Genomic DNA, 56808 nt, shown 5'->3' with positions numbered 1-56808 from the left:
CTCGTAGTCCTCGGGCCGGGTATCGATGCGGCGCGCGACGAACCGGAAGAAGGTGGCCACGATCAACGCCAGTCCGCCGGTCAGCGCCAGCGCGGTCGTGCCCGCCCACTCCTCACCGCCGGTGGCGAAAAGCGCGGTCAGCACCCCGTAAAGCACCGAAACCACAATGAAAAACGCGGCGACGAATTCGAAAACCCTGGCTTCGATATGCATTTGGTGTCCTAACCTACTGCTGGCTTCCGGCCAACTGGCCCCGGCGGGTGTCGAACGGGTGGGTGGACACCGCCAGCGGTGCCTGACCGATCGACTGCAATGCCTGGGAGTTGCTCTTTCCGTCGATGCGCTGCTGCAAGTAAGCCTTGAAGTCGTTGGGCGGCACCACCCGAACCTCGAAGTTCATCATCGAGTGATAGGTGCCACAGAACTCGGCGCAGTGCCCGACGAAGGCCCCGGTCTTGCTGATGTCGTCGACCTGGAAGACGTTGATCGAGTTGTTCGCCTCGGCGTTGGGGATCACGTCCCGCTTGAAGAGGAACTCCGGCACCCAGAACGTGTGGACGACGTCCGCGGACGCCAGGCGGAACTGGATGCGCTTGCCGGTCGGCAGCACCAGCACCGGGATCTGGTCGCTGGTTCCCAGGGTTTCGACCTTGTCGAAGTTCAGGTACGTGCGGTCGGAGGTGTTGAGCCCGCGCACCGGCCCGACGAGTTCCTCGCCGTGGGCGTCCTTGCCTTCGGGCCTGGAGACCATCGCGTTCTTGCGCGCCTGATCGGCGCCGTCATAGGTCAGCGTGCCGTCCTTGAAGTCGACGCGCTGATAGCCGAACTTCCAGTTCCACTGGAAGGCGGTGACGTCGACCACCACCTCGGGGTCCTTGTCGAGGTGCAGCATCTTCTCCTGGACCACCACGGTGAAGTAGAACAACACCGAGATGATCAGGAACGGCGTGACCGTCAGCACCAGCTCGAGCGGCATGTTGTAACCGAACTGGCGGGGCAGCTCGGTGTCGGTGGCCTTCTTGCGGTGGAAGGCGGTGGCCCAGAAGATCAGGCCCCACACGATGACCCCGACGACCAGCGAGGCGATCACCGCGCCGAGCCACAGTTCGCGGTTGTAGTGGGCCTGCGGGGTGATGCCCTTGGGCCAGCCCAGGCCCAGCACGTCCTCCCAGCTGCACCCGCTCAGGGTCAACGCCAGCACGCCGAACGTCGCGGCCAGCGCCAGCGGCCGCAGACGACGGGACAGACCCCGCCGGACGATGCCGGACCGGCTGCCAAAACGGCCCTGAAACCTGCCCTGCGACAAACGTTGCGAACGGACCTGCTCGCGAGGTGTCACGTCGGCGCCTCCTGCTCGGATATCGAATACTACGCAGCGTAGACCACGCGGCTGACCCGAGCGACGAAACCCCGGCCCGGCACGGGTGTGCGGCGGCACGAGCGGCGGCCGAGTGCGGCATACTGGGGCGCCGTGTGTGGTCTGCTGGCGTTCGTCGCTGCCCCGGACGGTGCCACTGACGACGCTGCCGCCCGCGCCGACGATGCCATCGCGCGCGCGTCGCACCTGATGCGCCACCGGGGTCCCGACGAACCGGGCACCTGGACCGACCCGGGCGCCGACGGAAACGTCGTGTTCGGCTTCAACCGGCTGTCGATCATCGACATCGCGCATTCGCACCAGCCACTGCGGTGGGGCCCGCCGGAGTCGCCCGGCCGCTACGTCCTGGTGTTCAACGGGGAGATCTACAACTACCTCGAGCTGCGCGACGAGCTGGCCACCGCGCACGGCGCGGTCTTCGCCACCGACGGTGACGGCGAGGCGATCGTCGCCGGCTACCACTACTGGGGCGCCGACGTCCTGACCCGGCTGCGCGGCATGTTCGCCTTCGCCCTGTGGGACACCGCCACCCTCGAATTGTTCTGCGCCCGAGACCCGTTCGGCATCAAGCCGCTGTTCATGGCGACCGGTACCGGCGGCACGGCGGTGGCCAGCGAGAAGAAGTGCCTGCTGGACCTGGCGGATTTGGTCGGCTTCGACACCCGGATCGACGAGCGGGCGGTGCAGCACTACACCGTGCTGCAGTACGTGCCCGAGCCCGAGACGCTGCACCGCGGGGTGCGCCGGCTGGAATCGGGCTGCTACGCGCGGATCCGGCCCGGGGGGCAGCCGGAGGTCACCCGCTACTTCGTGCCGCGCTTCGCCGCCACGCCGATCACTCGCGGCGGCGAGCAGGCCCGCTACGACGAGATCACCGCGGTGCTCGAGGACTCGGTGGCCAAGCACATGCGCGCCGACGTCACCGTCGGGGCGTTCCTGTCCGGGGGCATCGACTCCACCGCCATCGCGGCGCTGGCCATCCGGCACAACCCGAAGCTGATCACGTTCACCACCGGGTTCGAGCGCGAGGGCTTCTCCGAGATCGACGTCGCGGTGGCCTCCGCCGAGGCGATCGGCGCGCGCCACGTCGCCAAAGTGGTCCACCCGGACGAGTTCGTGGCCGCCCTGCCCGAAATCGTCTGGTACCTCGACGAGCCGGTGGCCGACCCCGCGCTGGTACCCCTGTTCTTCGTCGCCCGGGAGGCCCGCAAACACGTCAAGGTGGTGCTGTCCGGGGAGGGCGCCGATGAGCTGTTCGGCGGCTACACGATCTACCGGGAACCGTTGTCGCTCAAGCCATTCGACTACCTGCCGCGGCCACTGCGGCGGTCGATGGGCAAGGTGTCCAAGCCGCTGCCGGAGGGCATGCGCGGCAAGAGCCTGCTGCACCGCGGCTCGCTGACGCTCGAGGAGCGCTACTACGGCAACGCGCGCAGCTTCTCCGACGCCCAGCTGCGCGACGTGTTGCCCGGCTTCCGCCCCGAATGGACCCACACCGACGTCACCGCCTCGGTGTACGCGCAGTCGGCCGGCTGGGACCCGGTGGCCCGCATGCAGCACGTCGACCTGTTCACCTGGCTGCGGGGCGACATCCTGGTCAAGGCGGACAAGATGACGATGGCCAACTCGCTGGAGCTGCGGGTGCCCTTTCTGGATCCCGAGGTGTTCGCCGTCGCCTCGCGACTGCCGGTCGACGCCAAGATCACCCGCACCACCACGAAGTACGCGCTGCGCCGGGCCCTGGAGCCGATCGTTCCCGCGCACGTGCTGCACCGCCCCAAGCTGGGGTTCCCGGTGCCCATCCGGCACTGGTTGCGCGCGGGCGAGCTGCTGGACTGGGCGTACGGGCTGGTGGCGTCCTCACAGGCCGGCCACCTCGTCGACCTGGCCGCCGTCCGGCGGATGCTCGACGAGCACCGCAACGGCGCAAGCGACCACAGCCGCCGGCTGTGGACGCTGCTCATCTTCATGCTCTGGCACGCGATCTTCGTCGAGCACAGCGTCGTGCCGCAGATCAGCGAGCCGCACTACCCCGTGCAGCTCTAGCCGAGGCTCTCCGGCGTCGAGGTCAGGCCAGCACCGCGGCGATCTCGTTGGCCGCGTCGTCGCCGTAGGCGCCGGCCAACCGGCTGACCGCGGTCTCGCGGTCCCAGTCCCAGTTCTGGGTCCCGGTCGATTCCAGGACCAGCACGGCGACCAGCGAACCCAGCTGCGCCGAGCGCTCCAGGCTCAGGCCGGCGCTGCGGCCGGTGAGGAAACCGGCGCGGAACGCGTCGCCGACGCCGGTGGGGTCGGTCTGGCTGGTTTCGGGCACCACGCCCACGTGGGTGGTGGTGCCGTCGGGCTCGACGATGTCGACGCCCTTGGGGCCCAGTGTGGTCACCCGCAGGCCGACCTTGCCCTGCACGTCGGCCTCCGACCAGCCGGTCTTGTTGAGCAGCAGCTCCCACTCGTAGTCGTTGGTGAACAGGTAGGCCGCGCCGGCGACGAGCTTCTCGATCTCCGCACCGGACAGGCGGGGCAGCTGCTGGGACGGGTCGGCGGCGAAGGGCAGGCCCAGCTTGCGGCACTCCTCGGTGTGCACCACCATCGCGTCCGGGTCGTTGGCCCCGACGATGACCAGGTCCGGCTCGCCGATGGACGCGACCACGTCGGCGAGCTTGATGGTGCGGGCCTCGGACATGGCGCCCGGGTAGAACGAGGCGATCTGGGCCATGTCGACGTCGGTGGTGCAGGTGAACCGCGCCGTGTGCGCCGTCTTCGAGATCAGGACGTTGTCGCAGTTGACGCCGTGCGACTGCAGCCACTGCCGGTAGTCGTCGAAGTCGTTGCCGGCCGCGCCCACCAGCGCGACGTCGCCGCCGAGCACGCCGATGGCGTAGGCGATGTTGCCCGCCACACCACCGCGGTGAATCACCAGGTCGTCGACCAGAAAACTGAGCGATACCTTCTGCAGGTGTTCAGCCAGCAGGTGCTCGGAGAACTTGCCGGGGAACCGCATCAAATTGTCGGTCGCAATCGAACCTGTCACCGCGATCGTCACGAATGTCTCCGCCCTTCGTTAGTAAGGTTATCTAGCTTACGCACGGGTCCTCGCCGTCGTCGTGTCCACCGTCGGCGCGAGGCGGTGCGCTAGCCTCCCTAGGGAACTCGCTCAAGTCGCCGGGACGCGATGCCCGGTCGGGGTAATCCCGCAGTAGTCCCGTCTACCACGGTAGGAGACCACGATGGCAGGTCCGCAGTCGCCGAACCACATCGTCGGCGGTAGCGGACCCAGCGGCCCCGAGCGTCCGGCCCAGGCCCCGCCGCTCGATTACCCCGACGACCGCCGCGCCGGCGACGCCGCACCCGCCAATTATGCCGGGCAGCAGCCGCCGCCGATGCCCTACCCGCAGCGCCGGTCCAAGCGGCGGCTGATCGTCGGAATCCTGGTCGCCCTCGCGCTGGTGGCCGCCCTGACCGTGGCGATCGTCTACGGCGTGCGCACCAACGGGGCCAACACCGGCGCGACCTTCTCCGAGGGGGCCGCCAAGACCGCCATCCAGGGCTACCTGGACGCCCTCGACCACCGCGACATCGAGGAGATCGAACGCAACGCGCTGTGCGGCATGTACGACGGCGTCCGCGACAAGCGGTCCGACCAGGCGCTGGCCAAGCTCAGCAGCGACGCGTTCCGGAAGCAGTTCTCCCAGGTCGAGGTGACCTCGATCGACAAGATCGTCTACCTGTCGCAGTACCAGGCCCAGGCGCTGTTCACCATGCGGGTGTCCCCGGCGGGCGGGGGCCCGCTGCGCGGCGACCTGCAGGGCATCGCCCAGCTGCTCTTCCAGCGGGGCGAGATCATGGTGTGCTCGTACGTGTTGCGCACCGGCGGCTCGTACTGAGCGCGCCCGGCGTGCGGGCTTACCCCGTCAGTTGAACGAGTCGCCGCAGGCGCACGAGCCGGTGGCGTTGGGGTTGTCGATCGTGAAGCCCTGCTTCTCGATGGTGTCGACGAAATCGATGGAGGCGCCTTCCACGTAGGGCGCGCTCATCCGGTCCACGGTCAGCGTCACGCCGCCGAAGTCGGCGGTCAGGTCGCCGTCCAGCGTCCGGTCGTCGAAGAAGAGGTTGTAGCGCAGTCCTGCGCACCCGCCCGGCTGGACCGCGATACGCAACGCCAGGTCGTCCCGCCCCTCCTGATCGAGCAGGGACTTTGCCTTGGTGGCGGCGGCCTCGGTCAGGATCACGCCGTGCGTCTTGGCGTTCGACTCGTTTTGCACCGTCATTGCTTCTCCTACATGCCTCATCGTTGGGTGGCTTCGTTCAGGTTCGAGCCCGCTGGTCTCGCGTTCGGCGGCCCGATCCGCCCGGCGGAAGCCCACTGGATCAACGGTACCTTGCAGAACCGCTATTCCCGAGTCGCGCCGCCACCACCGATGCCAGACCCATCAGCTGATTGGCCGCGTCGGCCTGCGCCAGCCGCGCCGACCCGGCGTGATCGGCGATGGACAGGGCGGCCATGATGCCCGCCGAGCGCACCGTGGCGTTGTCCAGGCCGACCTGGCCCGCCAGCACGATCACCGGCACTCCGCGCGGGCGGGCCGCGTCCGCGAGAAAACCCACCACCTTGCCGTGCAGCGACTGTTCGTCGAAGCGCCCCTCACCGGTGATGATGAGCTCCGCGATGTCCAGATCGGCCTCCAGCCGGGTGTGATGAGCGATGATGGCCGCGCCGGACTCGCACCGGCCGCCGAGCGCCAGCAGCCCGGCGCCGATGCCGCCGGCGGCCGCCGCGCCCGGTTCGGCGCTGACGTCGCGCCCGGCCACCGCTTCCAGGATGAGCGCCCATGCCTGCAGGCGGACCTCCAGCGCCGCGACCGTGACCGTGTCGGCGCCCTTCTGCGGCCCGAACACCCTGGCGGCCCCCCACGGCCCGAGCAGCGGGTATTCGGTGTCGGAGGCGGCGATGAGCTCGACGTTGGCCAGTTGGCGGCGGGCGGAATCCAGGCCGCCGAGCTCGGCGATCATGCCCTGCCCGCCATCGGTGCACGCGCTGCCGCCGAGCCCGACCACGATCCGCGTCGCACCGGCCCGCATCGCCTCGGCGATCAGCTGTCCCACTCCCCTGCTGTGGGCCGCCATCGCGGTCTCCGGGGTGGGCGGGCCGCCCAGCAGGGGCAGGCCACACGCCTGCGCGCATTCCAGGTAGGCGGTGGTCGTGGCGGGGTCGAACACCCACTGCGCCTCGACCATGGTGGACAGCGGCCCGGACACCCGCAGGCGCCGCGTCTTGCCCCCCAGCCGGCTGGCGAGCACCTCGACGAAGCCGGGACCGCCGTCGGACTGCGGGGCGACGATGAAACGGTCGCGCGGGCGGCTGCGGGTCCACCCGGTCGCGATGGCCGCCGCGGCCTCCACGGCCGTCATGCTGTCGCCGTAACAGTCCGGAGCCACCAGGACGAGCATGGCGGGCAGCTGCAGACGGCCGGGAGCGAGGCCAAAGCCAGCATCATCCGAGGCCATCGACCCGTCGTCCATCACAGGAAGCCATTCATCACTGGTAAGAGTAGGGCCAAGTGAGGGGCTGACGCAGGTCTAATAGCAAGGCATTCCAAGCCAATTCCGGGACGGGCCGTCCGCGAAGTAACCTGGCCTCTGTGAAGCTGATGGGCCGTAAGAAGGGCCAAGACGATCTTGACGAAGGCGCGGCCGCAGTCGACGCCGCCGGTTCCCCCGCGACCGCCTCTCGGGGATCGCGCGGCACCAGCCCGAAGGGCCGCCCGACGCCCAAGCGCAACGAGGCCAGGCGCACCGCGCGCAAGGGGCCGGTCGCGCCCGCACCGATGACCGCGTCGGAGGCGCGGGCCCGCCGCAAGTCGCTGGCCGGCCCCAAGCTCAGCCGCGAGGAGCGCAAGGCCGACCGGACCGCCAACCGCGCCCGGATGGCGAACCGCCGGGAGCGCATGATGGCCGGTGACGAGGCCTACCTGCTGCCGCGCGACCAGGGCCCGGTCCGGCGCTACGTGCGCGACGTGGTGGACGCCCGGCGCAACCTGCTGGGCCTGTTCATGCCGGCGACCCTGTTCCTGATGTTCGCCATGTTCACCACCCCGCAGCTGCAGCTCTACGTCTCCCCGGCGATGCTGCTGCTGATGGCCGTGATGATGGTCGACGGGCTGCTGCTGGGCCGCAAGGTGAGCAGGCTGGTGGACGCGAAGTTCCCGGACAACACCGAGAGCCGGTGGAAGCTGGGCCTCTATGCCGCCAGCCGGGCGTCGCAGATGCGCCGCCTGCGCACGCCGCGGCCCCAAGTCGAGCGCGGCAGCGATGTCGGTTAGACGCCGCCGGAAAGCCGCCTGAACGGGTGCGCACGCTGGTCCTCGGCGGGATCCGGTCGGGCAAATCCCGGTGGGCGGAGGACGCCATCGCCGGCGCGGTGCCGGCCGGACAGCCGGTGTGTTACCTGGCCCCCGGCCCGACCGGTGCGGGGGACGCGGCCTGGGCGGACCGCGTCGCCGAGCACCGCGGCCGCCGGCCCGGGCATTGGTCGACGGTCGAAACCGACGACATCGCAGGCCACTTGCGCGGGTCACCGGACACCCCGACGCTGGTCGACGACCTGGGCACCTGGTTGACCGGCACGCTGGACCGGCTCGACGGGTGGGCCGGCGGGTCGGTGGCGGCTCCGGTCCGCGACACGATCGACGCCATGCTCGCCGCCGTCGGCGACTTCGATTCCACGTTGGTGCTGGTCAGCCCCGAGGTCGGGCTGGCCGTCGTCCCGGCCACCGCGTCCGGGCGCCGGTTCGCCGACGAGCTGGGCACCCTCAACCAGCGGGTCGCCGAGCTCTGCGACCGGGTGGTGCTGGTGGTGGCCGGGCAGGCGGTGCCGATCAAGCCGTCGGGGACCTGATGGACTTCGCCCCGGTATCGCCGCCCGATGCGGGCGTCGCCGCTGCGGCCCGCGCCCGCCAGGACACGCTGACCAAGCCCAGGGGCGCGCTGGGCCGCCTCGAGGACCTTTCGGTGTGGATCGCGTCGTGCCAGGGGCATTGTCCGCCAAGGCAATTCGAGCGTGCCCGGGTGGTGGTGTTCGCCGGTGACCACGGGGTCGCGCGGTCCGGGGTGTCGGCCTACCCGCCGGAGGTGACCGCCCAGATGGTTGCCAACTTCGAGGCCGGCGGGGCGGCGATCAACGTGCTGGCCGATCTCGCCGGCGCGACGGTGCGCGTCGCGGACCTGGCGGTGGCCGGCGACGCGCCCGCCGAGCGGATCGGTGCGCACAAGGTGCGGCGCGGCAGCGGCGACATCGCCGTCGAGGACGCCCTGACCCAGGACGAGACCGTCACGGCGATCGCCGCGGGCCGGGCCATCGCCGACGAGGAGGTCGACTCCGGCGCCGATCTGCTCATCGCCGGCGACATGGGGATCGGCAACACCACCCCGGCCGCGGTGCTGGTGGCGGCGCTGACCAACGCCGAACCCGTCGCGGTGGTGGGCTTCGGCACCGGCATCGACGACGCCGGATGGGCACGCAAGACGGCGGCGGTGCGCGACGCCCTGTTCCGGACGCGGCCGGTGCTGCCCGACCCGGCCGGGTTGCTGCGCTGCGCCGGCGGCGCCGACCTGGCCGCGATGGCGGGGTTCTGCGCGCAGGCCGCGGTGCGGCGCACCCCGCTGCTGCTCGACGGGATGGCGGTGACGGCGGCCGCGTTGGTCGCCGAGCGGCTGGCTCCCGGCGCGCGGCTGTGGTGGCAGGCCGGTCATCGGTCCACCGAGCCCGGTCATGCCCTGGCGCTGACCGAGCTCGGCCTGGAGCCGATCCTGGACCTGCGGATGCGGCTCGGCGAGGGAAGCGGCGCCGCGCTGGCGCTGCCCGTGCTGCGCGCCGCGGTGGCCACGCTGTCGTCGATGACCACCTTCGTGCAGGCGGGGGTGTCCGATTCAAAGGCCGCTCCCCCGTCGTGATGCGTTCGCTGGCAACGGCTTTCGCGTTCGGCACGGTGCTGCCGGTGCCCCGTGGGTGGGACGCCCCGATGGGCCGCGGCGCCATGACGGCGCTGCCGGTGGTGGGCGCCGCCTTGGGCGCCTTGGCCGCGATCGTGACGTGGGGCGGGGCCTGGGCCTTCGGAGCGGCCAGCCCGCTGTCGGGGCTGCTCGCGGTCGCGACGCTGCTGCTGGCCACGCGTGGCCTGCACGTTGACGGGGTGGCCGACACGGCCGACGGGCTGGGCTGTTACGGGCCGCCGGAGCGCGCGCTGGCGGTGATGCGCGACGGGTCGACCGGCCCCTTCGGCGCGGCGGCCGTCGCCTTGGTGATCGCGCTGCAGGGCCTGGCGTTCGCGGCGCTCGGGGCGGCGGGCAGGCCGGGGATCGTGGGCGTCGCCGTGGTGGTCTTCGCCGGCCGGGTCGCCGCGGTGCTGGCCGGCCGCCGGTCGGTGCCGGCGGCCGCCGGCAGCGCCCTGGGGGTGCGCGTCGCCGGCAGCCAGCCGGCGATCGTGGTGGCGGCCTGGGTGGCGGTGCTGCTCGCCGTCTCGTCGGCGGGGGGACCGCGGCCGTGGCAGGGGCCGGCCGCGGTGCTGGCGGGCCTGTGCTGCGGCGCGGTGCTGGTGTGGCACTGCGTGCGCCGGTTCGGCGGCATCACCGGTGACGTGCTGGGGGCCGCCATCGAGCTGACGACGACGGTGGGCGCGGTGACGCTCGCCGGGTTGGTGCGGTTGTGAAGCTCGACTGCCCAGCTGGCCGGGCGCTCACGCGAGTTCCAGCCGCGAGCGTGAAATCAACTTCACGCTCGCGGCTGAACGTGAAACGAACTTCACGTTCGACGGCCGGGCTCAGCCCAGCCGGGCCATCCAACCGTGGGTGTCGGCGAAGGTCCCCCGCTGGATCCCGGTCAGCGTGTCGCGCAGCGCCATCGTCACCTCGCCGGGCTGGCCGTCGGCGACGGTGAACTCGGTGTCGCCGTACTTCACGTTCGAGACCGGGGTGATGACGGCGGCCGTGCCGCAGGCGAACACCTCGGTGATCTCGCCGGCGGCGGCCTTCTTCTGCCACTCGTCGATGTCGATCTTGCGTTCCTCGACGGAGAATCCGGCGTCAATCGCCAACTGCAGCAACGAATCCCGGGTGATTCCCGGCAACAGCGAGCCGGACAGCTCCGGGGTGACCAACCGCGCCGATCCGCCGCTGCCGAACACGAAGAAGATGTTCATGCCGCCCATCTCCTCGACGAAGCGCCGTTCGACGGCGTCCAGCCACACCACCTGGTCGCACCCGTGCGCGGCGGCCTCGGCCTGCGCCACCAGCGAGGCGGCGTAATTGCCGCCGAACTTGGCCGCGCCGGTGCCGCCGGGGCTGGCCCGCACGTAGTCCGTCGACACCCAGACGGTGACGGGACTGATGCCGCCCTTGAAGTAGGCCCCGGCCGGGGACGCGATCAGCAGATACCGGTACTGCTTGGAAGGCCGCACGCCCAGTCCGGGCTCGGTCGCGATCATGAACGGCCGCAGATACAACGCCGCCTCGCCGCCGGCGGCGGGCACCCAGGGCTTGTCGACGGCGATGAGCTGGCACAGCGAGCCCATGAACAGTTCGTCGGGCAACTCGGGCATCGCGAGCCGGCGCGCCGACGACCGCAACCGCGCGGCGTTGGCCTCGGCGCGGAACGACACGACCGAGTCGTCCGCCCAGCGGTAGGCCTTGAGCCCTTCGAAGATCTCCTGCGCGTAATGCAGGACTATCGCCGACGGGTCCAACTCGATCGGGCCGTACGGGATGACGCGGGCGTTGTGCCAGCCCCGCTCCTCGTCGTAGTCGATCGACACCATGTGGTCGGTGAAGTACTTGCCGAAACCGGGCTCGGCCAGGATGGATTCACGGTCGGCGTCGGTCGTGGGGTGGGCCGAACGTGAAACCGTGAACTCGAGGGAGCCGCTGGTCATGGCGCTGATTGTATATCCGCCTGCGACCGGGCTTTTCACCTGAACCGGGGGCACTAACGGGTTTTCGCTTCGACGAAGGGCGTCCGCACCACTTCGCACTCGGCGGCGCGCCCACGGATGTCCACGGTGATGCGCCGGCCGTCCTCGATCCCGGCGTCGGTGTCGATCAGCGCCAGCCCGATGCCGGCTTGCAGCGTCGGGGAGAAGGTTCCCGACGTGGTGACCCCGACCGGCGTCTCGCCGGCCAGCACCGTCAACCCGGGCCGCAGCACACCGCGGCCGACCATCCGCAGCCCGCGCAGCAGCCGTCGCGGGCCCGCCGCCTTCTCCGCCAGCAGCGCGTCGCGGCCGAAGAACGCGTCCTTCTTCCAGCCGATCGCCCACCCGCATCGGGCCTGCAGCGGCGAAATGTCCAGCGCCAGTTCATGCCCGTGCAGGGGGTAGCCCATCTCGGTGCGCAGCGTGTCGCGGGCGCCCAGGCCCGCGGGCTCGCCGCCGGCGGCGGCTACCGCCGCGGCCAGCGCGTCGAACACCTCCCCCGAGGACTCCCACGGCGGCAGCAGCTCGTAGCCGTGCTCTCCGGTGTATCCGGTCCGGCACACCCGCACCGGCACCCCCGCGTAGGAGGCGTCGGCGTAGCCCATGTAATCCATGCCGGTCGGCAGGCCCAGCCCGTCGAGCACCTCGGCCGAGCGCGGGCCCTGCACCGCCAGCACCGCGTAGGAGCGATGCTCGTTGGTGATGGTCAGGCCGGGCCCCAAACCGGCCTCAGCGGCCGCCCGCAGCGCCTCGACCACCGCGGCGGTGTTGGCCGCGTTGGGCACCAAGAAGATCTCGTCGTCGTCGACGTAGTAGGCGATCAGGTCGTCGATGACGCCGCCGGATTCGGTGCAGCACAACGTGTATTGCGCCTTGCCCGGCCCGATGCGGCTCAAGTCGTTGGTGAGCGTCGAGTTGACGAACGCGGCCGCACCCGGCCCGCGGACCAACGCCTTACCGAGGTGGCTGACGTCGAACAGACCGACCGCGTTGCGGGTGGCGTTGTGCTCGCTGACGGTGCCGGCGTACGACACCGGCATCAGCCAGCCACTGAACTCGGCGAAACTGGCCCCCAAGTCGCGGTGGCGGTCTTCCAACGGGCCATGCAGTAAGTCATCGGTCACGACGATTCACCCTAATCCCGGATCCTGGCGCACTCGGGTTGGTGGTCGATTCGCCGGACTTCGCGGCGCTGGAGGCGGCCGGGGTCGCCCGTGGGCGCGAGCGGACCGACCTGATCAAGTACCTCGACGGACTCGGCCTCACCGTCGACGAAATGGTGGAGTCCGAGCAGCGCGGACGGCCTTGCCTACGGCACCGTGCTGGCGATCAACGGGGACTACTTCGGCAGCCCGGTCAACCTGGCGGCGCGTCTGGTCGGGGCCGCGGCCCCGTGCCAGGTCCTGGCCGACTCGGCGCTGCGGGAGCAATTGCCGGACTGGCCGGCGACCGCCCGTGGCCCCTTTGACCTCAAGGGTTTCGACGACCCCGTGATCGCCTTCGAGCTGCACGGGGGGCGCGCCGCCGGTGTCGGCGCGGGCCCCGCCGATTAGGGTGAATGCCCGTGACCACCGAATTGAGCTATCAAGGCCCCGCCATCAACGTCGCCGCGTCGCTGCCCAAACGCGCGGCGGGCTCTTCGGTATTGGTCGTGCCGGTCGTCTCGACCGGCGACGAGGACAGGCCCGGCGCGGTGGTTGCCCAGGGCGAGTCGCCGCTGCCGGCCGACGCGGTCGCCGACATCGAATCCGGCCTGCGGGCCCTGGACGCCACCGGCGCCAGCGAGCAGGTCCACCGCCTGGTGGTGCCGTCGCTGCCGGTGTCCAGCGTGCTGGCGGTCGGACTGGGTAAGCCGCGAACCGAATGGCCCGCCGACACGATCCGCCGGGCCGCCGGGGTGGCGGCGCGGTCGCTGGGCACGGCCGAGACGGTGATCACCACGCTGGCCGGGTTGCCGGGCGCCGACGTCTGCTCGGCGGCCGTCGAGGGACTCATCCTCGGCAGCTACCGCTTCACCGAGTTCCGCAGCGGCAAGACCGCCCCGAAAGACAAGGGGCTGCGCAAGATCACCGTGCTGTCGACCGCGAAGGACGCCAAAGCCGCCAGCGCGCACGGCGCGGCCGTGGCGATCGCGGTGGCCACCGCCCGCGACTTCGTCAACACGCCGCCGAGCCACCTGTTTCCCGCCGAATTCGCCAGGCGCGCAAAGGCTTTGGGCGAATCTGTGGGCCTCGAGGTGGAGGTGCTCGACGAGAAGGCGCTGCAGAAGGCGGGCTACGGCGGCGTGATCGGTGTCGGCCAGGGCTCGTCGCGGCCGCCGCGGCTGGTGCGGCTGACCCACCGCGGTGCCAAGCTGGCCAAGAAGCCCAAGCAGGCGAAGCGGGTCGCGTTGGTCGGCAAGGGCATCACGTTCGACACCGGCGGCATCTCCATCAAGCCGGCGGCATCGATGCACCACATGACCTCGGACATGGGCGGCGCGGCCGCGGTCATCGCCACGGTGGCGCTGGCCGCTCAGTTGCGGTTGCCGATCGACGTGATCGCCACTGTGCCGATGGCCGAGAACATGCCGTCGGGCACGGCGCAGCGGCCGGGCGACGTGCTGACGCAATACGGCGGCATCACCGTCGAGGTGCAGAACACCGACGCCGAGGGCCGGCTGATCCTGGCCGACGCCATCGTGCGGGCGTGCGAGGACAACCCGGACTACCTGATCGAGACGTCCACGCTGACGGGCGCGCAGACGGTCGCGTTGGGCGCCCGGATCCCCGGGGTGATGGGCAGCGACGAGTTCCGCGACCGCGTCGCGGCGATCTCGCAGCGGGTAGGCGAGAACGGCTGGCCGATGCCGCTGCCCGACGAGCTCAAGGACGACCTGAAATCCACCGTGGCCGACCTGTCCAACATCAGCGGCCAGCGGTTCGCCGGCATGCTGGTGGCCGGCGTGTTCCTGCGCGAGTTCGTCGCCGACGGCGTGGGCTGGGCGCACATCGACGTGGCCGGCCCCGCGTACAACACCAGCGGCCCGTGGGGCTACACGCCCAAGGGCGGCACCGGTGTGCCGACCCGCACCATGTTCGCGGTGCTCGAAGACATCGCCGAAAACGGCTAGCGGTCAGCGCTTACCGGTCAGCAGCGAGAAGACGGCGCGCTTGACCTGGCGGCGGGGCCAGCCGGTCGCGCCATCGGCGGCCAGCGCGGCGTTGGCCGCGTTGCGCCCGCAGGCGCCGTGCACCGAGCCGCCCGGGGTCGCCGAGGCACTGCCCAGATAGAGCCCCTGCACCGGGGTTTCGGCGCGGCCCATGCCGGGCGCCGGGCGGAAGATCAGCATCTGCTGCAATTGCGCGGTGCCGCCGTTGAGCGCACCCATGTGCAGGTTGGCGTCGCTGGCCTCCAGGTCCGACGGCCGTTGTACGAACCGGCCGACGACCGCCGATCCGAAGCCCGGCGCGTGTTCCTCGATCACCCCGTCCAGGGCTTCGGCGAGCCGGTCGGCCGACGCGTCGTCGGCGACGTTGCGCGGCAGATGCGTGTAGGCCCACACGCTTTCGGTTCCCTCGGGCGACCTGGTCGGATCGGCCGTGGTGGTCTGCCCCAACAACATGAACGGATGCTCGGGCACCACCCGGGTGTTGAGATCGGCCATCCAGCGGATCAGCCCGTCGCTGTCGGCGCCCAGGTGGACGGTGCCCACGCCCTGCAGGCTCTTCGCCCGCCAGGGCACCGGCCGGCCGAGCGCATAGTTGACCTTCACCACGGGCGGATCCCACACGAAGTGCTCGAGGTCGCGTAACAGCTTGGGCGGCAGCGCATCCGCGGGCAGCATGTCGCAGAACAGCCGCGGCGCCGTCACGTCGGCGACGATCGCCCGCCGCGCCGCGACCGTGCGCCCCTCGGCCGTCATCACCCCCACCGCGCGGCCGCCCCGCACCTGAATGCGGGACACGTTCTGGTTGCACTCGATTCGCGCGCCCGCGGAGCGGGCCCGGTTGACCAGGGCGGCCGTCAGCTGTCCGGAGCCCCCGACCGGCACCGGCCAGCCGCAGTCCTGGGCCAGCATCGTCATCAGGAATCCCATGGCGCCGCTGATCGGCGCGTCCGGTGGGACGTCGGCGTGCATCGCGTTGCCCAGCAGCAGGACCCGCGGCGCCTCGCCGGCGAACAGCTCGCCGGCCATGGTGTTGGCCGGCTGCACCAGCAGGCGCGCCACCCGGAGCGCCTCGGAGGTGCCGAGCCTGGTCAGCAGCCGCAGCATCGGGCGCACCGGAGGAAATGGCGACAGCATGGCGTCGAGCAGCGGCGCCTTGATCCGCTGCCACAACTCCACCAGCCGCCACCAGTTGTCGCCGTCGGCCGGTTCCCGGCGCGCGAATTCCGTTGCCGTGCGGGCGGGGTCGTGGTAGACGATGGGCGGGTCTTCATCGTCCGGGTCGCGCGGATGACCGACCACCGCGGGCGCGTGTGCCCACCGCAGGCCGTGGTCCTCCAGCCCCAGCGCCGCGATCGCGGGCGAGGCCACCGTCATCGGGTAGTAGGAGCTGAACAGGTCGGTGATGTAGCCCGGCGTCAGCTCGGCGCTGCGGACCGCGCCGCCCGGTTCCGGCTGGGCTTCCAGCACCAGGACGTCCCATCCGGCGTCGGCGAGCATCGAGGCGGCGACCAGCCCGTGGTGCCCCGCTCCGATGACGACGGCGTCGGCGGTGTCCCGCACGCTCATTTGACCTGGCTCGGCTCCAGGCGCTCGGCCAGGGACGCCAGCCGCCACAGGCACTCCTTGTTGCGCGGGTAGGCCGCGGCCAGCGCCAACGAGTTGGGAACCACCGCCATCGGGCCTTCGACGGGCACTTCGATCATCTCCACCCGGCAGCCCTGCGGTGTTTCGTGCAGCAGCATGGTGATCCGCGCGGCGCCTAACGGACCCAGGCGGGCGCACAGCACCAGCTTGTGCGGCGGTTCGCACACCTCCACCACCGTCGCGTCGTTGATCACCATGGGCCAGATCCCGATGGAGTGCCTGATCGAGGAGCCGGGCTCGGGCCAGTGCGGATCGACGGCCCGCATGCGGCTGTTGCCCACCACCCACTGGGTGTAGGTCCACCCCTGGGCCAGCACCTCCCACACCCGCTCGCAAGGCGCGGACACGTCCCGCGTCGCACTCAGCACCACGTTGCACTCCCCTCTCGGCTATCGCGGCGGGATACCCACGAATCGGGCGCCATATCCAGCCGGAATTCGGGTTTACCGGCCTCGTGCAGCGGTTAAACTCCCAGTCGGTCGAAAACCCGTACGAAGAAAGGCGAGATCGTGACGGTGCGACGGTTGATCCTGGGTGTAGGCGCCGTGCTGCTGCTGGCCGGCGTGATCGGGCTGCTGGCGCCGGTGTCGATTTCCGACGGCAACGGGCATTCGATCGGGTGCGGCAACGCCGTCGCCACGGACCTGTCCGCGGCCAGGAGCGCGAACAACAACAGCGTGGCGAACATCCCGATCCTCAATCAGGTCGTTCCGCACACCGACTACGTGGCGCAGTGCCAGTCGTCGGTGGGCAGCCGACGGATGTGGTCGATCCCGCTGGCCATCGTCGGGCTCGTCGCGGTCGGCGGAACGCTTCTGACGGGCCGCCAGGGTGCCGCGCGGTCGGGCACGTAGGCCCGCGTCAGATCACCCGCATCCGCGCGAAGTTGCGCAGGCCTTGCGGCGCCACACGCGAAACCCCGTATAGCGCATAGGCTTCCGGCGCCACCGGGCGAATCGGCTTCTTTTTCTGCACCGACGACAGGATGGCGTTGGCGACCTTCTCCGGGCCGTAGTGGCGCAGCGCGAACATCTTCTGCAGCTGGCCGCGCCGGTCGTCGACGCGGTCCACCTTGCCCGTGGGCGCGTCGAAGCGGGTGGTGTTGATGATATTGGTGTCGATGACACCCGGGCAGACCGTGGTCAGCCCCACCCCGGCGGCGTCGAGTTCGGCGCGCAGGCAGTCGGAGAACATGTAGGTCGCCGCCTTGGACGTGCAGTAGGCGCTCAGCGACTGCAGCGGCGCGTAGGCCGCCATCGACGACACGTTGACGATGTACCCGCCGGTGCCCCGCTCGACGAGCCGCCGCGCGAAGGACCGGCACCCGTTGACCACGCCGCCCAGGTTGACGTCGAGCACCCGGTCGAACTGCTCGGCCGGGGTGTCCAGGAATCCGCCCGCCTGTCCGATGCCGGCGTTGTTGACCACGACGTCGGGCACGCCGTGTTCGGCGCTCACCCGCTCGGCGAACGCCTCCACGGCCGCGGCGTCGGACACGTCCAGCACGTAGGCGTGCGCGACGCCGCCGCGGGTGGCGATCTCCGCGGCGGTGGCCTTGACGGCCGCCTCGTCGATGTCGCTGACGACCAGCTCGGCGCCCTCACGCGCGAAGGCGAACGCCGTCTCGCGGCCGATTCCGCTGCCGGCGCCCGTGACCGACACCAGGGTGTCGCCGAAGGCCCTGCGGGGGCGTCCGACCTGCGCGCGCAGCAGCGCGCGGCTCGGGGGCTTGCCCTCGGCCAGGTCGGCGAAGTCGTGCACGGCCGCGGCCATCACCCGCGGGTGGGACATCGGCGAGAAGTGCCCGGCCCGGATGTCGCGCCGCCACAGCCGCGGTACGAAGCGGGGTGTGTGGTCGTAGCCGTACGGGCGCACGTACTTGTCCTTGGTGTTGACGATCAACTGCACCGGCACGTCGACGACGTGGATGCCCTGGCCGCGGCCGGCGAACGAGCGAAAGTAGTTGGCGGGATACGTTTTCACCGAACGGGCGGCGTCCCGGGCCAGGTGCGGCGAGTGGTGGATCTGCTCGGCGGGGATGTTGTCCACCGCGTTGCGCCGAAGCGCCGGGATCGACAGCGTCAGGCGCAACAACAGCGGCGCGAGCACCGGGATCGAGAAGAAGATCATGTAGGTCAGCCGCAGCGCCTGGCTGACGGCGCGGACGAAGGTGCGCGGGCGCCAGGGCGCCCGCAGACCGGTGAAGATGTAGTCGACCAGTTGGTCCTGACTCGGGCCGGACACCGAGGTGAACGTCGCGACCCGGTCACCGGCGCCGGGCCGCTTCAGGTAGTGCCACACCCCGACCGAGCCCCAGTCGTGGGCGAGCACGTGCACGGGCCGGCCGGGGCTCAGCTCGCCGGTCACGGCGGCGAAGTCGTCGGCGAATCGGTCCATGGTGTACGCCGACACCGGCTTGGGCGCCGACGACTCACCGACGCCGCGGTTGTCGTACCGAAGGATGCGAAACCGGTCGGCCAGCAGCGGCACGACGCCGTCCCACAGGACGTGCGAGTCGGGGAAGCCGTGCACCAGCACGACGGTGGGGCCGTCGGCGTTGCCCTCTTCGAAGACCGCGATTCGCGTGCCGTCGGCGCTGACGACGAAATGCTGGGCTCGCTGTTGTGGTGCCGGCACCGGGACCTCCCGCTTCAACTGCAGTGGCCACACACCGTAGCAAGGGTGTTCCGGCCGTCCCGGCAGCCGCGCGCGGTCCGCCCTGGATGTGTGCCGGTGTGGACGGAGTGACAGGATAGTTTTGGTTAGCTGCTTTGAACGGCTAGCGAGTTGTTCGACCCGCCCCGACCCACGAGCGATCGAGGAGTCAAAACGATGGCCTTCTCCGTCCAGATGCCGGCACTCGGTGAAAGCGTCACCGAGGGGACGGTCACCCGCTGGCTCAAGCAGGAAGGCGACACGGTCGAACTCGACGAACCCCTCGTCGAGGTGTCCACCGACAAGGTGGACACCGAAATCCCGTCGCCCGCGGCCGGTGTGCTGACCAAGATCGTCGCCCAGGAGGACGACACCGTGGAGGTGGGCGGCGAGCTGGCCGTCATCGGCGACGCGGCGGAGGGCGGTTCGGAGGGCGGCGGATCGGAGGCGCCGAGCCAGCCGGAGCCGCAGGCCGAATCCGCCCCGCCGGCCCAGCCGGAGCCCGAACCCGAGGCGGCGCCGGCCCAGCCGGAGCCCGAACCCGAGCCCGCCCAGCCGAGTTCCGGTGGCGGCGAGGCGACCCCGGTGCTGATGCCCGAACTCGGCGAGTCGGTTACCGAGGGCACGGTGACCCGCTGGCTGAAGAAGGTCGGCGACTCGGTCGGAGTCGACGATGCGCTGGTGGAGGTGTCGACCGACAAGGTGGACACCGAGATCCCCTCCCCGGTGGCCGGCGTCCTGATCAGCATCACCGCCGAGGAGGACGCCACCGTGCCGGTCGGCGGCGAGCTGGCTCGGATCGGCAGCAGTTCCCAGGCCGCGTCCGCTCCCACCCCGCCGCCCGCTCCGAAACCGGAACCCAAGCCGGAGCCCGCACCCGAACCACCCAAGGCCGAGGCGAAGCCCGAGCCCCAGCCGGTTTCGCAGCCCGAGCCGGCGCCGAAACCGCAACCCGCGCAGGCGCAACCGGCCGCCGAGCCCGGCGGCCCCGGTCCGAACGGCGCGCCCTACGTGACCCCGCTGGTGCGCAAGCTGGCCACCGAGAACGACATCGACCTGGCCGGGATCACCGGCACCGGTGTCGGTGGCCGCATCCGCAAGCAGGACGTGCTCGCCGCGGCGGAGGAAAAGCAGCGCCAGAAGCAGCAGGCCCAGAAGGCGCCCGCGGCGGCGCAGGCACCGGCGGCCGCGCCGACGGCTGACGGCAGGGTGGCCCCGGCGGCAGCGCCGACCCCGGCGCCGGCGCTGGCGCACCTGCGCGGCACCACGCAGAAGGCCAGCCGGATCCGCCAGCTCACCGCGAACAAGACGCGCGAATCCCTGCAGGCCACCGCCCAGCTCACCCAGACGCACGAGGTCGACATGACCCGGATCGTCGGGCTGCGGGCCCGGGCGAAGTCGGCGTTCGCCGAACGGGAGGGAGTGAACCTGACCTTCCTGCCGTTCATCGCCAGGGCGGTGATCGACGCGCTGAAGATCCACCCCAACATCAACGCCAGCTACAACGAAGAGACCAAAGAGATCACCTACTACGACGCCGAACATCTCGGCTTCGCCGTCGACACCGAGCAGGGGTTGCTCTCCCCCGTCATCCACAACGCCGGCGACCTGTCGCTGGCCGGACTGGCCCGGGCGATCGCCGACATCGCCGCGCGCGCCCGCTCGGGCGACCTGAAACCCGACGAGCTATCCGGTGGCACCTTCACCATCACCAACATCGGCAGCCAGGGCGCGCTGTTCGACACCCCCATCCTGGTTCCGCCGCAGGCCGCCATGCTGGGCACCGGGGCCATCGTGAAGCGGCCCCGGGTGATCGTCGACGAATTCGGCAACGAGTCCATCGGCGTCCGCTCCATCTGCTATCTGCCGCTGACCTATGACCACCGGCTCATCGACGGCGCTGATGCGGGCCGCTTCCTCACCACGATCAAGCACCGGCTCGAAGATGGAGCGTTCGAGGCCGACTTGGGTCTTTAGGAGGACCGCCGAACCGTGCGCAAGCCCGTCATCGCCATCGCGGGTTCCTCCGGGCTGATCGGATCCGCCTTGACCGCGGCGCTGCGGGCGGCCGACCACCGGGTGCTGCGCATCGTGCGCCGGGCGCCGTCGAATTCCGACGAGTTGCACTGGAACCCCGACAGCGGTGAATTCGACGTCGACGCGATCAGCGACGTCGACGCCGTCATCAACCTGTGCGGTGTCAACGTCGGCCAGCGTCGCTGGTCGGGCGCCTTCAAGCAGGGTCTGCGGGACAGTCGCATCGCCCCCACCGAGGTCCTGGCGCACGCCGTGGCCGAGGCCGGGGTGCCGACCCTGGTCAACGCCAGCGCGGTGGGCTACTACGGCAACACCAGGGACCGCGTGGTCGACGAAAACGACCGGGCGGGAAAGGGTTTCCTGGCCCACCTGTGCGAAGACTGGGAGGCCGCCACGCTGCCGGCTCAATACGGCGGCGCCCGCGTGGTGCTGGCTCGCACCGGCTTGGTCTTCTCCCCCGCCGGCGGTGCGTTGGGGCGGTTGCGGCCGTTGTTCCGGACGGGTCTGGGAGCCCGGCTGGGCAGCGGCCGTCAGTACATGTCCTGGATCACGCTGGAGGACGAGGTGCGAGCGCTGCTGTTCGCCATCTCCAACACCGCGTTGTCCGGCCCGGTGAACATGACCGGGCCCGCCCCGGTGACCAACGCCGAATTCACCACCGCGTTCGGCCGGGCGGTGAACCGTCCGACCCCCTTGATGCTTCCCGGCTTCGCGGTGCGGGCCGCGCTCGGCGAGTTCGCCGACGAGGCCGTGCTCATCGGCCAGCGCGCCATCCCGTCGGCGCTGGAGCGGGCGGGTTTCCAATTCCACCACAACACCATTGGTGAGGCGCTCGGCTACGCCACCGCCCGGCGCGACCACGACTAGGGCGAGTACCGTCGCAAACGTGATCGATTCCATCCGGTCGAGCCGTGCCGCGATCGACGTTCGCCAGCTCGGAAGCGTCGATTACCGCACCGCCTGGCAGCTGCAACGTGAGCTGGCCGACGCCAGGGTCGCCGGCGGCAGCGACACCCTGCTGCTGCTCGAGCACCCGCCGGTCTACACCGCGGGGCGGCGCACCGAGCCGCACGAGCGCCCGATGAACGGCACCCCCGTCGTCGACACCGACCGCGGCGGCAAGATCACCTGGCACGGCCCGGGGCAACTCGTCGGCTACCCGATCATCGGCCTGGGCGAACCGCTCGACGTGGTCAACTACGTCCGGCGCCTCGAAGAGGCGCTGATCAAGGTGTGCGGCGAGCTGGGCTTGGAGACCTGCCGGGTGCACGGCCGGTCCGGCGTGTGGGTGCCGGGCGGTGGCGGCCGGCCCGACCGCAAGGTCGCCGCCATCGGCGTCCGGGTGTCGCGCGCCACCACGCTGCACGGGTTCGCCCTCAACTGCGACTGCGACCTCGACGCGTTCACCACGATCGTGCCGTGCGGCATCACCGACGCCGGTGTGACGTCGTTGTCCGCCGAGCTGCGGCGTCCGGTGGTCGTCGACGACGTCCGCGCCGCCGTCGCCTACGCCGTCTGCGACGCCCTCGACGGCGCCCTGCCGGTCCGGGAACACCCCGGCACCCGCGTAGCATCGGCGATGTGACTGCCGCACCCGGGCCTGATGTCGCCGCTGCCGCGGCTCCGCCAGGCCGCAAGCTGCTGCGTCTGGAGGTGCGCAACGCGCAAACCCCGATCGAGCGCAAGCCGCCGTGGATCAAGGTCCGGGCCCGGATGGGCCCCGAATACACCCAGCTGAAGGGACTGGTCCAGCGCGAGGGGCTGCACACGGTCTGCGAAGAGGCCGGCTGCCCCAACATCTTCGAGTGCTGGGAGGACCGGGAAGCCACCTTCCTCATCGGTGGTGACCAGTGCACCCGGCGCTGCGACTTCTGCCAGATCGACACCGGAAAGCCCGCCGCGCTGGACCGCGACGAGCCCAGGCGCGTCGCCGACAGCGTGCGCACCATGGGCCTGCGCTACGCCACCATCACCGGGGTGGCCCGCGACGACCTGCCCGACGGCGGGGCCTGGCTGTACGCCGAGACGGTGCGCGCGATCAAGGAGCTCAACCCGTCGACGGGCGTCGAGCTGTTGATCCCCGACTTCAACGGCGAGCCCGCACGGCTCGCCGAGGTGTTCGGATCGCTCCCGGAGGTGTTGGCGCACAACGTCGAAACCGTGCCGCGCATCTTCAAGCGGATCCGGCCCGCCTTCAGCTACCAGCGCAGCCTGGACGTCATCACCGCGGCGCGCGGCGCCGGCCTGGTCACCAAGAGCAACTTGATCCTCGGGCTGGGCGAAACCCCCGACGAGGTGCGCACCGCGCTCGCCGACCTGCGCGGCGCCGGCTGCGACATCGTCACCATCACCCAATACCTGCGCCCGTCGACGCGTCACCACCCCGTCGAGCGCTGGGTGCGCCCGGAGGAGTTCGTCGAGTTCGCCCGGCACGCCGAGGGCCTGGGGTTCTCCGGGGTGCTGGCCGGGCCGCTGGTGCGGTCGTCGTACCGGGCGGGCCGGCTGTACGAGCAAGCCGCACGCACCCGCGCCTGAGTGGGCCCCGGCAACGTGGGCGCAGTTGCCCGTGATGCCGGTACGTATTCTTTGACTATGGCTAAACCCCGCAACGCCGCTGAGAACAAGGCCGCCCGCGCACAGGCGCAGGCCGCGCGCAAGGCCGCGGCGAAGGAGCGCCGCGTCCAGTTGTGGCAGGCGTTCAACCTGCAGCGCCGCGAGGACAAGCGGCTGCTGCCCTACATGATCGGTGCCTTCGTGCTGATCGTGGGCGTCTCGGTGGGCGTCGGCCTGTGGGCCGGCGGGCTGACGATGATCACCTTGATCCCGCTGGGCGTGGTGCTGGGCGCGCTGGCGGCCTTCATCGTCTTCGGCCGTCGCGCCCAGAAGAGCGTCTACAGCAAGGCCGAGGGCCAAACCGGCGCGGCCGCATGGGCTTTGGACAACCTGCGCGGCAAGTGGCGGGTGACGCCCGGCGTGGCCGCGACCGGCCACCTCGACGCGGTGCACCGGGTCGTCGGCCGGCCCGGCGTCATCTTGGTGGCCGAGGGTTCCTCGGCCCGGGTCCGTCCCCTGCTGGCCCAGGAGAAGAAGCGCACCGCACGGCTGGTCGGCGACGTGCCGATCTACGACCTCGTCGTCGGCAACGGCGACGACGAGGTTCCGCTGTCCAAGTTGGAGCGCCACCTCACCCGACTACCGGCCAACATCACGGTCAAGCAGATGGACGCGCTGGAGTCCCGCCTGGCCGCGCTGGGGACGCGCGCCGGCGCCGCGGTCCTGCCCAAGGGGCCGCTGCCCAACGCCGGCAAGATGCGCGGTGTGCAACGCTCCGTGCGCCGCAAGTAGGCCCCAAGAACGCGCGGGCGGGCGCCGCGATCAGCTTCGGCGGCGCACGACCGCCGTTGCGGTCAACCGATCCTGCAGGCCGCGGCCATCCCAGTCGGTGAACAACGCCGGGACGACGGTGCCGACGAGCACGCCCCGCACCACCGCGCGGACGATGCCGACCGCCGCGTGACCATCGAGCGTCACCACCTGCAGCCCCAGCACCAACTGCCCGGGCGTGAAGCTGAACAGCCGCACCGAGACCACGCCGAGCACGAACCAGATGACCAGCACCGCCGTCGCCAGGGTGTGTTCGGAGAAGACGCCGAAGCGCATGGCCAGCGCCGCCAGGCCGTAGGAGATCAGCCAGTCGATCATCAGCGCGCCCAGGCGGCGGCCCATCGGGGCCAGGGATCCGGGCCCGCTCTCCGGCAGACCCAACCTCTCACCGGGGTAGGTGGATCGCGATTCCGGCGTCATCGGCCGAGCCCGGCGCTGGGCGGACAGGGAACGCTGCGCTCGGGAGAACAACCAGATACGATCTTGCGATCCATGGCCCCACAATAGAACCCGCCCCCGACCCCACCTGTTTCGCGCACGACATCGGTCGCGTAACCTGCGCGCAACACGGGGTTGACTGGTGGGCAACATCTGCTCCATAGCGTCAGGCCGCGGATCTCACGAGTAAAGGAGCTTTTCTGTGACGGAAACGACGCCCGACGACGTCTTCAAACTCGTCAAGGACGAGAACGTCGAGTTTGTCGACGTCCGGTTCTGTGACTTGCCAGGCATCATGCAGCACTTCACGATTCCGGTTTCGTTCTTCGATGAGAGCGTCTTCGAGGACGGTCTGGCCTTCGACGGCTCGTCGATTCGCGGATTCCAGTCCATCCACGAATCCGACATGTTGCTCCTGCCCGACCCCGCGACAGCGCAGATCGACCTGTTCACCGCACACAAGACGCTGAACCTGAACTTCTTCGTGCACGACCCGTTCACGCTCGAGCCGTACTCGCGCGACCCGCGCAACATCGCCCGCAAGGCGGAGAACTACCTGATCAGCACCGGCGTCGCCGACACCGCCTACTTCGGCGCCGAGGCCGAGTTCTACATCTTCGACTCGGTGAGCTTCGACTCGCGCACCAACGGGTCGTTCTACGAGGTCGACGCGATCTCGGGGTGGTGGAACACCGGTGAGCCGACCGAGAACGACGGCAGCCCCAACCGCGGCTACAAGGTGCGCCCCAAGGGGGGGTACTTCCCGGTCGCGCCCGTCGACCACTACGTCGACCTGCGCGCCGACATGCTGTCGAACCTCATCAAGGCCGGCTTCAGCCTGGAGAAGGGCCACCACGAGGTGGGCACCGGCGGGCAGGCCGAGATCAACTACAAGTTCAACACGCTGCTGCACGCGGCCGACGACATGCAGTTGTACAAGTACATCGTCAAGAACACGGCGTGGCAGGCCGGCAAGACCGTCACGTTCATGCCCAAGCCGCTGTTCGGCGACAACGGTTCCGGCATGCACACCCACCAGTCGCTGTGGAAGGACGGCAGCCCGCTGATGTACGACGAGACCGGGTACGCCGGCCTGTCGGACACCGCGCGGCACTACATCGGCGGCCTGTTGCACCACGCCCCGTCGCTGCTGGCCTTCACCAACCCGACCGTCAACTCCTACAAGCGACTGGTCCCGGGTTACGAGGCGCCGATCAACCTGGTCTACAGCCAGCGCAACCGTTCGGCCTGCGTGCGCATCCCGATCACCGGCAGCAACCCGAAGGCCAAGCGGCTGGAGTTCCGTTGCCCCGACTCGTCGGGCAACCCGTACCTGGCGTTCTCGGCGATGCTGATGGCCGGGCTCGACGGCATCAAGAACAAGATCGAGCCGCAGGCCCCGGTCGACAAGGACCTCTACGAGTTGCCGCCGGAGGAGGCCGCCAACATCCCGCAGGCGCCCACCCAGCTGTCCGCGGTGATCGACCGGCTGGAAGAGGACCACGAATACCTCACCGAGGGCGGCGTTTTCACGCCGGACCTGATCGAGACGTGGATCAGCTTCAAGCGCGAGAACGAGATCCTGCCGGTGCAGATCCGGCCGCACCCGTACGAGTTCGCGCTCTACTACGACGTCTGAGTCGAGGGTTATTCGCCTGACGACGCCGCCCGCGCCGCGATCGCATTGCCGATTGCCGCGCGGGCGGCTTCGTCTCTGCGGATCCCCCACCAATCCCTCCGCGCCTCGCCGGGACCGGGAGCCGAGCGTGCCGCCCGTTGCCGGCTCATGCCACCAACGTGCGGAGTCGGCTCGGCGGCGCGAGCCTTTGGCCCAGCATCCGCCGGTCTCGCATCCGCGAGATATAAACCACTGCGCACGTCGTCGGGGCGTGTCGTCGCCACAGGTTACGTGTCGCGGCGAAAAGCCCCAGAAGAGAACTAGGAGTCGAGCGACAGGTCCTTGCGGAAGCGCTGCATGCCGTCGATCTTGTCGTCCAACGAGGCGTCCGGCCCGGCGTAGAACATCCACGGCATGGTGATGATCCCGGTGATGCCCGCATCGGCGGCGCGCTGATAATCAGCGGTGGTGAAGGCGTCGGTCAGCGGCGTCAGGACGGTGAAATCGTCCATATCCAGCCCGTTTTCGGCACGCAACTCCCGCAGCCGGTCCACCGCCTCGATGGCGCGTTCGGTCTTGATCAGATCGCCGATCCACCCGTCGTTGCGGGCCGCGCGGCGCAGCGCGATGTCGCTGAGCCCGCCGACATACACCGGGATCGGCGGCGGCGTCGGCTCCATCTCCAGCCGCGGCGCCCGGTAGAACTCGCCTTCGAACTTCGTCCATCCGGGCCGCCACAACGCCCGCATCAGGTCGATGATCTCGTCGGTCCGCTTCCCGCGGGCCTCGAATTGTTCGCCCATCAACGCGAATTCCTCGCGGCACCAGCCGACACCGACGCCCAGCTCCACCCGGCCCTCGGCCAGAACCGCCGCGGTGCCAATGGCTTTGGCCGCCGAGTACGGGTTGCGCATCGCGGGGATGTAGACGGTGTTGACGAACCGCAGGCGCGTGGTGACCTGAGCCAGCGCCCCGATGAGGGCCCACGGGTCGGGCCAGTCGGTGAACGGCTGCCACCGCCGTTGCCCGTCCTTGGTGTAGGGGTACGGGGTGTCCAAGGTCTCCAGGTTGACGACGTGGTCGGGAATCCCGATGCCGTCGTAGCCGAGTTCGTCGGCGGCCTTGGCGAGTTCGATGATCTCCCGGGTGTTCAGGAAGGCACTGCTGATATAGAACTTCATTGGCCTTCCCGCGCCCACGCCGGCTCGATGAACACGCCCTCGGCCTCGACCGTGACGCCGGCGGCGTCCGAGATCGTCCCGCGCGCAAAGACTTTGCGGCCCTCCTTGCCCTCCACCCACGCCTCGCAGCGCAGCGGGCCCAGCGGGGTGCCGCGCAGGTATTTCACGGTGATGGTTCCGGTGAACCGCGCCTTGGACAGCCCCTCGCTGGCCGCCTCGCCCAGCATGTGGTCGAGCACCAGGGCGCTGACCCCGCCGTGCACCAGTTTGGGCGGACCCTCGTACGCCGAGCCGAGGACGAACTCGCTCCAGCAGCGGCCGCCACCGTCGTGGTGGACGACGATCGGCGGCGCGATCGGATTGCACACGCCGATCGCGGCGTTGCCCAGCGGCAGCGGGCGGCCGTTGACGCGGTAGGTCACCCCGACCGGCCGGGTCCGTTGCCGCAGCGACGCGGTGACGGCCTCGATGGCGGAGCGCGCCTGGGCGACGACGTCGTCGTCGACTTCGGTGCGGATGGTGGCGTCGACGAGTTCGCGCACCGCCTCGGCCAACGGGGCATACAGGGCTTTGACTCGATCAGCCTCCGCCGCGTCGAGCACCTCGAATATGGCGTCCAACGCGCCGGCCTCCTGACTCAACTTCCAAACACCTTCCGCACCACGGCTTTTGCCCGCCGCGTCACCCGTAGATAGTTGTCCAAGAACTCCCCGCCGTCGTCGGACGGCCAACCCGCGGCCACCGCGACCGCGTTGAGCTGGCGTCCCGGCCCCGGCAGCTGATCGGTCGGCTTGCCGCGGACCAGCACCAGCGCGTTGCGGGCCCGGGTGGCGGTCAGCCAGGCCTGCCGCAGCAGGTCGACCTCGTCGGCGGGAACCAGGCCGGCCGCCTCGATCGCGTCCAGGGACTCCAGCGTCGAGGTGTTGTGCAGGGCGGGGATGTCGTGGGCGTAGAGCAGCTGCATCAGCTGCACGGTCCATTCGATGTCCGCCAGCCCCCCACGGCCCAGTTTGGTGTGGGTGTTGGGGTCGGCGCCGCGCGGCAGCCGCTCGGCGTCCACGCGGGCCTTGATGCGGCGAATCTCGCGCGCCATCTCGGCGGACACCCCGCCGGGCGGATAGCGGGTCTTGTCGGCCGCCAACAAGAACCGCTCGCCCAGCTCCGCGTCGCCGGCCACCGCGTGCGCGCGCAGCAGCGCCTGAATCTCCCACGGCTGCGCCCACTGCTCGTAGTAGGCGGCGTAGGCGCCCAGCGTGCGCACCAGCGGACCCTGGCGGCCCTCGGGCCGCAGGTTGGCGTCGACCTCGAGCGGCGGGTCGACGCTGGGAGTACCCAGCAGCGTGCGCACCTGCTCGGCGACCGTCGTCGACCATCGGATCGCCGCCGACTCCTCGACACCGCGGGCCGGCTCGCAGACGAACATCACGTCGGCGTCGGACCCGTAGCCCAGCTCGGCGCCGCCCAGCCTGCCCATGCCGATCACCGCGATCGCGGCCGGCGCTCTTCCTTTTTCGGAGCCGTCCCTGGGAAGGTTGGCGCGGATGATCGCGTCCAGCGCGGCCTGCAGCACGGCCACCCATACCGAGGTCAGGGCCCGGCAGACGTCGGTGACCTCCAAGAAACCCAGCAGATCGGCCGAGCCGATGCGGGCCAGTTCCCGACGGCGCAGCGTGCGGGCCGCGGCGATCGCGCGCACCGCGTCGTGGTGGCGGCCGGCCGACGCGATCAGCGCCCCGGCCACCGCGGCCGGGTCCGCCTCGAGAAGTTTCGGCCCGGCCGCACCGTCGCTGTAGTCCTGGATCACCCTCGGGGCGCGCATCAACAGGTCCGGCACGTAGGCGGAAGTGCCCAGCACGTGCATGAGCCGCCTGGCCACGGCGGGCTTGTCGCGCAGCGTGGCCAGATACCAATTCTCCCCGGCCAGGGCCTCACTCAGGCGGCGGTAGGCCAACAGGCCGCCGTCGGGATCGGGGGCATACGACATCCAGTGCAGCAGCCTGGGCAGCAGCACCGACTGCACGCGACCGCGCCGGCCGCTCTGGTTGACCAGCGCCGACATGTGTTTCAACGCGGTCTGCGGGCCCTCGTAGCCGAGCGCGGCCAGCTGCCGCTCGGCGGCCTCCGACGTCATGCCGTGCCCGATCTCCAAACCGGCCGGGCCGATCGACTCCAGCAGCGGCTGGTAGAAGAGCTTGGCGTGCAGCTGCGAAACCCGCAGGTTCTGGTGACGCAGCTCCTCGCGGAGCACGCCCGCGGCGTCGTGCCGCCCGTCCGGCCGGATGTGCGCGGCGCGCGCCAGCCACCGCACGGCCTCCTCGTCCTCGGCGTCCGGCAACAGGTGGGTGCGCTTGAGCCGCTGCAGCTGTAGCCGGTGCTCGAGCAGTCGGAGGAACTCGTAGGACGCGGTCAGGTTCGCCGCATCCTCACGTCCGATGTAGCCGCCCTGACCCAACGCGTCCAGCGCGTCCACCGTGGACGCCACGTGCAGCGACTCGTCGCTGCGGCCGTGCACCAGCTGCAGTAGCTGCACCGCGAACTCCACGTCCCGCAGCCCGCCGCTGCCCAGCTTGATCTCGCGGTCGCGCACGTCGGCGGGGACCAGCTGCTCGACCCGGCGGCGCATGGCCTGCACCTCGACGACGAAATCCTCGCGCTCGCAGGCCACCCACACCATCGGCATCAACGCCGTCAGGTAGCGCTCCCCGAGCTCCGCGTCGCCCACGGCCGCGCGGGCTTTGAGCAACGCCTGGAACTCCCAGGTCTTCGCCCAGCGCTGGTAGTAGGCGATGTGCGACTCGACGGTGCGGACCAGCTCACCGCTGCGGCCCTCGGGCCGCAGCCCGGCGTCGACCTGAAAGAAGGCCGCCGAGGCGACCCGCATCATCTCGCTGGCCAGCCGGGTGGTGAGTGTGTCGGCGCGCTCGCCGACGAAGATGACGTCGACGTCGCTGACGTAGTTCAGTTCGCGGGCACCGCATTTGCCCATCGCGATGACAGCCAGCCGTGGTGGCGTGCGGTCGCCGCACACGCTCAGCTCGGCCACCCGCAGGGCGGCGGCCAGCGCGGCGTCCGCCAGGTCCGACAGCTGGGCGCCCACCACGGTGAACGGCAGCACCGGTTCGTCCTCCACCGTCGCCGCCAAGTCGAGGGCGGCCAGCACCAGCAGCTGGTCGCGGTACAGGGTCTTCAGGCGCGCCACCACCGCACCGGGATCGCCCGACGCATCGTCGACGCACTCGGTGAACGCCGCGCGCAGCTCGTCACGCGTGGGCAGTTTGGCCTTGCCCCGCAACAGTTTCCACGACTCCGGATGGACGGCCAGGTGATCGCCCAGGGCCAGCGACGAGCCGAGCACGGCGAACAGCCGCCCGCGCAGCGCGCGTTCGGTGAGCAGTGCGGCGTTGAGCTCGTCCCAGTCGGTGTCGGGGTTTTCCGCCAGCCGGATCAGCGCGCGCAGGGCGGCGTCGGGGTCGGGTGCGCGCGACAGCGACCACAGCAGGTCGACGTGCGCCTGGTCGTCGTGGTCATACCAACCCAGCTGCGTCAGGCGATCGCTCGCCGGGGGGTCGACCAGGCCGAGCCGGCCCACGCTGGGCAGCCGGGGGCGCTGCGTCGCGGGTTTGGTCACGACCACGACGGTATCGCAACCCGCCTGCGTTGCAGGGGCAAGGCGGGCACCCTGTTGACCGCGGCGCCGGCTACAGCGACAGGTAGGTGCTCAGCTCGTACTGCGTGACGTGGCTGCGGTAGTTGGCCCACTCCGTGCGCTTGTTGCGCAGGAAGAAGTCAAAAACGTGCTCTCCCAAGGTTTCCGCGACCAGCTCGGAGGACTCCATGGCGCGCAGCGCGCTGTCCAGGCTGGTCGGCAGCTCGCGGTAGCCCATCGCGATCCGCTCCTCGGGGGTCAGGTCCCACACGTTGTCCTCGGCCTGCGGCCCCAGCACGTAGCCCTTTTCGACCCCGCGCAGCCCGGCGGCCAGCAGCACGGCGAACGTCAGGTAGGGGTTGCAGGCCGAATCGGGGCTGCGGACCTCGATGCGTCGCGACGACGTCTTGTGCGGGGTGTACATCGGCACCCGCACCAGCGCCGACCGGTTGGCCGCGCCCCACGACGCCGCGGTGGGCGCCTCGCCACCGACCACCAACCTCTTGTAGGAGTTGACCCACTGGTTGGTGACGGCGCTGATCTCGGACGCGTGCTCGAGGATGCCGGCGATGAACGACTTGCCCACGTCGGACAGCTGCAGTGGGTCGTCGGGGCTGTGGAAGGCGTTGACGTCACCCTCGAACAGGCTCATGTGAGTGTGCATCGCCGAGCCGGGGTGTTGCCCGAACGGCTTGGGCATGAACGACGCCCGGGCGCCGTTCTCGATCGCGACCTCCTTGATGACGTAGCGGAACGTCATCACGTTGTCGGCCATCGACAGGGCGTCGGCGAAGCGCAGGTCGATCTCCTGCTGGCCGGGCGCGCCCTCGTGGTGGCTGAACTCCACCGAGATGCCCATGAATTCCAGTGACTCGATGGCGTGCCGGCGGAAGTTCGAGGCGGAGTCGTGGACGGCCTGGTCGAAATAGCCGGCGTTGTCGACCGGGACGGGCACCGACCCGTCGTCCGGGCCGGGTTTCAGCAAGAAGAATTCGATCTCGGGGTGAACGTAGCAGGAGAACCCTAGGTCGTTGGCCTTCTGCAGCTGGCGGCGCAGCACGTGGCGCGGGTCCGCCCAGGACGGCGAGCCGTCCGGCATGGTGATGTCGCAGAACATCCGCGCCGAGTGGTGGTGACCGCCGGACGCCCACGGCAGCACCTGGAAGGTCGACGGGTCGGGGTTGGCCACGGTATCGGATTCCGAGACCCGCGAGAAGCCCTCGATCGAGGATCCGTCGAAGCCGATGCCCTCTTCGAAGGCGCCTTCGAGTTCGGCCGGGGCGATGGCGACTGACTTGAGAAAACCGAGCACGTCGGTGAACCACAGCCGAACGAAGCGGATATCCCGTTCCTCCAGCGTTCGGAGGACGAATTCCTTCTGGCGATCCATAACCGAAACAGTAGGCAACAGCTGTTAATTCTGTGTTACCGACGCGCGATTGGAACAATTGCGAACATTGCAAACAGGCTGCTCAGTGCGGTCAGGATCGGCACTGGTAGGCCGGGGGCGGCAACGTGCCCGCGACGAGATAGCGCATCACGGCGGCGTCCACGCACTGGTTTCCGTTGAACACCGCGGTGTGCTGCGTCCCGTCGTAGGTGATCAGCGGGCCGCCCAGCTGGCGGGCCAGGTTGACCCCGGCCTGATACGGGGTGGCCGGATCGTGCGTGGTGGAGACGACGACGACCTTGCCCGACGCGGCGGGCGCCGCGACATGCGGCGTCGACGTCGCCGGCACCGGCCACAGTGCGCACAGATCGCGGGGCGCGTTCCCGGTGAACTGCCCGTAGCTGAGGAACGGCGCCGCCTGGCGGATGCGCTGATCGGCGGCGACCCAGCTCGCCGAATCCTTCGGCGCGGGCGCGTCGACGCACCGAATAGCGTTGAAGGCGTCCTGGTCGTTGGTGTAGTGACCGCCGCGGTCGCGGCCCTCGTAGTCGTCGGCGAGCACCAGCAGATCCCCCGCGTCGGTCCCGCGCTGCAGGCCGAGGAGGCCGCTGGTCAGATACTTCCAGTGCGCCGGGGTGTAGAGCGCGTTGATGGTGCCGGTGGTCGCGTCGGCGTAGCTCAGGCCACGCGGGTCCGACGTGCGACCGGGTTTGGCGACCAACGGGTCGACCAGCGCGTGGTAGCGGTTGACGAATTGGGCCGGGTCGGTGCCCAGCGGGCAGCCCGCCGAGCGGGCGCAGTCGGCGGCGTAGTCGTTGAAAGCGGTTTGGAATCCCGCCATCTGCTGAACGTTTTCGTCGACCGGGCCGACGGCCGGGTCGATCGCGCCGTCGAGCACCATCGCCCGCACGTGGGCTCCGAACTTCTCCAGGTATGCGGTGCCCAGCTCGGTGCCGTAGCTGTAGCCGAGGTAGTTGATCTGGTCGTCGCCCAGCGTCTGGCGGACCATGTCCATGTCGCGCGCCACCGATGCGGTGCCGACGTTGGCCAGGAACCCGGGCCCCATGCGGCTCACACACTCCTGGGCCAGCTGCTGGTAGAGCTGTTCGATGTGCGTCACGCCGGCCGGGCTGTAGTCGACCATCGGCTCGCGCCGGTAGGCGTCGAACTCGGCGTCCGAGCGACAGCGCAGGGCCGGGCTCGAGTGGCCCACCCCCCGCGGATCGAAGCCGACCAGGTCGAAATTGCGCCGAATCGGCGTGCCGTCGAGATCCGCTGCCATGCCGGACACCATGTCGACCGCGGACCCGCCGGGACCGCCCGGATTGACCAGCAGGGAACCGATCCGCTGGCCGGTGGCCGGCACGCGGATCACCGCCAGCCTGGCCTGCCCCGCTCCCGGGTTGTCGTAATCGACCGGGACGGAGACGGTGGTGCACTGGGCGGTGGGGACATCGCTTGTGTCCCTGGCGAATTGACCGCAACTCCCCCATGTCTGGGGTGCCGCGGCCGACGGCCTCGGGGCCGCGGTCTGCCCGGCACCGGGTTCGGGAGTGGCGCCCGCGACCGCCGGCCCCACCACCGATTGCGCGGCCAACAGCCCGAATGACACCAGCGCCGAACTCAACGGTCTCAGGCGCGACATGGCAGTCATCGTGTCAGCTTCGGGTTCCCGAAGCGGCGCGAAACGATTACGCCTTGATCTCGTCTGCGGCCCGCACCGAGTGTGCGATTGCGCTCGACGTCAGACCCCTACGCGCCCTAGCACTTTGCGCCGCTGGGCGGCGTCGCACCGCCGACCAGATACGCGGTGACGTAGTTGTCGATGCATCCGTCGCCCTGGAACACCACCGTGTGCTGGGTTCCGTCGTAGGTGAGCAGCGAACTGCGCAGCTGGTTGGCCAGATCGACCCCGGCCTTGTAGGGGGTCGCCGGATCGTGGGTCGTCGACACGACCACGGTCGGGGCCAGTCCGGGCGCGGAGATGGTGTGCGGCTTGCTCGTCGGCGGAACCGGCCAGAACGCGCAGGTGCCCAGCGGGGCGTCGCCGGTGAAGGTGCCGTAGCTCATGAACGGCGCGATCTCCCGCGAGCGGCGGTCCTCGTCGATCACCTTGGCGCGGTCGGTGATCGGCGGCTGGTCGACGCAGTTGATGGCGACCCGCGCGTCGGTGGCGTTGGTGTAGTGGCCGTGCGCGTCGCGGCGCATGTACATGTCGGCCAGCGCCAGCAGCGTGTCCCCGCGGTGGTTGACCAGTTCGCTCAGCCCGTCGGTCAGGTGATGCCACAACGTCGGCGAGTACAGCGCCATGATGGTGCCCACGATGGCGTCGCTGTAGCTCAGTCCCCGCGGGTCATTCGTGGGGACCGGCCTGCCGACCATCGGGTTGTTCGGGTCGACCAGCGGGTCGACCAGGCTGTGGTAGACGTCGACGGCCTTGGCCGGGTCGGTGCCCAACGGGCAACTCGATTGCTTCGCGCAGTCCGTGGCGTAGTCGTCGAACGCGTCCTGAAAACCCTTGGCCTGGCGCAGGTCCGCCTCGATGGGGTCGGCGTTGGGGTCGACGGCGCCGTCGAGGATCATCGCCCGCACCTTCTCCGGGTACGCCTCGGCGTAGGCGGAGCCGATCCGCGTGCCGTACGAGTAGCCGAGGTAGGTCAGCTTGTCGTCGCCCAGCGCCGCGCGGATCGCATCCAGGTCCCTGGCGACGTTGACCGTGCCGACGTTGGCCAGGAAGTTCTTGCCCATCTTGTCGACGCAGCGGCCGACGAACTGCTTGGTCTCGTCCTCGATGTGGGCCACCCCGGCGGGACTGTAGTCGACGTTCGGCTCGGTACGCAGCCGGTCGTTGTCGGCGTCGGAGTTGCACCAGATGGACGGCCGCGACGATCCCACCCCGCGGGGGTCGAAGCCCACCAGGTCGAATCGTTCGCGGACCCGCTTCGGCAGCGACTGAACGACACCGAGCGCGGCCTCGATACCCGACTCGCCGGGCCCGCCGGGGTTGATCACCAGCGAGCCGATCTTGTCGCCGGTGGCGGGGAACCGGATCATCGCCAGCGTCGCGACGTCGCCGTCGAGGTGGTCGTAGTCCACGGGCACCGCCAGCTTGCCGCACAGCGCGCCCGCGGGGATCTTGGCCTTCGGGTTCGATGACCGGCACGGCGTCCACTCCACGGCCTGCCCCAGCTTGGGTTCGGCCAGGAGCGCGCGCCCGCCGACGACGCGCACGCAGCCCGCGAGCAGGAGCGCGACGGCAGCGACCGTTGTCGAAACCAGCAGCGTGCGCGCGAACTTGCCGCGGCGAGACAGACCCATGCCAACATATGCTGCCAGAGGAAAGCTGAGATTCTCGTGAGCGGCACCACCGTGCGGTTATCGGCCGCCCTGCGAGCGGCCGAGCATGGTATGTCTCACATCACAGGCCCGGTGCAACTGCGCACAAGAGATGGCAGAATGACACCGTCAGACGAACCCGGGGACCCGTTCAGGGCCACGAGGATCGACCCGACCACCCACAGGGACAACGATGTCTGAGCAGAACGTCTATGGTGCGGGCACGTCAGAACAGGCGCAGCCGCTCACCAAGATCCGCACGCACCACCTGCAGAAGATGAAGGCCGAGGGGCACAAGTGGGCCATGCTCACGGCCTACGACTACTCGACCGCCCGCATCTTCGACGAGGCGGGCATCCCGGTCTTGCTGGTCGGCGACTCGGCCGCCAACGTCGTGTACGGCTACGACACCACGGTGCCGGTCTCGATCGACGAAATGATTCCGCTGGTCCGCGGCGTGGTGCGCGGTGCGCGTCACGCCCTGGTCGTCGCGGACCTGCCGTTCGGCAGCTATGAGGCGGGGCCGAGCCAGGCACTCGCGTCGGCCACCCGGTTCATGAAGGAGGGCGGCGCCCACGCCGTCAAGCTCGAGGGCGGCGAGCGGGTGGCCGAGCAGATCGCCTGCCTGACCGCGGCGGGCATCCCGGTGATGGCGCACATCGGGTTCACGCCGCAGAGCGTGAACAGCCTGGGCGGCTTCCGGGTGCAGGGCCGCGGTGACGCCGCGGAACAGACCGTCGCCGACGCGATCGCCGTCGCCGAAGCCGGGGCGTTCTCCGTCGTCATGGAGATGGTGCCCGCCGAATTGGCCACCCAGATCACCGGCAAGCTGACCATCCCGACCGTCGGGATCGGCGCCGGCCCGAACTGCGACGGCCAGGTTTTGGTCTGGCAGGACATGGCCGGGGTCAACAGCGGCAAGGCCGCCCGCTTCGTCAAGCGGTTCGGCGACGTCGGCGGGGAATTGCGCCGGGCCGCGACGCAATATGCGCGAGAGGTGGCCGAGGGGACCTTCCCCGCCGACGAGCACTGCTTCTGACGGAGGCAACCACACGTTTCGCCCGCCCGATCCTGTCAATTCCGAAAATCGTTGTGTGGCAGGCGGGTACGATTGTTCTCGGATGAAGTCTCTACTCCGAGAGCGAGGGTGAACACATCGAACCGGGGATTCGTGGTGGCCTGGTGCACCGTCGAACGGTGCTGAAGGTACCGCTGGCACTGGCAGGAGGCGCTGCACTGGCCCGAGCACCTCGCGCGGCCGCGCAACCCGCGCCTGGCACCTCGCCGCAGGCAAGCCGCTGGTCCCCCGAGCGCGCCAACCGGTGGTATCAGGCGCAGGGCTGGTTGGTCGGGGCGAACTACATCACGTCGAACGCGATCAACCAGCTGGAGATGTTCCAGGCCGAGACGTTCGACCCGCGACGCATCGACACCGAGCTGGGCTGGGCGCGGGCCGACGGCCTCAACGCGGTGCGGGTGTTCCTGCACGACCTGTTGTGGGCGCAGGACCGTCGGGGGTTCCAGACCCGCCTCGCCCAGTTCGTCGACATCACGGCGCGCCACGACATCAAGCCGTTGTTCGTCCTGTTCGACTCCTGTTGGGATCCTCATCCCGCGGCGGGCCCGCAACGCCCGCCGAGGCCCGGCGTGCACAACTCGGGTTGGGTGCAGAGCCCGGGCGCCGAACACCTCGGTGACCCGGGCTACGTCGAGACCCTGCGTAGCTACGTCACCGGCGTGCTGACTCAATTCCGCACCGATGACCGCGTGCTCGGGTGGGACCTGTGGAACGAACCCGACAATCCCTCGAAGCACTACCGCGCGGTCGAGCGGCCCGACAAGCTGCATCTGGTCGCCGACCTGCTGCCGCAGGTGTTCGGCTGGGCGCGTTCGGTCGATCCGTCTCAGCCGCTGACCAGCGGGGTCTGGGACGGCGAGTGGGCGGACCCCGGGCGGCGCAGCGTGTTCAGCGGCATCCAGCTGGACAACTCCGACGTGATCACCTTCCACTGCTATGGCTCGCCGGCGGAGTTCGAGAGCCGCATCGGCGAGCTCACACCCCAGGGGCGACCGATCCTGTGCACCGAATACCTGGCGCGGACGTTGGGCAGCACCATCCCGGGTGTGCTGCCCGTCGCCAAGCGCTACAACGTCGGCGCGTTCCACTGGGGGCTGGTCGCCGGGAAGACCCAGACGTTCTATCCGTGGGACTCCTGGGAGCACCCGTACACGGCCATGCCGGCCGAGTGGTTCCACGATGTGCTGGTGCCCGACGGACGGCCGTACCGCGATCCCGAAATCGAGACGATCCGCGAACTGAGCGGCCTGGCAATGCATCTGCGCGAAGACCCGCCGCCGCCGCCCCCGTGACGCCGCGGCCGCCGCGCCGGTCAGCGGCCGGTGCCGCCATCCGCCCCACCGCGGTATGGCAGGCTATGGGAACCCTTCATCATCGTCCCTTCATGGCCGCGGCGACGCGCCCTCAACGGAGCCGAAAATGCCTGGAAAAGCGCCGCAAACCTCGCGCCATCGCGAGGTGGAACGCAAGTTCGACGTCGGCGAGTCCACCGTGTCCCCATCGTTCGAAGGCATTGCCGCGGTGGCGCACGTCGAGAAGTCGCCCACTCAGACACTGGACGCGACGTACTTCGACACCCCCGCACAGGACCTCGCCCGCAACAAGATCACCCTGCGCCGCCGCACCGGGGGCGCGGACGCGGGATGGCACCTGAAGCTGCCGGCCGGGCCGGAGGCCCGCACCGAAGTCCGGGCACCGCTGGACGCCTCGGGCCCGGGCGGCCCCGACACCGTGCCGGAGGAGCTGGTGGACGTCGTGCTGGCGATCGTGCGCGACCGCCCGCTCGAACCGGTCGCCCGCATCACCACCCGGCGCGACACCCAGGTGTTGTATGCGGCCGACGACACACCGCTCGCTGAGTTCTGCAACGACCACGTCACCGCCTGGTCGGCCCGCGCTTCCGAGGACGCCGACGTGGAGCCCACCCAGCAGGAGTGGCGCGAGTGGGAACTCGAACTGGTCGAAACGACTGGGGCCCCGGACACCGAGCTGTTGAACCGGTTGGGCAATCGACTGCTCGACGCCGGCGCCGCGCCGGCCGGTCACGCCTCCAAGCTGGCCCGCGTACTCGGCACGACGCCCCAACCCGACGGCGCGCCGGCCGCCGAGAACCCGCTGCAGCGGGCGGTGGCCGAGCAGATTCGCGAACTGTTGGTGTGGGACCGCGCGGTGCGGGCCGACGCGTTCGACTCCATTCACCAGATGCGGGTCACCACCCGCAAGCTGCGCAGCCTGCTGCGTGACTACCAGGAGTCGTTCGGGCTGCCCGACGACGACGGGTGGGTGCTCGACGAACTGCGCGAGCTCGCCGGCATCCTCGGCATCGCGCGCGACGCCGAGGTCCTCGCGGAGCGCTACGAGCGTCAATTGGACGGCCTCACACCGGATTTGGTGCGCGGGCCGGTGCACGAGCGTCTGGTCGGCGGCGCGCAGCGGCGCTACCAGACCGGGCTGCGCCGGTCGCTGATCGCCATGCGGTCGCAGCGTTACTTCCGTCTGCTCGACGCCCTCGATGCGATCGCGGCGCAACCCCCGGGCAGCGCCCCGGGCGAAGAACACGCGCCGGTCACCATCGACGCCGCCTACAAGAAGGTCCGCAAGGCCGCCAAGGCCGCCGCCCAGGTGGCCGGCGAACAACCCGGGGACCAGCACGCGCGCGACGAAGCGGTCCACCGGATTCGCAAGCGGGCCAAGCGCCTTCGGTATACCGCCGCCGCCACCGGCGCCGACAGGGTGTCCGAGCAGGCGAAGGCCGTTCAGTCGCTGCTCGGCGACCATCAGGACAGCGTGGTCAGCCGCGAACACCTGCGCCACGAATCCGAAACCGCGCACGCCGCCGGCGAGGACACCTTCACCTACGGCGTGCTGTACCAGCAGGAGGCCGACTTGGCCGAGCGGTGCGAACGGCAGCTCGACGACGCGTTGCGCAAGCTCGCCAAGGCGGTGCACAAGGCCGGCTGAGCGGGGCGCTCCGCCCCGCGAGGCTGTAACTGGCGACGGGTTCACTCGGCGAACGCGTCGCGGAATACAGTTTCGCGGACGCCTGAGGCGGGGCGGACGAGTTGGCCTGTAAGCCGGATTCTGTTCCACGCACCTCCGGCGACCGGAGATGCGCGGCGGCGACCATCCATCTGGACACACCGTCACCGGGTGCCTCGAGCGGCCTACCCGCAGGCTCGGGCGAGCAACCCTCGAACGCCTGCGCGGCCGCACCTTTCGGCGCCGCCTTCTTGGCCTTGCTTCGGGTGGGGTTTGCCGAGCCACCCCGGTCACCCGGGATGCTGGTGCGCTCTTACCGCACCGTTTCACCCTTACCACCGCGAGGGTGGCGGTCTGCTTTCTGTGGCACTGTCCCGCGAGTCACCTCGGATTGCCGTTAGCAATCACCCTGCTCTGCGAAGTCCGGACTTTCCTCGGACCGCCTTGCGACGGTCCGCGGCCGCCCGGCCAACTCGTCCGCGACGATCCACGGTACTCCCTACCCGAAGCCGGGGCCAGCAACCATCGCGTGCGCGGCTCTATCGTGGACCTGGCAGGCAGGCACACGAAAGGGCGCCAGATGTCGCGGTGGAAGAAGCGCGTCGACTCCGGCGACTGGGACGCCATCGCCGGCGCGGTCAACGAAGACGGCGGGGCGCTACTGCCGAGGCTGGTCACCACCAGCGAGGCGGCGCGGCTCCGCAAGCTCTACTCCGACGACGCCCTGTTCCGTTCGACCATCGACATGGCGCCCAGGCGGTACGGCGCCGGGCAGTATCGCTACTTCCGGGCGCCCTACCCCGCCCCCCTCGACGAACTCAAGCAGGCGCTCTACCCGCGGCTGCTGCCGATCGCCCGCGACTGGTGGGGCAAACTCGGCCGCGACGCGCCCTGGCCGGACGGTCTGGACGATTGGCTGGCGGTCTGCCACGCCGCCGGCCAAACCAGGTCCACCGCGCTGATGCTGAAGTACGGCGCGGGCGACTGGAACGCGCTGCACCGAGACCTCTACGGCGACTTGGTGTTTCCGCTGCAGGTGGTGATCAACCTCAGCGAGCCCGGCACCGACTACACCGGCGGCGAATTCCTACTCGTCGAGCAGCGGCCGCGGGCCCAATCCCGGGGTATGGCAACGCAATTGCCGCAGGGCCACGGATTCGTGTTCACCACGCGGGAGCGGCCGGTGCCCTCCAGTCGCGGCTGGTCCGCGGCGCCGGTGCGCCACGGGGTGTCGGTGGTGCGTTCCGGGGAACGCTACGCGCTGGGGCTGATCTTCCACGACGCGGCCTGAGGGCTACCCCGTCCGTCGCAGGACGATGACATTGTCGGGCACCGTGGCCTTTTGGCCGTCGGCGACCAACACCCGGTCGACTGTTTCGGCCCGCACCCGGGTCCAGTCGGCCGGGTTCAGCCGCAACGACGCGATCACCTCCTCGATGCCGGGGAAGGAGTGCTCGTGGTGCTGCGCCCACGGCGGGGCCGCCCCGTGGTCAACGATCAACAGCACCCCACCGGGATTCACCTGGCCGGCCGCGCGCCGCAGCACGGCCTCGCGTTCCAATCGGGCCGGGGAATGGAAGTACTGGGCCGACACCAGGTCGAACGCCCCTTCGGGGAAGGTCTCGTTCAGGTCGTGCCGCTGAAAGTCGATGTGATCGGCCACGTTTCGCGTGGACGCGGCCTCCGCCGCTCGTTGCAGCGCGGTGGCCGAGACGTCGACCGCAACGACCTGCCACCCGCGCTCGGCGAGCCACAACGCGTCGGCGCCCTCCCCGCAGCCCAAGTCGAGGGCCCGGCCCGCAGGCAGATCGGCGGCCACCTCGGGAAGGCGCGGATTGACTTGTCCGCTCCACACCCGATCCGTCGATCCGTACCGCTCTTCCCAGAACCGCCGGGCGTCATCGGAATTGCACGAAGTTTCCATACCGCGAGCTTGCCCAGTCGCGTCGCGCTTGCCAAGCTTATTTGCCATGCAGGCAAAGACCGCCCCCGATATCGATCTTCAGGTGCGCCGCCGGCTGCGGGAGCTGCGCTCGCAGCGGGGCATGACGCTGCAAGAGGTGGGTGCGCGCGCCGGCATCGACGTCTCGACGCTCAGCCGCCTCGAGTCGGGAAAGCGCCGGCTCGCCCTCGATCACCTGCCGCGCCTGGCGCGGGCGCTGTCGGTCAGCACCGACGAGTTGTTGCAGCCCCCCGAAGCCCACGATCCGCGGGTGCGCGGCGCCGCGCACACCCACCACGGGGTGACGTATTGGCCGCTGACGCGCCAGGGCCCGGCCGGTGGCCTGCACGCCTTCAAGGTCCGGGTCAGCACCCGGCGTCGCACCCCGCCCGCGGAGTTGCCGGTGCACGAGGGCCAGGACTGGATGTACGTCCTGTCCGGCCGGCTGCGGCTGCTGCTGGGCGACCGCGACTTCACCATCGCACCAGGTGAAGCGGTCGAATTCTCCACGTGGACACCGCACTGGTTCGGGGCGTCCGACGGCCCGGTGGAGGCCATCATGATCCTCGGGCCGCACGGCGAACGGATTCACCTGCAAAGTTGAGCGCCGCGCGGCGATTGTGCGACCGCTTAGCATTGACCATTGCCCGGCGCGGACGTTGGTGCCAGTCTGACCAGATGACAGATACCGAGGGATTCGTCGACCAGACGGTGACCGGTCTGGCGGACCCGCAGCCGATGTACAAGGCGTTGCGCGAATCGAGCCCGGTGTTCCGGTCGCCGCAGGCGGTGGTGCTCAGCCGGCTGGCCGACATCGAGATGGCCCTCAAACACACCGAAGTGTTCTCGTCGAACATGGACGCGGTCGACCTCGGCAACGTGCGGCCGCTGATCCCCCTGCAGATCGACCCGCCCGAGCATGCGAAGTACCGCCGCATCCTCGACCCGTTGTTCACGCCGCGGGAGATGGCCCGGCGCGAGCCTCGCGTCACCGAGCTGGTGAACGAGATGATCGACGGCTTCGCGGATCGCGGCGAGTGCGACTTCCACACCGAGTTCGCGGTGCCGCTGCCGTGCACCGTCTTCCTGCAGCTGCTCGGGTTGCCGCTGGAAGACCTCGAGCGGTTTCTGGAGTGGAAGGACGGAGTGATCCGCCCGGACGGCGACTCCGGCTTCGATCGGCGACACGAGAGCTCCGCCGGGGTGGCGCAACAGATCTACGACTACTTCGACCGCGCCATCGACGACCACATCGCCCGCCCCCGCGACGACGTGCTCTCGGCGATGATCGCCGCCGACGTCGCCGGCCGGCCGCTGTCCCGCGAAGAACTGCTCGACATCTGCTTCCTGTTTCTGATCGCGGGCCTGGACACGGTGACCGACTCGCTCGACTGCTTCTTCGTGTACCTGGCGCGCCACCCCGAACACCGCCGTCAGCTGGTCGATCAGCCCGACATCCTGCCCGGCGCCGTGGAGGAGTTATTGCGCTGGGAGACGCCGGTGCCCGGCGTCGCACGGGTCGCCGTCCAGGACGTCGAGGTGGGCGGTTGTCCCATCAGCAAGGGTGAGCGGGTCAGCCCGTTGCTGGGCGCGGCCAACACCGACCCGGCCGAGTTCGCCGATCCCGAGCTGGTGGACTTCACCCGCAACCCCAACCGGCACCGCGCGTTCGGGGGCGGTCCCCACCGCTGCCTCGGCTCTCACCTGGCCCGCATGGAGCTGAGGGTGGCGTTACGCGAATTCCACCGGCGCATACCCGACTACGAGATCAAGCCGGGCACCCAGCTGACCTACACCGCCGCCTTGCGCTCGGTGGAGTCGTTGCCGCTGGTCTTTTCGGTGCCATGACCCGCATTGCCGTCGACGCCGACCGCTGCACCGGGCACGGGCGCTGCTACACCCTGGCACCCGACGTCTTCGACGCCGACGAGGCCGGCCACTGCGTCGTGCTCGTCGCCGACGTCGCCGGCGAACTCGAGGCACAGGCCGACACCGCCGAGAAGAACTGCCCGGAGAGCGCGATCACGCTGACGCGCTGAGCGCGGCCGGGCTCACGGTCTAAGCTCCGCCCGGAGGATGGTGTTGGACTCGCAAAGCCCTGAATGCGGCGCGCCGGGCGGCCCCCTGTCGACCGCCAGGGCCGCCGTCTATTTCGAGGCCAAGATCGGCGACGCCGTCCTGACGCTGCCGGCCATGCGGGCGCTGGGCGAGATCTTCGCCGCGCCGTTGACGCTCATCTGCCCGAAAGTGCCGTTCGATCTGTGCTTCCGGGAGGTCAGTCCGCTCCTGATCGACACGACGGCATTCCACTCCGGCGACCTACCATCGGACCGAAGTGGCGATTACGACGCGCTGGCAGCGCAAGTCGGCGCCGTCGACCTCCTGATCAACACCCTGTCGTTCGCCATCCCCTCGGAGACTTTCCGCGCCCTTCGGCAACGGCTCGCTCCCCCCACGAGCGTCGGGTTCAAGAACGACTACGACTCCTATGACATCGCGATCGCAAAAGGGGCGTGTCACTCGGCCGACCAGATGTTCAAGCTGGCGCACGTGTTCGATCCGTCGGCGCGGATCGAAGCGTATGCCCAGCCATTGCCCATTCCGCCGGCCGTGCGGGAGCAGGCCAAGTCGATGCGCGCCGCGCTGCCCCGCGGGTACCACGTGCTCGTCGTGCACGCCGACACCGACTGGCCGGAAAAGCGTTGGCCCGCGACCCGGTTCATCGACGTGCTGGACCGGTTCTTGTCGCGCCATCGCGACTTCGTGGCCTGGATCGTGGGGATGGGTCACGAGGAACTCAACGTCGGGCGTGAGGGCGCGCGGGTGATTCCCCATCTCGGCCTACCGCTCGATCTCGCCATGGGTTTGGTCGCCGAGGCCGACGTCTTCCTGGGGATCGATTCGAGCATGCTGCATGCCGCCGACCTGGCGCGCGTTCCCGGCGTCGGGCTGTTCGGGCCGACGCGGTCGGCCACGTGGGGCTTCCGGTTCGGACCGCACCGGCACATCGATCGCAGGACCATGGCCGATATCACCGCCGAAGAGGTGCTGAGCGCGATGGAAAGCCTTGCCGCGATCGCGGTGCCGGCGGCGGACGGCGCGACGGCAGCACGATGACCGGCGTTCGGTTGGCATTCACCCACCCGTCATTGCCGCGAGCTCGGTCGAAAATTGGTGATGCGACGGCGATCTCGCGGCCTTAGGATGACCCTCGGTTGGGCCCGGCCTGCCGCCGCGCCCCGCCGTGTGTCCCGGCAGAGGAAGGATGCCCCGGGGGTGGCATCCGTCTCGCTCCTTGTTTCGGTGCCGGCGCAATCGTGCGCCCGCCGGACCGGGTCCGTCACACCGTCGATCTCGATGACGGCCCGAGCGCCCAGAGGAGAGCACCCCCATGACGGAGCCGCTGAAGGTCCAGCACGACGAACTGCTGGCCAGGGCCGCCGAACTCGAGGCGCCGTTGCCGTCCCCGCCGGCCGGCGACGCCGCGCCGCCGTGCGAGATCGGATTCATCGTCGACTCCGCCACGCAACTCGCGCTCTCCTCCGCGGCGATACGTGATTGCGTCGCATACTGCGAACGGCAATATCAGATTCTGGCGCAATCTCTGCGGAACGCGGCCAAGGCCTACGAGGAACTCGACGCGGCGGCCGCCGAGGCAATGGCGGGCGACTCTTCGGGTTCGTCCGTGACCCGGGGTCCCGTCGGCGGCAGCGAACAAGCGGCGGCCAAATCGACCGCGGTGCAGCCCTACTCGCCGCCAGCCACCCCGGCACCAACCTCGGACCTCGGCTATTACCCGGTCAAACAAGCGGCCCAGCACATCGAAGCCCCCGATCAGGGCCCCTCCTTCGGCAAGTTCGCGGACGACTGGGATACCTACGCGCTGACCTTGCAGCAAGACGTCCTTCCGCGGTTTCGCCCGTTCGCTTACTGGCAAGGTCCGGCGGCGAAAGCGGCCGAGGACAACTTCGAGAAGCAGAAACGCTACGTGATCGGGCTGGCGGATGACTGCAATCAGATCGCCGCGCAGGCCAGGCAGGTGGTCTCCGCACACAAATGGGCCATCACCGAGCACCCCTCGAGCTACGAGATCTACGTCACCGAATTCTGGATCATCGAGTACACGAAACGAAATGACCTGGCCCGCCGGGCACAACAGGTCGACTGGTACCAGGAACTGCAGAACAAGTCGGAAGAGGTGCTGGCGCAGTACCGGCAGCTGGCCAGTGCGCCGCTGGCTCCGATTTATCCGTCGGCCCCGCCCGCCGCCACGGTTATCGCGCCCCCCGCCATCAGGTTCTCCGATCTGCGCGGCAATGTCGGCGGAGGCGGCGGGACGTACGGCGGTGGCGGTGTCTGGAGCGACGCGGCAACGGGCGGGCAACTGGCTTCGGCGAACGTCGCCGACCGGGTCAGCGGCATCAACGACATGGTTTCCGGACTGACCGGCACCACCGCCGACCCCTACGCCGACGCGCCCGCCGCGTCGGCGGGCGCCCCGCTGGCGGCCGCCGGCCCGTCGATGGGCGGGGTGAAACCGGCATCGTTCGGGGGCGGCGGCGATGTGCCATCGCCGCCGCTGCAACCCCCGGTGGACGCCGGGTCGGCGCAAACCGGTCCGGGCCGCGGCCCCGGTCCGGGCGGTGCGGCCCCGGGTTCGGGCGGCGCGATGGGCGGCCGCGGCGGCATGGGCATGGCGCCCATGGGGGCGGGAGCCGGTCAGGGCCACGGCCAGGACAAGAAGGCCAAACGCACGCAAGACGACGAGGAGCTCTACACCGAAGAGCGCCCATGGACGTCGTCCGTCATCGGCATCCGCCCGCGCAACGACGCGCCAGAGGAAACCCACCGATGACCCAAAGCCGGCACCGAGCAACGCGGAACGGGCGGCCCACCAAAGACTTTCCGAACGGTCACCGGCGGTGCCATCGTGAGTGACCCGTCGATGAACAACGGCCGACACCGCAGTTGCGTAGAAGTGTCGAGGGGTCAAAACGATTGGCGCAGTTTGGCGTTCGCGAACGCGGCGGTACGCGAGCATTGTTAAGCTCAAGTCGAATAACCGGCAAGCGGTCCCGGCTCGACGGCGCGGAAAGTGGGTAGCGATGCCGAAGGTCTCAGACTATTGGAAGCCCGGCTTCAGTGTGGCCGCGTCGATCAAAGCCGGTGTCTCGGGCAACCCGTGGGATGCCACCTTCAACGCTGTCCTGGCACTCGGGCAGCTGGGCTATGCCGGCGGCAAATACAAGATCCCCGGGGACAAATTCGGCCCGCGACGTGAGGGCGGGGAATCGCTCAAAGACGCCTTCGGCAAAGAGTGCGTGATCCTTGAGCGCGGGATACAGATCATGACGGCGCTGACGCTGTTGCACGGCAGCGGTACGGACAAGGGCCAGTACTATCAGATGGGCTCCGACAAGTTCCAGTTGGCGTGGGAAAGCCTCAAGGACGCGACCGCTGAGAGCGATTCGTGGACCGGCGATGCCGCCGAGGCCTACAACGCGCTCAACGCCGCCCAAATGGATTGGGCGACAGCGATGTCCGACCTCGACCTGCAGATCGCGGCGATCCTGGCCGACGAAGCCGACTGGCTCAAGAACGCGAAAGTCACCCTGACCGCGTGCCGGGCGGTTTTCACCGCGGCTATCCCGATAGCCAGCACCCTGAGATGGGTCTCGGGCCCGCAGGCATCCTTGCTCTTCCAGCTCGCGACCTTCGCGGCAGTCATGCCGGTCGCCATCTTCATCACCGCGGCGTCGATGGACGAATCGCTGCAGAATAAGCGGAAGATTGACGGCATCAGCGCTCGATACCGAGAGGTGGCCGACAGTGCGGTCGTCTCGGGTTCCGCCTTCGCGCCGTCGACCGCCGCGCCCGCGCCGCGATCGACGGTGAGCCCGTTCGACGAAGTCAGCGGTGACGGCGCGGCACCGGCCCCGGCGCCCGGACGGCGGCATGCCGCCCCATCCGCCGGTGCCGCGGGCACCGGCGAAACCGCGGAGTCCGGAGGGTATCCGGCGACAGGGCCAACCGAACGCGCCTTGGCGCCGGCGGGCGTCGCACCGGCCTACAACATGCCCGCGGCGAGTCGAGTGGCCGGCGGGGCGCCGGACGCAAAAGCCTCGCCAAGGCCGCGCCCGGCCCCCGCGGCGGACGCCGACGGGGAGCCCGCTGCGGCCGGGGAGAACGTGGTCGCGACGGACTTCGACGGTGCGGCGAGCGGGGCCGCAGAGGGAGAGCGGGCGCCCATCGACAAGGTGACCGGCACGGCCGGCGGCCCGCAACGGCTCAGCGAGCGGTGAGGAGTGAGATCGATGGCCAAGCTGCAAGTCACGCCCGAGTACCTGGGACAGTTGGCGGCCGAGCAGGAGGAGGCGGCGGGCCGGCTTGACGAAGCGATCACCGCGGTCGCCGGACGAGCCGGAAAGCTTTGGTATGACCACGGTTTCATCTCCTTCAACTCCGTCCTCGCCATGCAGGCGGCGGAGCGGGAACGCGAATCCGCTTGCAACAACATGATTGCGGTGTGCAACGACGCATCCGAAAAACTGCGCGCCGGGGCGGATGCGTACACCGGCGTTGACAAGCAGTCGGGCGCAAAGCTGGACCGGCAGATGCTTTACGAATGACATGGCCGGCCGTCGGCGAACTCCCACCTGACCGTTGAAGCGCCAGAGAGGTACGACATTGGGCACCACACCGAACCGGCCCGGCGACAACGACCAGGGTTTCGCATTTCTGGACTTCGGTGACCAGGCCGGTCCCGACGACGGTGCCGGCTCGGCTTTCGGCGATGGGTACGGCCAAGACAGCGGCGCGTTCCTGGATTTCGGCGACCAGGCCGGTCAGGGCGCGACGGGCCGGTCGGCCATTGACGCACTGGTCACCTCCGAACCTGCCCCGCCCGCCGGCACCGGATCCGCGCCGGACCTCATCGATGTGCTGCCCACCGACGCCGGCGTCGCCGAGTCGGCCCCCGCCGCGGACGACGTGGAAGCCGGCCCGACGGCCACGGTGGTCAATCCCCCCGAGACGGTTTCGGTGACGGCGACCATGGACGGCAAGGTGCTGCGGATCGAGTTGTCACCGGCGGTGACCAACATGTCCGAGTCTGGGCTGGCAGACGAAATCCTTGCCATCGCGGACCTGGCTCGACAACGGGCGCTCGCCATTCAGCAGAGCTTCGTGCTCGATTGCTTTCACGAGCTGGGAATCGACGACGAAGGATTTATCGCCGAGGCGCTGCGCGGCGGCGTGACGGAATTGCCGTCGCCGCAACAGGCCGCGGCCGCACAGGCGGAAGTGTTCGCCACCCGGTACCTCAGCGATGAGGTCTGACCGCCCGAGTAACCCAGGCAGCGAGGACGCCCAGTGAGCACCGAGACGCACCCGCAAGTGGCCGAAGTCATGCGCCAGACACAACAGATCCAGTCGATGGTGGACGAAGAGGCGCACAACCTCAGGGCGCAAACCTTCAGGGGCACCGACGAGGCCAACACCGTGCGGGTCACCGTCGATGGACGCCAGTGGCTGACCGGCCTGCATATCGAAGATGGCTTGCTGCGACTGGGCGCCGAAACCGTGGCTCAGCGTGTCAACGAAGCAATGCGCGAGGCGCAGGCCCTCGCCACGGCCGCCGTCGAAGCGCAGCAGGAGCGGTTCATGGAATCGCTGGCCGGTTTTGCCGATTCGCTCGAAGAAGCGATGCGGCCGGTGAGGGACACGATGCCGGCTACGGGGACGGAATCGCGGTAGCGGCAACGACCCGGGCGGGGAGTCCGTCCACCCGCTCGGGGCGGGCTATTTCCGCGCGAGCGCGTGCCACGCCATGTCGACGATGGCCGCACAATACTCGTCGTCGACGGGAACGTCGGAGTACAGGACCCGAATGTAGAGCGGTGACAACACGATCTGGACCGCCGCCAGGGTGTTGACGCCGTCGCGCAGTTCGCCCCGCTCCCTGGCCCGGTCCACCACCCCGCGCATCGCCGCGAAATGCGCCCTGAAGAACCTCAACCGGGTGGCTTCGTCGTGCCCACCGCGCCGGTCCATCACGAGCGCGCGCATCAATGTGCGGCCGACCTCGCTGTTGATCCGACCGGTCACCTTGCCGACGAAGGCCCGCAGATCCCCGCGCAAGGAGCCGGTGTCGATCCCGGAACTCACCGTCTCGACATCGGAGAGCACCGCATCGACGATGAGCTGACGTCGATCTCCCCAGTACCGGTAGACCATCGCCGCATCGAGGTGGTGGCGCTCGGCCAGGGCCTCGATGCTGAACCGCTCGACGCCCCAACGGGTCAGCTCGTCGAGCACCGCCGGCATCACCCGCGCCCGGACATCCGCGGGAACGGCTACACGGGTCGGCTCGGACGGCTGCATCGACGTCTCCTCATACCTGGTGGTAAAGGTATCCGGTCTGGTTCACCAGCCGCACGGAGGACGCACCGTCGGGATAGAACTCGGCGATGCTCAACGACGCCAGGTCGAGGTGCAGCCGGTACAGGATGCCCGGCCCGGCCTCCAGCGCCAGCCGCAGCAGCATCTTGATCGGCGTCACGTGCGAGACCACCAGCACCGTCGTGCCCGGGTGCGTGGCGATGATGCGTTCGCGCGCCCGGACGACCCGCTCGAGCACGTCGTCGAAGCTTTCCCCGCCCGGTGGCGTGGTGCCGGTGTCGCGCAGCCAGCGGCCGTGCAGTTCCGGGTCGCGCTCGGCGGCCTCGCCAAAGGTCAGTCCCTCCCAGGCGCCGAAGTCGGTCTCGATCAAATCGTCGTCGACGGTCACGTCCTGGCCGAGCGCTTTGGCGGCCCTGGCCGCGGTGTCGTAGGCCCGCTGCAGCGGCGAGGCGAACACCGCGGAGATCCCCCCGCGCTGCGCCAGGTAACGCGCCGCGGCGTCGGCCTGCCGGCGACCCACCTCGGTGAGGGCCGGGTTGCCGCGGCCCGAATAGCGGCGCTGCGCCGACAGCTCGGTCTGGCCGTGTCGCAGCAACAGCAGCCGGGTCGGGGTGCCGCGCGCACCGGTCCAGCCGGGAGCCTGCGGCGATTGCGGCGCAGCGGTTTTCGCGGGCTCGGCCGCGGGCTGCCGGGGTTCCTGCACCGGGTCGCCGGCGGCGGCGTCCATCGCCTCGTTGGCCAGCCGATCGGCGTAGGAGTTGCGGTCCCGCGGAATCCACGTGTAGGCGATCCGGTCGAACCGCGCCGCCAGCTTGCGGGCCTGCCCGTGCAGTTCGATGAGGTCGGGGTGCTTGACCTTCCACCGGCCCGACATCTGCTCGACCAACAGCTTGGAGTCCAGGAAGACCGCGGCCTCGGTGGCGCCGAGCTCGAGGGCGTCGCCCAAACCGGCCAGCAGGCCGCGGTATTCGGCCACGTTGTTGGTGGCCCGGCCGATGGCCTGCTTGGTCTCGGCCAGCACGGTCGAGCGGTCCGCGGTCCAGACCACGGCGCCGTAGCCGGCCGGGCCGGGGTTGCCGCGCGACCCGCCGTCGGCCTCGATCACCACTTTCACTGGTCGAGCCCCTTGACCCGCAACAGGATCGCGCCACACTCCGGGCAGCGCACCACGTCGTCCTCGGCGGCGGCGGAGATGCGGGACATCTCGCCGCGGTCGATCTCGAGCCGGCACGCACCGCAGCGGCGTCCCAGCAGCGGCCCGGCGCCCGGCCCTCCCCCGGCGCGCTGCCGTTCGTAGAGCGCGGACAGGGCGGGGTCCAGCGCCGCGGTCAGGGTGTCGCGTCGCGCGGAATGCGCCTGACGGGCCTCGCTGATCTCGGCGACCGCGGCGTCGAGAGCCTGCCGGGCGCCCGCCAATTCGGCCTCCAGCGCCTCGACGGTGCCGCGCGCCGCATCGAGCTGGGCCTGCAGCTCCTCGCGGCGTTCCATCACCTCCAACAGCGAATCCTCCAGGCTGGCCTGGCGCCGGGTCAGGGTCTCCAGCTCGTGCTGCAGATCCGACAGCTGCTTGGCGTCGGTGGTACCGGACTGCAGCAAGGACCGGTCGCGGTCTTCGCGCTGCCGGACCGCCTCGATCTCGGATTCCAGCCGCGACACCTGGACGTCGATGTCCTCCAACGCGATTCGAATGGCGCCCACCCGGTCACCGGCGGCGTCGAGCTCGCCCTGCAACCGTTCGCAGGCCTGTTGCTCCGCCAGGTGGCTGGCCCGGTGCGAGATGCGGGCCAGCTCGGCGTCCAGCTTCGACAGCTCGAGCAGCGAACGCTGCTGCGCGATTTCGGCCTTCATCACTTTTCACTCCCGGTCTCGTCGGCGGGCTCCGCCGTATGCCCCATGTTCCAGGGGTCGGTGCGGATGGTGCACACCCGCACCGACAGGGCCGCACCGAAACGGGACCGCAGCAGGTCGGCGGCCTGGTCGCACCAGGGAAATTCGCTGGCCCAGTGCGCCACGTCGACCAGCGCCACCCCGGAGGCCCGCCGATGCTCGTCGGCCGGATGGTGCCGCAGGTCGGCCGTGACGTAGGCGTGCACACCGGCGCGGTCCGCGGTCGCCAGCAGCGAATCCCCCGCGCCGCCGCAGACGGCGACCCGGGAGACCGGCATGTCGGGGTCGCCCGCCGCGCGGACCCCCCACGCCGTCGGGGGCAGGGCGGCGCCGACGCGGGACACGAAGTCGCGCAGCGGTTCGGGGCGGGGCAGGGTGCCGATGCGGCCCAGGCCGGTGTCGCCGGGCGCGGGCAGCAACGCGAAGATGTCGAATGCCGGCTCCTCGTAGGGGTGGGCGGCGCGCATCGCCGCCAGCACGGCCACCCGGATCCGCGCGGGCGCGATGACCTCGAACCGGTCTTCGGCCACCGTCTCGACGGTTCCGACGCTGCCCACCGCGGGTGAGGCGCCTTCGTGCGGCAGGAACTGCCCGATGCCGGTGACGGTCCAACTGCAGTGCGAGTAGTCGCCGATGTGCCCGGCGCCGGCCTCGAACACGGCCGCCCGCACCGCGTCCGCGTTCTCGCGCGGCACGTAGATCACCCACTTGTCGAGGTCGGGGGCCGCGGTTCGCGGCTCCAGGGCCGCTTCCACGGTCAGGCCGAGGGCCTGCGCCAGCGCGTCGGACACGCCCGGTGAGGCCGAGTCGGCGTTGGTGTGCGCGGTGAACAGCGAACGACCCGTGCGGATCAGGCGGTGCACCAGCGCGCCCTTGGGGGTGCTGGCCGCCACCGTGTCGACCCCCCGCAGCAACAGCGGGTGATGGGCCAGCAACAGGCCGCCTTCGGGAACCTCGGCGACGACCGCGGGCGTCGCGTCCACCGCAACGGTCACCGACTCCAGCGCGTCGTCGGGGTCGCCGCACACCAGGCCCACCGAGTCCCACGATTCGGCCAGCCGAGGTGGGTAGGCCTCGTCCAGCACCCCGATGACGTCGGCCAGCCGCACGCTCACCGGCGCACCTCCGCAATCGCCTCGACCAGCAGCGGCCACTCGCGGCGCACCGCGGCCCGCAGGTAGCGCTCGTCCAGGCCGACGAACGTATCACAGCGACGGATAGCAATCCCCTTGTCTTGCAGTCTCTTTCGAATCAGCGCGGCGTCCGGCATGCGGAACAACACGAACGGGGCCCGGCCGTCGACCACCTCGGCGCCCACCGAGGCCAGCCCGGCCACCATCTCGGCGCGCAGCTCGGCCAACCGCACCGCACCGGCCGCCGCTTCGGTGACGGCCTGCCGGCCGCAACATGCCGCGATGGCCGTCAGCTGCAGCGTCCCCACCGGCCAGTGGGCGCGCTGAGCCGTCAAGCGGGCCAACACCTCCGGCGAGCCCAGAGCGTAGCCCACCCGCAGCCCGGCCAGCGCCCACGTCTTGGTCAGGCTGCGCAGCACCAGCACGTCGGGCAGCGACACATCGGCGAGCGACTCGGGTTCGCCCGGAATGGAATCCGCGAACGCCTCGTCGATCACCAGGATCCGCCCCGGCCGGCGCAACGCGAGGAGCTGCTCGCGGCTGTGCAGCACCGACGTCGGGTTGGTCGGGTTGCCCACCACCACGAGGTCGGCGTCCTCGGGGACGGTCACACCGTCCAGGGCGAAGGGCGGCTCGAGCACGACGTGGTGCACGCGCACCCCGGCGGCGCTCAGCGCGTCCGCCGGCTCGGTGAACGAGGGCGCGACGATCGCCGCCCGCGCCGGACGCAGGTTGGGCAACAATGCGAACCCCTCCGCCGCGCCGGCCAGCGGGAGCACCTCGTCGCGGGCGCGGGCGTGCCGCTCGGCGACCGCGTCCTGCGCCGCCCGCACGTCCTGTGCGCCGGGGTAGCGCGCCAGATCGGTCAACCGGGCGGCCAGCCGCCGCATCAGCCACTCGGTCGGTTGGGCGTGACGGACGTTGACGGCGAAATCCAGCATCCCGGGTGCGACGGCCTGATCACCGTGGTAGCGCACCGCAGGCGGGGTCAGGTTCAGACTCGCCATCCGAGAAACACTAGTGGGCCGCTTTCGCGCGTGGCAGCGACACCGTCGCACCCACCCCGGCCCATCGAGGACAATGGTGAGGTGACAGGCACGACCTTGACGGCCCAGCTGGTGATCTTCGACCTCGACGGCACGCTCACCGACTCCGCGGAGGGCATCGTGGCCAGCTTCCTGCACGCCCTCGACCACGTCGGCGTCGCGGTGCCAGACGGCGACCTGGTGGGACGGATCGTGGGGCCGCCGATGGACGACACCTTCCGCTCCATGCTGGGCGAGGACGCCGAGCCGGCGATCGCCGCCTTCCGCGCCGAATACGGCAGCCGGGGCTGGGCGATGAACACCCTGTTCGAGGGCATCGAGCCGCTGCTGGCCGACCTGAAGGCCGCCGGTGTCCGGCTGGCGGTGGCCACCTCGAAGCTGGAGCCGACGGCCCGGCGGATCCTCGCCCATTTCGGGCTCGACCAGCATTTCGAGGTGATCGCCGGGGCGAGCCCGGACGGCTCCCGCAAGACCAAGGTCGAGGTGCTCGAGCACGCGCTCGACCAGCTGCGGCCGCTGCCCGAGCGGGTGCTCATGGTCGGCGACCGCAGCCACGACGTGCACGGCGCGGCGGCCCACGGCATCGACACCGTGGTGGTGGGCTGGGGTTACGGGCGCGACGATTTCCCCGACGGTGCGACGGCCGCCGGGCCCACGGTGGTGACGCACGCCGCAACCGTCGACGAGCTGCGGGCGGTGCTCGGTGTCTGAGCCGCTGCACGTCACGTTCGTCTGCACGGGCAACATCTGCCGGTCGGTGATGGCCGAGAAGATGTTCGCCGACCAGCTGCGCCGCCGCGGCCTGGCCGACGCCGTCCGCGTGACCAGCGCGGGCACCGGCAACTGGCACGTCGGGGAATGCGCCGACGAGCGTGCGAACGAGGTCCTGCGCGCCCACGGCTACCCCACCGAGCACCGCGCCGCCCAGGTCGACACCGACCATCTGGCGGCCGACCTGGTGGTGGCCCTGGGCCGCAATCACCTGCGGATGCTGCGCGAGCTGGGCGTCGACGGGGAGCGGGTGCGCATGCTGCGGTCCTTCGATCCGCGTTCGGGCGCGCACGCCCTCGATGTCGAGGACCCTTACTACGGGGACGCGCAGGACTTCGAGGACGTCTTCACCGTCATCGACGCCTCGCTGCCCGGCCTGCACGCCTGGGTCGACGATCGACTCGCCGGCAACGGGTCCGGTTGACATGCGTCGGCTGGCATTCCTGCTGCGGCCGGGCTGGATCGCGCTGATCCTGGTGGTCGTCGCGTTCACGTACCTGTGCTTCACGGTGCTGGCACCCTGGCAGCTGGGCAAGCACAACCGGACGTCGCGGGAGAACCGCCAGATCGAATACTCCCTCAACACCGAGCCCGTTCCCCTGAAAACGCTGTTGCCGCAGCAGGATTCGTCGGCTCCGAACGCGCAGTGGCGCCGCGTCACGGCCACCGGGCACTACCTGCCGGATGTCCAGGTGCTGGCCCGGTTGCGGGTGATCGAGGGCAAGCCGGCGTATGAGGTGCTGGCGCCCTTCGTCGTCGACGGCGGGCCCACCGTCCTGGTCGACCGGGGGTACGTCCGGCCCGAGCAGGGATCCCACGTCCCGCCGATCCCCCGCCCGCCCGGGGACACCGTCACCGTCACCGCGCGGCTGCGCGATTCCGAGGCGGTCGTCACGGGCAGGGCCCCCCTCGCCGAAGAGGGCGCGCTGCAGGTGTATTCGATCAACACCGGGCAGGTGTCGGCGCTCACCAAGGTCCCGCTCGTCGGGTCGTATCTGCAGTTGACCGAGGACCAGCCCGGCGGGCTCGGTGTCATCGGCGTGCCGCACCTGGACGCCGGGCCGTTCCTGTCCTATGGCATCCAGTGGATTTCCTTCGGCATCGTCGCCCCGCTCGGGTTGGGGTATTTCGCGTACTCAGAGATCCGCGCCCGCCGCCGCGAAAGGGAGCAGCGAGCGGCGACGGCCAAAGAGGCCGCAGCGGCCCCGGAGGCCCCACCGGCGCCGACGACCGTGGAGGCCAAACTCGCCGACCGCTACGGCCGCCGCCGGTAGTCGCTCAACAGCCCCGCCAGCAGCGCCGCGCCGGCCTGCACCATGCGCGACAGCGCCACCGCCCGGCGCAGGTCGGCCACCGTCGGGTCGTGGCCGTCGCCCAGCGTGGGCCGGATCTGCAGTTCGTGGCGGTATTGGGTGGGCCCGCCGAGTCGCACCCCGAGCGCCCCGGCGAAGGCCGCCTCGACGACGCCGGCGTTGGGGCTGGGGTGACGCGCGGCGTCGCGCCGCCAGGCCCGCACCGCACCCGAGGGCGACCCGCTGACGAAGGGCGCGAACGCCACCACCAGCGCGGCCGTCACCCGCGCGGCCACATAGTTGGCCGCGTCATCCAATTTCGCTGCGGCCCAACCGAACCGGGCGTAACGCGCCGATCGATAGCCGATCATCGAGTCCAACGTGTTGATGCTGCGGTACGCCAGCACCCCGGGCGCCCCGCCGACGGCCGCGCACAGCAGCGGCGCCACCTCGGCGTCGG

The 56808-nt window shown here is 70.1% G+C and carries 54 protein-coding genes, 1 other RNA gene and 1 pseudogene (2 of these 56 cut by a window edge); 31 read left to right on the top strand and 25 right to left on the bottom strand.

The features are described 5' to 3' along the window. Positions 1-213 carry the 5' portion of a cytochrome c oxidase subunit 4 gene (locus AWC03_RS19365; RefSeq protein ID WP_085242325.1) on the bottom strand. It extends 207 nt beyond the left edge of the window, so the window shows 213 of its 420 coding nt (coding positions 1-213); its start codon is at positions 211-213; the stop codon falls past the left edge of the window. Positions 214-226: 13 nt separating this feature from the next. After that, positions 227-1339, bottom strand: coding sequence for an aa3-type cytochrome oxidase subunit II (ctaC, locus tag AWC03_RS19360; protein WP_085242324.1), 1113 nt, complete (start codon positions 1337-1339; stop codon positions 227-229). A gap of 132 nt (positions 1340-1471) precedes the next feature. On the opposite strand from ctaC, the gene asnB reads away from it, so the two are divergent. Next, complete coding sequence (gene asnB / locus AWC03_RS19355) at positions 1472-3424, top strand: asparagine synthase (glutamine-hydrolyzing) (protein WP_085242338.1); 1953 nt, start codon at positions 1472-1474, stop codon at positions 3422-3424. A 22-nt stretch (positions 3425-3446) separates the two neighbouring features. Here the strand turns inward: asnB and AWC03_RS19350 are convergent, their stop codons facing one another. Then, positions 3447-4421 carry a carbohydrate kinase family protein gene (locus tag AWC03_RS19350; protein WP_085242323.1) on the bottom strand — a complete coding sequence of 325 codons (975 nt, stop codon included), beginning with the start codon at positions 4419-4421 and terminating at the stop codon, positions 3447-3449. Positions 4422-4605: 184 nt separating this feature from the next. Here AWC03_RS19350 and AWC03_RS19345 point away from each other — a divergent pair, with 184 nt between their 5' ends. Further along, on the top strand, positions 4606-5262 hold the full coding sequence (locus AWC03_RS19345; protein ID WP_085242322.1) for an Rv0361 family membrane protein: 657 nt from the start codon (positions 4606-4608) through the stop codon (positions 5260-5262). Between the two features lie 27 nt (positions 5263-5289). On the opposite strand, the gene AWC03_RS19340 is transcribed toward AWC03_RS19345, so the two are convergent. Then, positions 5290-5646, bottom strand: a complete 357-nt coding sequence (locus AWC03_RS19340; RefSeq protein ID WP_067281389.1) for a HesB/IscA family protein — start codon at positions 5644-5646, stop codon at positions 5290-5292. Between the two features lie 100 nt (positions 5647-5746). Then, positions 5747-6826, bottom strand: a complete 1080-nt coding sequence (locus AWC03_RS19335; protein ID WP_085242337.1) for a glycerate kinase family protein — start codon at positions 6824-6826, stop codon at positions 5747-5749. Between the two features lie 191 nt (positions 6827-7017). On the opposite strand from AWC03_RS19335, the gene AWC03_RS19330 reads away from it, so the two are divergent. The 4 genes from AWC03_RS19330 to AWC03_RS19315 are packed head-to-tail and all read left to right on the top strand — an operon-like array spanning position 7018 to position 10083. Further along, on the top strand, positions 7018-7698 hold the full coding sequence (locus AWC03_RS19330) for a DUF3043 domain-containing protein (RefSeq protein ID WP_085242321.1): 681 nt from the start codon (positions 7018-7020) through the stop codon (positions 7696-7698). Positions 7699-7724: 26 nt separating this feature from the next. Then, the gene (locus AWC03_RS19325) at positions 7725-8273 is read left to right on the top strand and encodes a bifunctional adenosylcobinamide kinase/adenosylcobinamide-phosphate guanylyltransferase (protein ID WP_085242320.1); all 549 of its coding nucleotides are present in this window, start codon (positions 7725-7727) and stop codon (positions 8271-8273) included. Beyond that, entirely contained in the window at positions 8270-9328 is a 1059-nt protein-coding gene (gene cobT / locus AWC03_RS19320) for a nicotinate-nucleotide--dimethylbenzimidazole phosphoribosyltransferase (protein WP_142278440.1), read from the top strand. Before AWC03_RS19325 ends, cobT begins: the two co-directional genes overlap by 4 nt. Further along, positions 9325-10083, top strand: a complete 759-nt coding sequence (locus tag AWC03_RS19315) for an adenosylcobinamide-GDP ribazoletransferase (protein WP_085242318.1) — start codon at positions 9325-9327, stop codon at positions 10081-10083. Before cobT ends, AWC03_RS19315 begins: the two co-directional genes overlap by 4 nt. 111 nt (positions 10084-10194) lie before the next feature. Here AWC03_RS19315 and AWC03_RS19310 read toward each other — a convergent pair whose 3' ends face one another. Both AWC03_RS19310 and gcvT read right to left on the bottom strand, forming a co-directional pair. Next, positions 10195-11301 carry a branched-chain amino acid aminotransferase gene (locus AWC03_RS19310; RefSeq protein ID WP_085242317.1) on the bottom strand — a complete coding sequence of 369 codons (1107 nt, stop codon included), beginning with the start codon at positions 11299-11301 and terminating at the stop codon, positions 10195-10197. Positions 11302-11354: 53 nt separating this feature from the next. Continuing rightward, entirely contained in the window at positions 11355-12464 is a 1110-nt protein-coding gene (gene gcvT, locus AWC03_RS19305; protein WP_085242316.1) for a glycine cleavage system aminomethyltransferase GcvT, read from the bottom strand. A 177-nt stretch (positions 12465-12641) separates the two neighbouring features. Between gcvT and AWC03_RS19300 the strand changes: the two are divergent. Together AWC03_RS19300 and AWC03_RS19295 are read left to right on the top strand one after the other, a co-directional pair. Beyond that, a pseudogene (locus AWC03_RS19300) lies at positions 12642-12893 on the top strand (nucleotidyl cyclase domain-containing protein); the annotation flags it as partial. Between the two features lie 11 nt (positions 12894-12904). Further along, the gene (locus tag AWC03_RS19295) at positions 12905-14452 is read left to right on the top strand and encodes a leucyl aminopeptidase (protein WP_169716539.1); all 1548 of its coding nucleotides are present in this window, start codon (positions 12905-12907) and stop codon (positions 14450-14452) included. A gap of 3 nt (positions 14453-14455) precedes the next feature. Here AWC03_RS19295 and AWC03_RS19290 read toward each other — a convergent pair whose 3' ends face one another. Beyond that, a complete protein-coding gene (locus AWC03_RS19290) occupies positions 14456-16057 on the bottom strand; it encodes a phytoene desaturase family protein (protein WP_085242314.1) in 1602 nt (533 codons plus the stop codon). Continuing rightward, positions 16054-16503 carry an SRPBCC family protein gene (locus AWC03_RS19285; RefSeq protein ID WP_085242336.1) on the bottom strand — a complete coding sequence of 150 codons (450 nt, stop codon included), beginning with the start codon at positions 16501-16503 and terminating at the stop codon, positions 16054-16056. Before AWC03_RS19285 ends, AWC03_RS19290 begins: the two co-directional genes overlap by 4 nt. A gap of 141 nt (positions 16504-16644) precedes the next feature. On the opposite strand from AWC03_RS19285, the gene AWC03_RS19280 reads away from it, so the two are divergent. Beyond that, positions 16645-16989, top strand: coding sequence for an aminopeptidase (locus AWC03_RS19280; RefSeq protein ID WP_085242313.1), 345 nt, complete (start codon positions 16645-16647; stop codon positions 16987-16989). 7 nt (positions 16990-16996) lie between these two features. Here the strand turns inward: AWC03_RS19280 and AWC03_RS19275 are convergent, their stop codons facing one another. Continuing rightward, positions 16997-18772: an SDR family oxidoreductase gene (locus AWC03_RS19275; RefSeq protein WP_085242335.1), complete on the bottom strand. Its 1776-nt coding sequence runs from the start codon at positions 18770-18772 to the stop codon at positions 16997-16999. Positions 18773-18967: 195 nt separating this feature from the next. On the opposite strand from AWC03_RS19275, the gene sucB reads away from it, so the two are divergent. The 5 genes from sucB to AWC03_RS19250 are packed head-to-tail and all read left to right on the top strand — an operon-like array spanning position 18968 to position 24172. Next, positions 18968-20767 carry a 2-oxoglutarate dehydrogenase, E2 component, dihydrolipoamide succinyltransferase gene (sucB, locus tag AWC03_RS19270; protein ID WP_085242312.1) on the top strand — a complete coding sequence of 600 codons (1800 nt, stop codon included), beginning with the start codon at positions 18968-18970 and terminating at the stop codon, positions 20765-20767. A 15-nt stretch (positions 20768-20782) separates the two neighbouring features. Further along, on the top strand, positions 20783-21694 hold the full coding sequence (locus AWC03_RS19265; RefSeq protein ID WP_085242311.1) for a TIGR01777 family oxidoreductase: 912 nt from the start codon (positions 20783-20785) through the stop codon (positions 21692-21694). A 19-nt stretch (positions 21695-21713) separates the two neighbouring features. Next, a complete protein-coding gene (gene lipB, locus AWC03_RS19260) occupies positions 21714-22412 on the top strand; it encodes a lipoyl(octanoyl) transferase LipB (RefSeq protein ID WP_085242310.1) in 699 nt (232 codons plus the stop codon). Then, on the top strand, positions 22409-23362 hold the full coding sequence (lipA, locus tag AWC03_RS19255; RefSeq protein ID WP_085242309.1) for a lipoyl synthase: 954 nt from the start codon (positions 22409-22411) through the stop codon (positions 23360-23362). The genes lipB and lipA overlap by 4 nt, the downstream gene beginning before the upstream one ends. Before the next feature lie 57 nt (positions 23363-23419). Then, positions 23420-24172, top strand: a complete 753-nt coding sequence (locus AWC03_RS19250; RefSeq protein ID WP_085242308.1) for a DUF4191 domain-containing protein — start codon at positions 23420-23422, stop codon at positions 24170-24172. A 30-nt stretch (positions 24173-24202) separates the two neighbouring features. On the opposite strand, the gene AWC03_RS19245 is transcribed toward AWC03_RS19250, so the two are convergent. Next, positions 24203-24631 carry an RDD family protein gene (locus AWC03_RS19245; RefSeq protein ID WP_085242307.1) on the bottom strand — a complete coding sequence of 143 codons (429 nt, stop codon included), beginning with the start codon at positions 24629-24631 and terminating at the stop codon, positions 24203-24205. 220 nt (positions 24632-24851) lie between these two features. On the opposite strand from AWC03_RS19245, the gene glnA reads away from it, so the two are divergent. Next, positions 24852-26288, top strand: coding sequence for a type I glutamate--ammonia ligase (glnA, locus tag AWC03_RS19240; protein WP_085242306.1), 1437 nt, complete (start codon positions 24852-24854; stop codon positions 26286-26288). Between the two features lie 299 nt (positions 26289-26587). Here glnA and AWC03_RS19235 read toward each other — a convergent pair whose 3' ends face one another. From AWC03_RS19235 to AWC03_RS19210, 6 genes are all read right to left on the bottom strand, one after another. Then, complete coding sequence (locus tag AWC03_RS19235; protein WP_085242305.1) at positions 26588-27448, bottom strand: TIGR03619 family F420-dependent LLM class oxidoreductase; 861 nt, start codon at positions 27446-27448, stop codon at positions 26588-26590. Further along, positions 27445-28089, bottom strand: a complete 645-nt coding sequence (locus AWC03_RS19230; RefSeq protein ID WP_085242304.1) for a PaaI family thioesterase — start codon at positions 28087-28089, stop codon at positions 27445-27447. Before AWC03_RS19230 ends, AWC03_RS19235 begins: the two co-directional genes overlap by 4 nt. After that, positions 28086-31082 carry a bifunctional [glutamine synthetase] adenylyltransferase/[glutamine synthetase]-adenylyl-L-tyrosine phosphorylase gene (locus tag AWC03_RS19225; protein WP_085242303.1) on the bottom strand — a complete coding sequence of 999 codons (2997 nt, stop codon included), beginning with the start codon at positions 31080-31082 and terminating at the stop codon, positions 28086-28088. The genes AWC03_RS19230 and AWC03_RS19225 overlap by 4 nt, the downstream gene beginning before the upstream one ends. A gap of 64 nt (positions 31083-31146) precedes the next feature. Continuing rightward, entirely contained in the window at positions 31147-32484 is a 1338-nt protein-coding gene (locus tag AWC03_RS19220) for a glutamine synthetase family protein (protein ID WP_083172822.1), read from the bottom strand. Positions 32485-32575: 91 nt separating this feature from the next. Beyond that, on the bottom strand, positions 32576-34138 hold the full coding sequence (locus AWC03_RS19215; RefSeq protein ID WP_090422355.1) for an alpha/beta hydrolase: 1563 nt from the start codon (positions 34136-34138) through the stop codon (positions 32576-32578). A gap of 107 nt (positions 34139-34245) precedes the next feature. Continuing rightward, positions 34246-35802 carry an alpha/beta hydrolase gene (locus tag AWC03_RS19210; protein ID WP_085242302.1) on the bottom strand — a complete coding sequence of 519 codons (1557 nt, stop codon included), beginning with the start codon at positions 35800-35802 and terminating at the stop codon, positions 34246-34248. A 211-nt stretch (positions 35803-36013) separates the two neighbouring features. Between AWC03_RS19210 and panB the strand changes: the two genes are divergently transcribed. The 3 genes from panB (at position 36014) to AWC03_RS19195 (ending at position 39859) form a co-directional block, all read left to right on the top strand. Further along, the gene (panB, locus tag AWC03_RS19205; RefSeq protein WP_085242301.1) at positions 36014-36859 is read left to right on the top strand and encodes a 3-methyl-2-oxobutanoate hydroxymethyltransferase; all 846 of its coding nucleotides are present in this window, start codon (positions 36014-36016) and stop codon (positions 36857-36859) included. 143 nt (positions 36860-37002) lie between these two features. Further along, the gene (locus tag AWC03_RS19200) at positions 37003-38190 is read left to right on the top strand and encodes a glycoside hydrolase 5 family protein (protein WP_085242300.1); all 1188 of its coding nucleotides are present in this window, start codon (positions 37003-37005) and stop codon (positions 38188-38190) included. A 127-nt stretch (positions 38191-38317) separates the two neighbouring features. Further along, positions 38318-39859 carry a CYTH and CHAD domain-containing protein gene (locus AWC03_RS19195; protein WP_085242299.1) on the top strand — a complete coding sequence of 514 codons (1542 nt, stop codon included), beginning with the start codon at positions 38318-38320 and terminating at the stop codon, positions 39857-39859. A gap of 93 nt (positions 39860-39952) precedes the next feature. Here AWC03_RS19195 and rnpB read toward each other — a convergent pair. After that, an RNA gene (rnpB, locus tag AWC03_RS19190) (RNase P RNA component class A) lies at positions 39953-40353 on the bottom strand. A 104-nt stretch (positions 40354-40457) separates the two neighbouring features. Here rnpB and AWC03_RS19185 point away from each other — a divergent pair. Further along, positions 40458-41168, top strand: coding sequence for a 2OG-Fe(II) oxygenase (locus tag AWC03_RS19185; protein WP_085242333.1), 711 nt, complete (start codon positions 40458-40460; stop codon positions 41166-41168). 3 nt (positions 41169-41171) lie between these two features. Here the strand turns inward: AWC03_RS19185 and AWC03_RS19180 are convergent, their stop codons facing one another. Next, positions 41172-41801: a class I SAM-dependent methyltransferase gene (locus AWC03_RS19180; RefSeq protein WP_085242298.1), complete on the bottom strand. Its 630-nt coding sequence runs from the start codon at positions 41799-41801 to the stop codon at positions 41172-41174. A 46-nt stretch (positions 41802-41847) separates the two neighbouring features. On the opposite strand from AWC03_RS19180, the gene AWC03_RS19175 reads away from it, so the two are divergent. The 9 genes from AWC03_RS19175 to AWC03_RS19135 all read left to right on the top strand — a co-directional run bounded on the left by AWC03_RS19175 (position 41848) and on the right by AWC03_RS19135 (position 49574). Continuing rightward, on the top strand, positions 41848-42423 hold the full coding sequence (locus AWC03_RS19175) for a helix-turn-helix domain-containing protein (RefSeq protein WP_085242297.1): 576 nt from the start codon (positions 41848-41850) through the stop codon (positions 42421-42423). 74 nt (positions 42424-42497) lie between these two features. Further along, positions 42498-43667, top strand: a complete 1170-nt coding sequence (locus tag AWC03_RS19170) for a cytochrome P450 (protein WP_085242296.1) — start codon at positions 42498-42500, stop codon at positions 43665-43667. Next, on the top strand, positions 43664-43858 hold the full coding sequence (locus AWC03_RS19165) for a ferredoxin (RefSeq protein ID WP_085242295.1): 195 nt from the start codon (positions 43664-43666) through the stop codon (positions 43856-43858). Before AWC03_RS19170 ends, AWC03_RS19165 begins: the two co-directional genes overlap by 4 nt. A 43-nt stretch (positions 43859-43901) precedes the next feature. Beyond that, positions 43902-44936: a glycosyltransferase family 9 protein gene (locus AWC03_RS19160; RefSeq protein ID WP_158089982.1), complete on the top strand. Its 1035-nt coding sequence runs from the start codon at positions 43902-43904 to the stop codon at positions 44934-44936. A 274-nt stretch (positions 44937-45210) separates the two neighbouring features. Continuing rightward, entirely contained in the window at positions 45211-46674 is a 1464-nt protein-coding gene (gene espB, locus AWC03_RS19155) for an EspB family ESX-1 secretion system-associated protein (protein ID WP_085242293.1), read from the top strand. Between the two features lie 250 nt (positions 46675-46924). Continuing rightward, the gene (locus AWC03_RS19150) at positions 46925-48121 is read left to right on the top strand and encodes an EspA/EspE family type VII secretion system effector (protein WP_085242292.1); all 1197 of its coding nucleotides are present in this window, start codon (positions 46925-46927) and stop codon (positions 48119-48121) included. A 12-nt stretch (positions 48122-48133) separates the two neighbouring features. Beyond that, positions 48134-48448 carry an ESX-1 secretion-associated protein gene (locus AWC03_RS19145; protein WP_085242291.1) on the top strand — a complete coding sequence of 105 codons (315 nt, stop codon included), beginning with the start codon at positions 48134-48136 and terminating at the stop codon, positions 48446-48448. A 58-nt stretch (positions 48449-48506) separates the two neighbouring features. After that, the gene (locus AWC03_RS19140) at positions 48507-49157 is read left to right on the top strand and encodes a hypothetical protein (protein ID WP_085242290.1); all 651 of its coding nucleotides are present in this window, start codon (positions 48507-48509) and stop codon (positions 49155-49157) included. Between the two features lie 33 nt (positions 49158-49190). Continuing rightward, entirely contained in the window at positions 49191-49574 is a 384-nt protein-coding gene (locus AWC03_RS19135; RefSeq protein ID WP_090422369.1) for a YbaB/EbfC family nucleoid-associated protein, read from the top strand. Positions 49575-49619: 45 nt separating this feature from the next. Here AWC03_RS19135 and AWC03_RS19130 read toward each other — a convergent pair whose 3' ends face one another. From AWC03_RS19130 to cobC, 5 genes are read right to left on the bottom strand one after another with little or no spacing between them, the layout of a single operon-like run. Next, entirely contained in the window at positions 49620-50201 is a 582-nt protein-coding gene (locus tag AWC03_RS19130) for a TetR-like C-terminal domain-containing protein (RefSeq protein WP_085242289.1), read from the bottom strand. 10 nt (positions 50202-50211) lie between these two features. Next, positions 50212-51333: a bifunctional RNase H/acid phosphatase gene (locus AWC03_RS19125; protein ID WP_085242288.1), complete on the bottom strand. Its 1122-nt coding sequence runs from the start codon at positions 51331-51333 to the stop codon at positions 50212-50214. Then, positions 51330-52067, bottom strand: coding sequence for a zinc ribbon domain-containing protein (locus AWC03_RS19120; protein ID WP_085242287.1), 738 nt, complete (start codon positions 52065-52067; stop codon positions 51330-51332). The genes AWC03_RS19125 and AWC03_RS19120 overlap by 4 nt, the downstream gene beginning before the upstream one ends. Next, positions 52067-53221 (bottom strand): Nif3-like dinuclear metal center hexameric protein, encoded by a 1155-nt coding sequence (locus AWC03_RS19115; protein WP_085242286.1) that lies wholly within the window; start codon positions 53219-53221, stop codon positions 52067-52069. Before AWC03_RS19115 ends, AWC03_RS19120 begins: the two co-directional genes overlap by 1 nt. Continuing rightward, on the bottom strand, positions 53218-54246 hold the full coding sequence (gene cobC, locus AWC03_RS19110; RefSeq protein ID WP_085242285.1) for an Rv2231c family histidinol phosphate aminotransferase CobC: 1029 nt from the start codon (positions 54244-54246) through the stop codon (positions 53218-53220). Before cobC ends, AWC03_RS19115 begins: the two co-directional genes overlap by 4 nt. An 81-nt stretch (positions 54247-54327) precedes the next feature. Here cobC and AWC03_RS19105 point away from each other — a divergent pair, with 81 nt between their 5' ends. From AWC03_RS19105 to AWC03_RS19095, 3 genes are read left to right on the top strand one after another with little or no spacing between them, the layout of a single operon-like run. Continuing rightward, complete coding sequence (locus AWC03_RS19105) at positions 54328-54996, top strand: HAD-IA family hydrolase (RefSeq protein WP_420845683.1); 669 nt, start codon at positions 54328-54330, stop codon at positions 54994-54996. After that, positions 54989-55480, top strand: a complete 492-nt coding sequence (locus tag AWC03_RS19100) for a low molecular weight protein-tyrosine-phosphatase (protein ID WP_085242284.1) — start codon at positions 54989-54991, stop codon at positions 55478-55480. The genes AWC03_RS19105 and AWC03_RS19100 overlap by 8 nt, the downstream gene beginning before the upstream one ends. A gap of 1 nt (position 55481) precedes the next feature. Further along, positions 55482-56330 (top strand): SURF1 family cytochrome oxidase biogenesis protein, encoded by an 849-nt coding sequence (locus tag AWC03_RS19095; protein WP_085242283.1) that lies wholly within the window; start codon positions 55482-55484, stop codon positions 56328-56330. Here the strand turns inward: AWC03_RS19095 and AWC03_RS19090 are convergent. Further along, positions 56312-56808, bottom strand: the 3' portion of a protein-coding gene (locus AWC03_RS19090) for a cobalamin biosynthesis protein (protein ID WP_085242282.1). The gene runs 451 nt beyond the window's last position; 497 of the gene's 948 nt are visible here — the last part of the coding sequence; the start codon falls outside the window, past its right edge; its stop codon occupies positions 56312-56314. The genes AWC03_RS19095 and AWC03_RS19090 overlap by 19 nt on opposite strands.

Source organism: Mycobacterium europaeum (assembly GCF_002102155.1).
Taxonomy (GTDB): domain Bacteria; phylum Actinomycetota; class Actinomycetes; order Mycobacteriales; family Mycobacteriaceae; genus Mycobacterium; species Mycobacterium europaeum.
The sequence above is the reverse complement of the archived record's forward strand: the minus strand, read 5'-3'. Positions and strand labels throughout refer to the sequence as shown.

Coding starts and splice junctions, on each gene's coding strand:
- AWC03_RS19345 (WP_085242322.1), top strand. CDS start 4,606: ATGGCAGGTCCGCAGTCGCCGAACCACATCGTCGGCGGTAGCGGACCC.
- AWC03_RS19340 (WP_067281389.1), bottom strand. CDS start 5,646: ATGACGGTGCAAAACGAGTCGAACGCCAAGACGCACGGCGTGATCCTG.
- AWC03_RS19335 (WP_085242337.1), bottom strand. CDS start 6,826: ATGCTCGTCCTGGTGGCTCCGGACTGTTACGGCGACAGCATGACGGCC.
- AWC03_RS19310 (WP_085242317.1), bottom strand. CDS start 11,301: ATGACCAGCGGCTCCCTCGAGTTCACGGTTTCACGTTCGGCCCACCCC.
- AWC03_RS19290 (WP_085242314.1), bottom strand. CDS start 16,057: ATGAGCGTGCGGGACACCGCCGACGCCGTCGTCATCGGAGCGGGGCAC.
- sucB (WP_085242312.1), top strand. CDS start 18,968: ATGGCCTTCTCCGTCCAGATGCCGGCACTCGGTGAAAGCGTCACCGAG.
- AWC03_RS19250 (WP_085242308.1), top strand. CDS start 23,420: ATGGCTAAACCCCGCAACGCCGCTGAGAACAAGGCCGCCCGCGCACAG.
- AWC03_RS19245 (WP_085242307.1), bottom strand. CDS start 24,631: ATGACGCCGGAATCGCGATCCACCTACCCCGGTGAGAGGTTGGGTCTG.
- AWC03_RS19235 (WP_085242305.1), bottom strand. CDS start 27,448: ATGAAGTTCTATATCAGCAGTGCCTTCCTGAACACCCGGGAGATCATC.
- AWC03_RS19220 (WP_083172822.1), bottom strand. CDS start 32,484: ATGGATCGCCAGAAGGAATTCGTCCTCCGAACGCTGGAGGAACGGGAT.
- AWC03_RS19215 (WP_090422355.1), bottom strand. CDS start 34,138: ATGACTGCCATGTCGCGCCTGAGACCGTTGAGTTCGGCGCTGGTGTCA.
- AWC03_RS19210 (WP_085242302.1), bottom strand. CDS start 35,802: ATGGGTCTGTCTCGCCGCGGCAAGTTCGCGCGCACGCTGCTGGTTTCG.
- panB (WP_085242301.1), top strand. CDS start 36,014: ATGTCTGAGCAGAACGTCTATGGTGCGGGCACGTCAGAACAGGCGCAG.
- AWC03_RS19195 (WP_085242299.1), top strand. CDS start 38,318: ATGCCTGGAAAAGCGCCGCAAACCTCGCGCCATCGCGAGGTGGAACGC.
- AWC03_RS19185 (WP_085242333.1), top strand. CDS start 40,458: ATGTCGCGGTGGAAGAAGCGCGTCGACTCCGGCGACTGGGACGCCATC.
- AWC03_RS19180 (WP_085242298.1), bottom strand. CDS start 41,801: ATGGAAACTTCGTGCAATTCCGATGACGCCCGGCGGTTCTGGGAAGAG.
- AWC03_RS19175 (WP_085242297.1), top strand. CDS start 41,848: ATGCAGGCAAAGACCGCCCCCGATATCGATCTTCAGGTGCGCCGCCGG.
- AWC03_RS19170 (WP_085242296.1), top strand. CDS start 42,498: ATGACAGATACCGAGGGATTCGTCGACCAGACGGTGACCGGTCTGGCG.
- AWC03_RS19165 (WP_085242295.1), top strand. CDS start 43,664: ATGACCCGCATTGCCGTCGACGCCGACCGCTGCACCGGGCACGGGCGC.
- espB (WP_085242293.1), top strand. CDS start 45,211: ATGACGGAGCCGCTGAAGGTCCAGCACGACGAACTGCTGGCCAGGGCC.
- AWC03_RS19150 (WP_085242292.1), top strand. CDS start 46,925: ATGCCGAAGGTCTCAGACTATTGGAAGCCCGGCTTCAGTGTGGCCGCG.
- AWC03_RS19145 (WP_085242291.1), top strand. CDS start 48,134: ATGGCCAAGCTGCAAGTCACGCCCGAGTACCTGGGACAGTTGGCGGCC.
- AWC03_RS19130 (WP_085242289.1), bottom strand. CDS start 50,201: ATGCAGCCGTCCGAGCCGACCCGTGTAGCCGTTCCCGCGGATGTCCGG.
- AWC03_RS19120 (WP_085242287.1), bottom strand. CDS start 52,067: ATGAAGGCCGAAATCGCGCAGCAGCGTTCGCTGCTCGAGCTGTCGAAG.
- cobC (WP_085242285.1), bottom strand. CDS start 54,246: ATGGCGAGTCTGAACCTGACCCCGCCTGCGGTGCGCTACCACGGTGAT.
- AWC03_RS19095 (WP_085242283.1), top strand. CDS start 55,482: ATGCGTCGGCTGGCATTCCTGCTGCGGCCGGGCTGGATCGCGCTGATC.